Genomic DNA, 45245 nt, shown 5'->3' with positions numbered 1-45245 from the left:
CCACAGCCACAGCCACAGCCACAGCCACAGCCACAGCCACAGCCACAGCCACAGCCACAGCCACAGCCACAGCCACAGCCACAAAGGCAGTTTAGCGAACCTAATAGACAAAACAATACTTCCAAGCCAAGTAAATCATTACAAAATAACACTTCAGAAGAATCTTTGGATAAAAAATGGTTCAATCTACTAAATACAATCAAACTAAAGGGTTTTACAAAAACTTTAGCATTTAATAGTCACCTGATAAATGAAACTAATGATATATTTGAAATTCAGCTTAATGATGATGCTAAGAAAATTTTAGAACTTGATCCACAAAGTATAGCAAAACTACAGTCAGCCATTAGTCAGTATTTAGATAGCCCAGGCTTTAGACTAGATATTAAAAATCTACCAACTCATAATAATTCTAACTACAAATCTCCCGCTGAAATTAAACGTGAGAATGCAATTGAGAAAATCCATAATGATCAAAATGTTAAGCTAATTAGAGAATCATTAGCAATAGAAATAATGGATAGTGATATTATCTTAACCAACTAAAAAAATTAAATTAGTGCATCAATTTGTTGCTTTATTCTATTAAACTCATTATTAAATGAATCATTAGTTTTTAACGTACTATATACTGCATTAGCCATAATTCTTCCTGCTTGAATATCGCTTCTCCAATGAGCTCCACAAATAACTCTACTATCTCCATAATCCATACCTCGTGCTAAAATTTGAGTTCTATATTGAGATGGTAAAAGATCAGCTATAGTATATGCTACTACCATACCTCTCGTAGAGTGTGCAGATGGATACGAATGATGAGGGTCTGGATTGCCCATACAAACAGCTTCATTATAAAATGAATAAGGGCGCTCTCTAGCATAAGCATCTTTTGCAGCTTCTGTAGAGTTTTTACCATCATAGGTTACTTTTTTGATTAAATCTGGATTATTTATTAATAACAATTTAATACTTTGCTTATTTGGAATATCCAAAGGATCTATAAACGCATTAACAAAAGTATCTACGTCAGTATCAGCATCACTTACAGCTTGATCTAATCGAGATTGCGAAATTTGCTCACCATTGAAAAAAGTTTTTTCTATAAATATAGAGTTAGATATCTCTTGATCTTCTGCAAATGCTGGGTATGACACATTTGAACCTGCCACCGGAGTCATAACAGGTGGTGGAGGTAAGATAGCTAAACTATTTGGTAACTCATCCTTCGATAAAAAGCCTTCTCCTGCGAAAGCTATAGTCACGCAAACAAAAGAAAGTAATACTATTATTTTTTTCATATTTTTGTATTTCCCTATTTTTATAAATATTTAGGAATTATACAAAAACGAACCAACAAGATTAAATATATACTATTGATAAGGTTAATAAGAAAAACTTATAAAAGTCAGATATATTCCCATGCTTCTTTATCTGCAAAAATAGCATGTAAAAGTTTATTATTAAGAGTATGACCTGACTTAAAACAGTTGAAATGCCCCAATATATAACCACCGACATAAAAGTCACCAATCGCATCTAATAACTTATGTCTTACAAATTCATCTTCATATCGTAAGCCATCTTCATTAAGAACCCCATCATTAGTAATACCTACCGCATTATCTAGTGAGGCTCCTTTTGCCAGATTATTTTGATGTAAATATGCAAGCTGCTCATAAAAACCAAATGTTCTCGCTTTTGAAACCATTTTGATATATTCATCAAGGTTATATTCAAACACGATATGATCGTTTGTTGCAGCAATTACTGGATGATCCCACTCAATCTTAAACTCATACTTAAGAGTATCACTAGGTAAAACTTCTGCGAATTTACCTTCATGTTCAACTTTTACAGGCTTTAAAATTTTGATTCCTTTACGGTCAGTTTCTTGTTCAACAATACCAACCTCTTTTAACAGCTGTGTAAACTCATAAGAACTACCATCCATTACTGGCAACTCTGGAGCATTAACTTCGATTAGAACATTATCAACTTCAAATATTGCAAATGCCGACATTAAATGCTCAATAGTAGATACAGACAGACCCTGATCACCATCTTTTGTCAATAAAGTACACATTATCGCTTCTTTAATATTAGATGGTGTAACCTTGATATCTACTACAGGACTAAGGTCAGCTCGGCGGAATACTATCCCAGTATCAACACTAGCTGGTTTAACAGTCATAGAAACATCTACACCAGAGTGTAGACCAATACCTGTAACAGAGAATTCTTTTGCTATAGTTTTTTGCTTCATTCTTATCCTCTCTAACTATATACAATCAAGTTGTTATAGAAAACCTGTTTAAAATACTCAATATATTTCGACACGACATCCCATACATCAACTGTATACGTAAAACATCAATATCTAATTATATATATCAAAGAACCATATTGATATAGAATCAATCAGATTTTAAGGCTATAGCAATATATTTAAATTATTTTGATAATAAGAAAAAATTATAAGAAATTATCTTCTTCTAAGGAAACTTGGAATATCTGATTTATTAACATCTTCAGACTCTGTTTTCGGTGCACTAGCAGAGCTAGACATATCTTCGCTTCTTGAGAAAGATGAAGAAGGCTTGCTTGAATAGCCTTGTGATGAGCTAGATGTTGTCTTCTCTACACCAAAGCCTCTTTTCATAGCTACTTTTTCAATACCAGTAACTACAACAGTTACTTTCATAGAGTCAGTCATATCAGCATCAATAACCGTACCTGCAATTACGATAGCTTCATCAGAAATAAACGATCTAATCACTTCACCAACTTCTTCGAACTCACCGATAGACATATCCATACCAGCTGTAATATTTACGATTACACCTTTAGCACCATCAAGATTAATATCTTCAAGTAATGGACTAGAAATCGCAGCCTCTGCCGCTTCTCTTGCTCTATTTTCACCAGTAGCTTCACCCATACCCATCATAGCTAGACCCATATCAGTCATTACAGCTCTAACGTCAGCAAAGTCAACGTTGATAAGACCCGGCTTAGTAATAAGCTCAGAAACACCTTTTACAGCATTTCCTAACACATCATTTGCAGCATTAAAAGCATCGATTAACGATGCCCCTTTACCAAGTACACTTAGTAACTTCTCATTTGGTACAGTAATGATAGAGTCAACATGTTGAGTTAGCTCATCAATACCATACTCAGCAGCTTTCATTCTTCTTGGTCCTTCAAATGGGAAAGGCTTAGTAACCACAGCTACTGTTAGTATACCCATTTCTTTTGCTACTTCAGCAACTACAGGTGCTCCACCAGTACCTGTTCCACCACCCATACCAGCTGTGATGAAAACCATATCTGCACCCTCTAGAAGTTGCTCAATCTTTGCTCTATCTTCAGTTGCAGCTCTTTTTCCAATCTCAGGATTTGCACCAGCACCTAGACCCTTTGTAAGATTAGTACCTATTTGCAATATATTTTGTACTTTTGATTTAGATAATGCTTGACCATCAGTGTTCAATGCAAAAAACTCAACATCAGTAACATCTTCACACATGTGCTGAACAGCGTTACCACCACCACCACCAACACCAACAACTTTAATTATGGCATTTGAAACCATTGAATCATTAAAATCAAACATATATTTACTCCTTTACTTTCGATTCGTTACTACTTAACTTAAAAATTATTTGAAAACCAGCCTTTAACTGATGATATTATTTTTTTCTTAGACTTCGCTGTATTTTCGTCTATTTCCATAACATCATCATCAATCTTTTGATCGCTTGTTTCATCACTATTTTCTGCAGCATACTTCAGTAATCCTACTACTGTAGAATATGATGGATTATGCACAACCTCACTCGCACCAGAAACCTCAATAGGACCACCTACCCTTACAGGAAGTTTGAACATATCTTCAGCAAGCCTTGCTAATCCTTTTAGTTTCGCACCACCACCAGTGAAGACAATACCAGAAGAAATAACTTCTAACAAACGATTTTGATCTAACTCACGGTATAGAGATTCAAATATCTCTTCAACTCTAGCCTCTATTACCAAAGATAAGTCCTGCAATGATATTCTTTTCTTAGCATTCCCTAGTGAATTTGGTATATCTATTTTCTCATCTGGATTTTTGAGGTATTTACTAGCTGCATAGCCAAACTGTAATTTTAAGCTCTCAGCTGCTTCAATAGGTAGTCTAAAAACTTTAGATATATCAGATGAAATACTTCCACCACCAGTTTTGATACTTGATGTATAACAGATACCTCCATCTACAAATACAGAAAAGCTTGTTGAATCAGCGCCGATGTTTACAAGACAAACACCCATTTCTCTTTCATTATCAGTAAGAGTTGCACTACTAGCGGCTAAATGTTCTACAACCAAATTTTCTATTGCATAACCACAGTTTGAAACACATTTGCGCACGTTCTGTAACATTCTAGATGATGCCACTATAATGTGTACGTTAGACTCTAGTCTAACCGCAAACATGCCAATCGGTTCAGTAACCCCTGGCTGACCATCAACTATATAATCTCTTTGTAGAACATGAAGCATTTCAGTATCTGCCGACATTGGCACAGCTTTTGCTGTCTTAATGGCCATCGCCAAATCTTCCAGACTTACTTCTCCATTCTCGACAGCGGCTAAACCATAGGAGTTAAAACCACTAATACTAGGAGCACTTACTCCAAGAGTAACCTCTCTAACATCAACTCCTGCTATGCTTTTTGCCTCATCCAGAGCAGCATTTAATGTCTCGATAGCCATTTCAAGATTAATTACAGATCCCTGCTTAATACCTTTTGATTGTTTTTGGCTAACTCCTAATATTTTTATACTGTTATTTTCAGCAAGTTGTCCAATTGCAACGGTTATTTTGTGAGATCCTAAATCTACCGCACAAAAATTACTATTCCCAAAACCCATTTATAAAGCCCCAATCCAAGACAGATATTTTTTTACTTTCATACACTTATATTACATTATAAGCTTATTATCATAGAAAACCAATAAAATAAATCTTTTTCTAATTATACTTTACTGCAAAACCATCACTATATCTCATGTCAAAATATTTCGCTGATTTATGGTTCTTAACATCTTCATATGACTTAAAAAATAGTTCTAATCGTTTTTTTAGTTTTACTGAACCTAGAACCACTTCAATATCATCTGAAAGCAAAACACTAAATTGATTCCCTCTATAAGATATTTTGACTATTTGCATATTATTGTTCTTAGCTAGCTTATTTAACTCTAGCAAAGTTTCATAAATATAGTCTTTACTAGCATCATCATTACTATCTATATATGGTAAATTTTTATCATAATCAAAAACAACCGGAGTAATAATATCCATATTATCAAGCAAAATTTGATTATTATTCCAATACGCCACAGGCTTATGATCATAAATATACACAACTAGAGTTGATGGCCATACTTTCTTTACTAAAGTATAATCAACCCCCTGCATATTATAAAAATACTTCTCAACAGTATCGATATCTAGATCAAACCATTGTTTGTTGTTTAAGCTTATTATTTTGTCGATCAAATCTTGTTTTGAAATATAGACTAGACCATCATTAGAAACCACATCTACTCTTGAAATTTTCTTATCCGTTTTGCTAACAATAAAAACCGTAGCGCCTAAGATTATTACAAAAATAAAACCTAGTATAAAAAATTTCTTAAAAATCTTTAGCATTGTGCCTGTTCTAGTATTGATTTAACAAAGCTGTCAAAGTCAATACCTTCAGCCGCCGCAGACTTAGGAGATAGACTATTCTCTGTCATTCCTGGAGATGAATTAATCTCCATAATATAAAAATCTCCCTTATCATCATATATGAAATCTACTCGAGCATGACCTTTGCAGCCCAATAGATCATAAGCTTTTTTAGCCAACTGTCGAACCTCTAGCTCTTTTTGCTCACATAATCCACTCGGTGCATGATATATAGACTTGCCGCTATATTTTGACTCATAGTCATAAAACTCATTTAATGGCTCTATCCAGACAGATGAATAAACATCATTATTAACAATAGCCACCGTTATCTCCTTACCAGTGACCCACTGTTCAATCATTACTTCACCATGCTTTGATGCTTGTTCATAAGCATTTTCAAGCTCTTCAAAGCTTTTTACTTTGAAAGTAGCTATACTAGATCCACCACTACTTGGCTTAACAGCAACAGGAAAACTAATCTCATCAGCATCCACTAACTTATCTGTAAGAAATTTTGCCATCGGTGTAGGCATACGATGATGCATCCATATTTCTTTGGAAATCATTTTATCCATAGTTACAACGCATGACTTCATAGTCGAACCAGTGTGCTTTATGCGTAACATTTCAAGTAATGCAGCAACTCTACCATTTTCGCCATCTTCGCCATGTAGTGCAATAAAACATTTATCAGGATTTAACTCCAAAAGCTTAACAACCAAATCTTTTGAGCTTGCATCTAAACCAACCGCGTTATAACCTTGATTTAGTAAAGAATCCAAAACTGCTTTACCAGATTTTAAAGACACTTCCCTTTCTGGAGAATCTCCACCATATAAAACGACAATTTTTTCTTTTTGCATAAAATATCTAATTTCTTTTTAATTTAAAAAAATCTCTCAAGAGCTTACTACACTCCTCAGTCATCACGCCAGATGTTACTTTAAGATTATGATTAATATTCTTATTTTGATGTAACTTCTCACGAGAGAAAATTCCAACACGAGTATCATCACAAGCATAAATTAATTCAGAAACCCTAGCCTGAATCAAACCACCCAAACACATTATACATGGCTCCAAAGTAACATACAATTTTGTATTAACTAATCTATAGTTTTCAAGCTCTTTGGCTGTTTCACGTAAAACTAAAATCTCGGCGTGAGCTGTTGGGTCGTTGAGCATTATAGTTTTGTTAAAATCTTGGGCTACTATTTGACCATCCTTAACAAGAACAGCTCCTATAGGAACTTCTCCAGCCCTATAAGCCAACAACGCTTGCTCATAAGCTTTCTGCATAAAAAAAATATCATCTTGTGAATAATTCGACATAAGTTTTAGTAATTTTATCTTGAAGAATTTGAGTCTCTTAGATAAGATAATACATTACATAATTGTTTGCTAGTACTTTTATATATAAACCAGTGGGTACTTGTCAAACTATGTATAACCAACCACACTGGAAATGGAAATCAAAAAATGTCAGAAAATTTCAAAGAACTATTTGAGCAATCTCTGAAACAAACAGAGATGAGAATAGGTAAAATCATCGAAGCAACTGTAGTAAGCATAGACAAAGAATTTGCAATGATTGATGCTGGTCTTAAGTCAGAATCTTTTATTCCAGTTTCTTCTCTAAAAAACAGCAATGGCGAACTAGAGGTAGCTGCTGGTGATAAAATCAACGTTGTTTTAGAAGCTCTAGACAACAGCTGCGGTGAAACTAGATTATCTAGAGATAAAGCTAAGAAAATCGAGCTTTGGGATAGAATCGAAAAAGCATTCGAAAACAATGAAACTGTTCTTGGTAAGATCACTAATCACGTTCGTGGTGGTTACACTATGGATGTTGAAGGTTTAAGAGCATTCTTACCTGGTTCACTAGTTGATACAAGACCTATAAAAGATGTAGCTCATTTAGAAGACAAAGATATCGAATTAAAAGTTGTTAAAATCGATACTAAGAGAAACAATATCGTTGTTTCTAGAAAAGCAGTTATCGAAGAAAACAATTCTGGCGATAGAGATGCTATGTTAGAGAAAATCTCTGAAGGTAGTGTTCTTCAAGGTATCGTTAAAAACATCACTGATTTCGGTGCGTTTATTGATCTTGGTGGAGTTGATGGTTTATTACACATCACTGATATCTCTTGGAGCAGAATCAGTCACCCTACAGATGTACTATCTATCGGCCAAGAAATCGATGTTAAAGTAATCAAGTTCGACAAAGAGAAACAAAGAATATCTCTAGGTATCAAACAACTTGGTGAAGATCCATGGTTAAATATCGCTAACGAGCTTCCTGTAGGTGCTAAGCTTATGGGTACAGTGACTAACATTACTGACTATGGTTGTTTTGTTAAGTTAAAAGAAGGTATCGAAGGTCTTGTTCATACTTCAGAAATGGATTGGACTAATAAGAACGTTAACCCTCATAAAGCTGTATCAATCGGTCAAGAAGTTGAAGTTATCGTACTTGAGTTAGATGCTGATAATCACAGAATCTCTCTTGGTATCAAGCAATGTAGAGCAAATCCTTGGAATGAGTTTGAGAAAAACTACAAGCCTGGCGATAAAGTAACTGGTAAAATTAGATCAATCACTGAATTTGGTGTATTCATCGGTTTAGAAGGTGGTATCGATGGTCTTGTACATATTTCAGATGTTGCATGGGATAACCCAGCTAAAGCGATCAAAGAGCTTAAGAAAGGTGATGATGTAGAAGCGGTATTAGTTTCTGTAAACACTGATCTTGAGAGAATCGCTCTTAGCATGAAGCAACTTTCTGAAGATCCTTTCAAGAACTTCATAAACATTCACCCTAAAGGTTCTTTAGTAAAAGGTAATGTTACTAAACTACAAGACAACGGTGCAGTAGTTATGCTTGATGCTGATAACAACATTGACGGTTTCATCAGAATTTCTGAAATTTCTGCTGAGCATACAAAAGATGTTCGTGATGAGCTAAGTGAAGGACAAGAAGTTGAAGCTAGAATCATCAACATTGACGCTAAGAAGAGAAGCATTGCTCTTTCTATCAAAGCTGTTGATGAAGATAATACTGCTGCAGGTAAGTCTAACTACAAAGTAGAACAAATGACTCCTACAACTCTTGGCGACCTAATTAAAGAGCAATTAAATAAAAAGTAATTTAACTTCGATCTTTAAGAATCTAAATCTACAAAAAACCTATAGGCTATTTATAGCCTATAGGTTTTTTTATTTGTAAAATGTAATAAAATATGTCTAGTTTATAAACCAATAACATCAAATATGCTTACAAAAGATTTGGATAAAATCATATCTGAGATTACAAGTAATCAAGTTGTTAGTATTCCAACGGATACAGTGTACGGTTTAAGCTGCAATATATCTAAAAACGCTATCGAAAAAATTATTAATCTAAAAAAAAGAGACTCAAGCAAAGGATTTATAATAATCTCACACAACTACAAACATTTACTTGAATATATAGATACTACTAAACTTTCTAATGAACAAATCGATAAAATATGCTCTAAGCAGCCTCAACCGACAACTTGGATAGTACCAGGTAAAATAGATATTCAGTGGTTAACTGGAGGTAAAACAACTATTGCAATACGCTTAGTCACTACTGAAATAATAACCAATATCTGCTCTAAAATTAATAATGCAATTATTTCAACTAGTGCAAATATATCTGGGCAAGACTTCATCAACAATTATCATTCGATTAATGAAGTATTTAATAGTATCTATATACTAGAAACAGAAGTTAAGTCTTCACAACCATCTACAATTATTGATATAATCACTGGGGATAGATATAGATGATTATAAAGTATTAAAAGTTTGATAATCGTCTTAAAATATAATAGCATTAAGGTTGTAAAATTCTTTTGAACTGATAGATAAAAAAGGAACAAAATGGAAAAAATTAATCATAAAGATATACAAGATAAATTATGGAGCAATGATGACGAAAGTAATTTATCTAATGAGCAGTATAATCAACTGCTAATAGAGCAATATAGAATATATGTTGAATTAACAGATAGAACTAGCTATAGAAGAATTGTAATTAACCTATTTTTCTTAGTTTTCAACCTTGTTCTTGTAGGTACAGTTGCTCTAGCAATTAGTAATAATATCAATGTTGAAAATCCACCATCTGGTATTCTTGTTACTATACCTTATTTTGCAGGACTAGTATTCTGTTATGCATGGTGGAAAATTATTAGATTTTTCAGACATCACATACAAATAAAAAATAGTATTGTACCGTCTCTTGAGAAGCGTCTTCCTTCAAAAGTATGGTTAACTGAAGAACATATTGCTGAACAAAAAGGATCTTTCAAGCCTATTAGAATTCTTGAGATTTATATGCCTTTTATCTTCATGGGTATTTATTCAGCTCTATTCTTGTTTGTTGAGCTTAACTGGCTTCCGCATACATTAAACTAATTTTGATTTCTAAGAAGTTTTCTCATAATCATATCTCAAAGTAAAATATTTTTTAGACTACCTATCAGCTTAGTTTGGTTGCTAACTATTTTATAGCTAAAACATCATAGGTAATAAAATAACTTAGAACTAGTGCAATCGTGAAAGCTACTAAAATAAATTTAACGTTTTTATAGCTGCGATCATATAGAATTTAATAACCATGAGATTGATAACTAGTAAGTTATTTTTTTTGCCTCTTTAGAAATATACTCATCATTAGTTTGCCAAAGTTTATTTAACCAAACTTGAAAATATTCCTTATCTGTTTCACTAGTAAAATAATCACCCATAGGCACTTCTGATATTGGAATAAAATCGACTTTAACTTTGATTTTTTTTGTCTTTCTAATCATATAGTCCCACAAAGTTTGCTTTGGGTTATCATAAACTATAGTGGTACTTAAAACTCCTACCATTCTATCTGAGAGACTTTTTAAAATAACTGCTATGCCACCTGCTTTGGGATTAAGCAAGTTTTTGTAAGCACTTTTAAGAGCTTTCTGAGAGGTATATCTAGTACCCTCAACAAAATTAACGATAGTTGTCGGTCTAGAGGATAATTTTTTACAATACTCAACTGTTTTCTTAAGATCTTCGCCTTTTTTCTCAGGATGCTTTTTAAGATATTCTTTTTTATAGCGTTTCATCGCAGGAAACTCTAAAGCCCAGGCAATCAAACCTAATACAGGTATGAAAAAAACCTGAAACTTCATAAAGAATTTAGGAAAAGCTATTTTTTTATGAAAAATCATCATCAATACAAAAGTGTCAAGCCAACTTTTGTGATTACATATAATAAGATATGAACCATTTTTATCTAACTCTTTATTTTGTTCAACCTCAATTTTAGTAGGTGAAAAAAACTTAGCAATTAGAATAACAAAACTTACCCATAAGCTCACAGAGTATTGAACAGCCGATGTACAGAAATACCTTATACTTTTTATAGGTATCAAAAGCTTAACTAACGAAAAAATAAATACCGGTATAAAAGCAATTATAGCTGTAGACATCAAACATACCAGCGAAAATAATCCATAGTAAGCATACTTAATAAAATTTATCATTGAAGATTGTTTAAATTATGACTGTTAACTTAAATCTTACCATTAATAAAAACTTTTTTGAAAGGCTATAAAAAATATTAATCACTTTTAGCTAATATTTTTTAAATAAAGATCTTATTTTTAAGGTACCATTCTTATTGATAGTAATAGTTATAGCTCCGTTAGTATATGTATCAAATACCCTTATGTTAACGTTTTTATAAGTCTGTGGATTCAATAACTGATCTGAGATGTATATAAGATACTCACTATTATGTTTAAAAAACTTATTATCAATCACTAAAGGACTAATCACTATACTTGGATTAATAATTCTATTATACAAAGTGTAAATTTGCTGCTGATCCTTAGCATTTGAATTATCTGTAATTAAAAACTCCTCGTTATTATATTTAATTGAGATAAAACAACTTGTACCATTTGAAAGGAGTTTAACTTTTGTATTTTGACTTAAGTTGAAGCTATTCTTATAATTACACTTTTGAAATGGCTTCTTTGTCTTTAAATTTGTAATAATAGTTTTAATAGGAACTATCTGTCTAATAAAATCTGAGTTAAAGCTATCATCATCAATCACAATCATATAGCTAATCTGTTTAACTCCTACCAAACTCAAATAACTACCTAAAGTATTTGATAAAACATAATCATTCGCTAAGTTTTTAGATGAAATATATAGAATATTTTGACCATTTTCTTCAACTAGTACTATTTGATTTTTAGTATCAAAAATATGGACTCGAAAATATTGATTCTTTTGTGAAGTGTTTTCTGAAGATTGCAAAAACACTAAGCATAAAGCTAACCCAAGTACTCTAATTGAATTACTAAATGGAAAAATCACTAAAATAATCCCAAAAATAATAATTATAAGACTAAAAAATGAAAAATAACTCCAATACTCAATAAAACCAGCATAGCTTGTCAAAAGGCTTAAATAAGCAATTAATAATTTAATAACCAAGCTAGGAACTATCCAGAAACTTAGCCCAACATAAGAAAGCAGTAAACACACTAACAGTAATGGCACTATAACAAAACTAACTAATGGAATTGCGACAATATTTGCTAAAACTGAAATAATAGAAAAACCACCAAAATAATAAACTGAAATTGGCACTAAAAAGATTGCTAGATATATCTGTGCAAGTAATGTTTTTGCTAATTTTGACTTATATTGTTGCAATACTATAGAGATAATAACCAAGAGCATAACAGCTGAAAAACTCAACCATAAGCTAACGCTATATATTGATTCAAAATCAACCAATACTATAATACCTAAAGCTATACTCAGTGACTTAACTATCGAAATACGCTTACCAAAAAGCCATAAAATAGCTACTACTAAAAGCATTATCAATGCTCGTTGTGTTGGTAAGCTAAAACCTGCTAATAAACTATATATAAAAGCCACTATCACAGAGGCAATAACACCGATATACTGTGCTGGTAATTTGCGACATAAGCGTGGTGATAATGACCATAAACCTCTAAAAAGAACAAAAGCAATAAATGCCAAAAGCCCAATGTGTAATCCTGAAATTACCATAAGATGCGATGTACCAGAACTTATCAACAAATTTTGCTGAGATTGACTAAATTCTTTATCGCCAATAAGTAATGCTAGAATATAAGGTTTAAGTTCATTTCCTTGCAAATCTTTTTCTAGCTTATTAAATAAGTAATACCTTATCCTTTCGGGCAAATATAAGCTTGCTGTACCTTTGTAGATGATTTCAGTATTATCCACCATCCGCCCTATGGCAACGATATCATTATGATCTAAATATTCAGAATAGTTAAAAGCTTCTACATTATCATATTCGTGAGGCTTATGTACTTTTGCTTCTAACTCTAGCTTGTTTGCTGGTATCAAATAATGTCGATATGACTTATTAGCCTTTAATAAGATATCTCCATATTTATAACTATGAAAAATAAATTGATAATAGTTACCTTCTAACTTAGGAATACTACCGACTACACCAGTTAATAAGATATTCTGATTATATTTAAAATCTTCAATTTTATCGTATGAATAGCAAGAGCAAACACTTACAAACAAAAGTATTATAAGCAAACATTTTTTGTATAACATATGACAAATAAGCGACTCTTCCCTTATTTTTATATTAGCTTAATTCAACGATAACTAATAGCTCAAAAATACTAAGTTTAATCATAATAAAAACTCTTGCATTTTATAAAAAAAAGCAGATAATACGCTCGCATAAATCTCAACATAAGGTTATATGAAGCCCTTAAAAATACTTATTGATAATCAAGATACATGGTCACCATACTATCCATATTCAAACTTAGAAACTACACATCAATATTTACAGAATATTAGTAACAAGCCCAACTATATCATTAATTTATCTGAGCAAATGAATTATCTTGAGCAAGGCTATTATGCTTGTCTTTTAGCACACTCAAATAAAGATACCATTATACCTACTGTTGAAACACTCAATAGCATTAGTCACTTTGAAGAAACTCAGTTATCTAACTTAATTAATAGTAGAGAACACAAAGCGCTAAACGTTTTAAATACAAACCTATTAGCTATTAAGATTTTCTTTGGAATAGCTAACCTACAAGGTATAGAAAAAATTGCTAAAAGAATATTTGAAAAATATCCAACACCAATATTAGAAGTAACTCTAGAAAAGCAAAACTCATTATGGAAAATAAAAATCATTAAGATTGGACATATCTCCTCTCTAAATGATAATGAGCAGACTATATTTGCAAATGCTCTTAACAATTTTAGTAGCAAAGTTTGGCGTAAACGAAAAATCAAAAAAAATTATTCCTATGATTTAGCCATACTACATGATCCCAATGAAATATTACCTCCAAGTGATGCTAAAGCTCTTAAAAATTTCCAAAAAGCCGCTCACGATTTAGGTATTTATACTGATCTAATTACCAAAGATGATTATATGAGTCTGCTTGAGTATGATGGACTTTTCATTAGAACAACAACATCTATTAATCACTACAGTTATAGTTTTGCTAAAAAAGCTGAGGACAATAACCTAGTGGTTATAGATGATACAAAATCTATAACTTGCTGTACCAACAAGGTTTATTTACATAACCTAATGATTAAAAATAAAATACCAACTCCAGAAGGTAAACTTATTTTTAAAAATGATAACTTTGCAGCTGAAGAATTAATCAGTGAGTTAGGTCTTCCTATAGTTTTGAAAATCCCAGATGGTTCATTTTCAAAAGGCGTTAAAAAAGCTAATTCAGCAGAGGAGCTCAGGCAAATTCTAGATACCATGTTTGAACAATCTTCGATTATAATAGCTCAGAAATATTACTATACTGATTTTGACTGGCGTATTGGTATATTAAACAATAAGCCAATATATGCGTGTAAATATTTCATGGCGAAAGGACATTGGCAAATAACTAATCATAATAAGAAAACTACTCAGCATGGAAACTCTGAAGCATTTGCTATCCATCAAGTTGATAAATCTGTTCTAAGAATAGCTCTTAAAGCTGCAAAAACTATCGGCAATGGACTATATGGTATTGATATAAAAGTTGTAGACAATAAACCTATTATCATAGAAATCAATGATAACCCATCCTTAGACTCGGATATCGAAGATGCTTATATTGGCGACCAACTTTATACAACTATAATGCTAGAATTTCTAAATAGAATGAACTACAAGAAGTTACCTTATGCAAATATTTAAGCCTCAATTAACTGATGTTCAAACACTTGTAGAACTTGAGAACTCCACTTTTTTGTCTGATAAAATTTCAAAAAAGCAATTCGTCTATAATATTAATAAGCAAAAATATTTCTTTATTACCAAAACACAAAATTCGTTAGCTGGCTATATACTGTGTTTTGAATATAAAAAAACTATTAGAGTATACTCTCTTGCTGTTAGTAAAAATTATCAAGGTCAAGGTATTGGTAAAAAACTATTAGAATACATTTTAAACAACTCTAACAAAAATATTTCACTAGAAGTAAATACAAACAATCTAATAGCTATTTCTTTATATCAGAAGCTAGGGTTTGTTATAAATAAGAAAATTAATAATTATTATGAGAATGGTGATGCTGCTTATAAAATGATTCTTATAAGAAAAAACTTAAATTAATCGACTCTTTCTAAAGTAACTGCTATAGTCGGCAAATCAGGAGCAGGAAAATCTAGTCTTGTAATTAATATTAAGCGAACTCTCTGATTGCATGAAACAATGCTGAGTAGTTGCTAGAGCACTAATGATTGAGCCAGAGATACTATTTCTTGATGAGCCTTTCTCATCTCTTGATATAGTCACTGCTAAAACTCTAAGAGACGATATTATGCATCTATGGCATACTGGTCAAGCTAAAACAAAAGCTATTGTTCTTGTTACGCATAATATTGAAGAAGCTGTAAATATGGCAGATAGAGTAATAATTCTCGATAGTAATCCAGGACGTATAGCATCAGAAAAAACTATCAAACTAGAATATCCTCGTGATCTCGAATGCAATTCAACTAGAATAGTTATTAAAGATATCAGCTCGACTCTACATGCTATTAATCAATAATGAAAAAACTGAGCAATAATACTTTGTATGAATATCTGAATACAAAATAGACCAATTAATACAATAATTGGAGAAAAATCAAATCCTGAATTAGTTGGTTTGATTATATTTCTAGCTCTTGATAATAATGGCTCCGTAACTTGATATATAACCATAATAATTGGATTATAGCCTCCTTGAACAAACCAACTAGATATTGCTCTTATTATTATCAAATATACATACATATTAATAACTGCAAAGATTATATCTATCAAAGGTTTAAAGAAAATAAACATCAAACTAAGACCTATCCCATTTAATAAGCCTACAAGTAAGTCCTGCACCACAAAAACAATATACACAGCTACTATACATGACCAATCTAGATTCAAAAAACCTGGTATAAATTTTCTCAAAGGTAATATAACAACATTTGTAGCACGCATAATCATCTGACAAATTGGATTATAAAAATCTGCTTTTACCCACTGTAAGAAAAATCTAAACAGTAGTATAAAAGCATAAATTCCAAAGACTATATCTATCAAAAAAGTCGCTACATTAATTAAACCATTTAACATTTATGTTTTCCTTTTATTTTTGCTGATTTAGAAAACTCAAACCTGCAACTATTGCCGCTACCTGAGCAAGTATACATTCCTGAGGATTTGTTCTTGGACTATCTGGATAAACCTCTGTAGTAGTTGTATACTCAGCTTTCGATAAAGACATACACAATTTTTCTTTGTCTGAATCACAAGCCATAATTCCATCTCTGATAATATCATCACCTAATATATTTATGCTAGGATCAGTAGGAGCAATATGAGTTACGTTAGCTACAGCGTCAATTATATATTTCTGGAAGTCATAGTGTGGATTTCTATTGTTAGCAACTAAATAAAATCCATCTGGAATACCCCATTTATCTATAGTTATACCCTCACGAGCTGCTAATGCGGGTCTAAATTCACTATCATCAGTATCTGTAGTCTCATGTAAGTCTATATGCATCAGAAGTTCAATATTCAATGATTTAATATATTTCATTGCAAAAACCGACTCATCACAACCACTCTCTAGATAGAACGATCTATTAGGATCCATAACATTAGGATTCCAGCGGTTAATTGTTTCATATCCCCAAGGACTTAAGCAAGGCAATATCAAGATATTATAATCACTTGCAAACTCTCTAGCTCTAGTTGCAGCAAAGCTGATAGCTCCTTGTACACCACTTGTTTCATAGCCATGTACTCCACCTGTAACTAAAACATAAGGCTTACTAGCATCCCAATTTTTTGTCTTAAGTGCATACAACTTATAGCTACCTACTGAATAATCTAATTCTCCATAGACATCAATATCAAAATCATTTGATAATGCTAAAATCTTTTTTTCAGCTTCTTCTTGATACGATCTTTTTTTGCTTTGCTCTGATAACCATTGGCTTTTTTCTTCAGAACTCCACTTTTTACCAGGCGTTCCGATATGATATTGTGTAGACATATTAATTCCGTATAATAAAATTCATTTATGCAAATAGTATAACGATTAATAGCCTATCTCTGCAAAATTTTATTTATTATTTATCAGAAACTTGTAAATTCTAACTTCATTTTGGAAATTAATACATCAAATTTATTAGGCCTTAAGATTGTAATTTTTTATGGTGAATTTGTATGGCTGGGCTACCAGGATTCGAACCTGGGGATGACGGGATCAAAACCCGTTGCCTTACCGCTTGGCGATAGCCCAACATGGACACTAACGAAAGTTAGTACGCATAGTTTAATGTTTTGACTACCCATTTGTCAAGAGATTTATCAACTTTTCTTGCAAGTTGTTGTAGTTTATTAAGATCTTTAGAAAGTAGATAAAAGCATGAGCCTGTACCAGTCATTCTAAAATCCTGATCAATCTCATCTAGCTGGCTTTTAAACTCAGGATATTTTGCAAAAAAAACATTTTCAAAATCATTATGCATAACACTAGTATCAAAACTTAAATCTCTCGGTAGCATATTCTTTGTCTTGACTAAACTTTCACTCTCAAAAAACTCTTTAGTACTAATATGAATATTAGGTTTAACTAGTAATACATATTGTTGCTCAAAATCCTTAGAGTACAAAACATCTCCAATTCCTTCAGCCCATGCTGACCTACCATATACAAATATCGGCACATCTGCACCAAGCTTCGTAGCTAATGGTATTAGTTGCTCGTTTGATAGTTCTGGCAAGTAATAATCACGTAGTGCTATTAAGGTCGTTGCAGCATTTGAGCTTCCCCCTCCAAGACCAGCACCCATTGGTATATTTTTGATAATATCAATCTCAACACCTACACTCTCTATTTTATAGACTTTCTGAAACTCTTTGACAGCTTTATAGATTAGATTATCTTCTTTTGAAGCTATCTGTATATTACTTGTGATTTCAATATTACTAGAATTATTAAATCTAAAGCTAAGATGATCTTTTAGATCCAAGAAAGTAAACCAAGTTTGTAAATTGTGATATCCATCATCTCGCTTATTCAATATATGCAAAAACAAATTGATTTTTGCATAACTTTGATAATTCTTAGGTTTTATATTTGCCATGATTTTATAATGATCTTTAATATTAGATTTTCTCTAGTCATTCTAATTTTAGCCGGCAACGGATACTTAGAATCAACTAACTCATAATTTTGATAAGAAATATCCCAACCATTTTGAGATAATTTACTTAGCAACCCTTTTGAATTTAGCTCTGTATTATGTTTAATATTTGGTATAGCTATAGCTTTGATCCAGTACTTAAGTCCATCAACAGGAACATACCAGCCTAATTGCTCCAGCATTAAAGTTTTAGCATCTTTAGCCGTTATCTTCTGACCTTTGCTATTTTCAAGCGATACCTCATCAGCATCTCCTTTTATTTCAATACTTCCTATACCCAAAGGACCATATAAACTAATAATGAAGTTATCACCATCTTGAGCATAGACATAGTTAGCAGATTCTGCCTGATTATTATAAATAATCCCAATAACTCCTTTTGCCTGCCATTTGGTCAATTTCAAAAGCTCTTCTGATGTAGATTTTTGATCAAATATAGCATTATCAGCTATTGGAGTAACACTAGATTGCATACTAGTGCATGATACTAATAAAGATATAAATATCAGAACTAATACTAATCTAGTCTTGAGCTTTATATCTATTTTTGACTTTGACATAATGCTCAGCATTTTCTTTGATAATTTGTCTCTCATGATCACTAATTGGTCTAATTTTTTTGACTGGCGAACCTAAATACATATACCCTGACTCTAGAATCTTACCCGGAGGAACCAAACTTCCAGCTCCCAAAAAAACCCAAGGTTCAACAACAGCTCCATCAAGAATTATAGATCCCATACCTATTAGACAATTATTTTTGATCTCACAACCATGTAATATCACACCATGACCTACTGTTACATCATCTCCAATGGTTAGTGGATATCCTTGACCTGAATCTTTTGGATATTCTGTGGTGTGTAGTGTACTACAATCTTGAATATTAGTACCCTTTCCAATAGTTATTGTCAAAAGATCTCCTCTAACGCTAACTTGTGGCCATACAGATGCATTCTCTTTTAAAATAACATCACCAATTACAGCTGCTGACTCATCAACATAAGCAGACTCATCAACCTTCGGCACTTTGCCATTAAAACTTCTTATACATCTAGACATAATTGATCTCTAGTCTTATTAACATCATCCCTTAATGATACCAAACTATAGCTATCAAATCTTAGTCTTTTATCTTTATCAAACGGCTGAGCATAGCCATTATCATCAATAATAAAGAGTGCTATAGCATTAGGATTATCTTTAAAGAACTTCTCGAGTGGATAGTTAGGAGTAATATTCGTACTTCTAATTGAAGCTCCTTGATTTAGCCTATCTATCAAGGTATTAAAATCGACATCTTCATCAAATAGCAAGTTTGCTAGATTGGTTTCTATCGATCCAATACCTTTATAACTTTCTTTCTGAGATGCTCTTAATACAAAAACATTATTTGATCCGAACTCATATTTATACTTCATTGCAGACACAGCATTTACATACTCACTTGTAGATAGTCCTAGCATCGCCCCTATACCTACTAAATTAATACTCCAATCAGCATGAGCTGATACGGGGCTACCATAATAAGTATTTAAACCCAGCTGACGACACTTCTGGACATTTGCCCATGATGAATCAGTAATTACAACCTCAATATCATTCTTGACAAACACCTCAGCTAATTCGCGTGCGAACCTATTTCCACCGATTATCAAAAATCCTTTACCTTCAGGTTCTGTAACCTTGAGTAGTTTTGAAATATATGGAGTGAATATACTCTGAAAAACTACTGTAAAAACTATTATCATAAAGACAAAGAATACTAAAGTATTTGCTTCACTATATAGCTCAGGATGTGATTTAGTAATTCTTACAGCAACCAATGCCGCTACAGATGCTGCTACAATACCTCGTGGATAAATAATACCCATAACTATTCTTTCTGCAAAAGTTGTTTTAGATTTAATGGAGCATAATAAAACAACAATTGGACGTAATATAAACTGCAAAAATAAGAAAACTTCTATTAGGTCTAACCAATAATCCTTAAATAAACTAAAGTCTATCTCTGCTCCTAATACAATAAAAAGAACCGAGATAATAACGATGCTCAAATTCTCTTTGAATGACAAAATATCAGACATCTTTATATCTTTCATATTAGCCATCACAAGACCAGCAACCGTTACCATCAGTAGTCCCGCACCATGCATCATAGCATCAGTTATTATAAAACCTACCACTATTACGGCTAAGACAAAAAAGCTTTTTAAATACTCAGGAATATAGTGTCTTCTGAAGCTCAAGCCTATAAGATAACCAAAAACAAAACCTGAAGTTATACCTAAAATACATACAAAAATTATATATGCTATAAATATACTTGTTCCATTAGGCTGATTCGCATAGTTACCACCAATAACAAACCATGCCAGCATGAAAACAACTACTAATGCACCTATCGGATCTACAAGTATAGATTCCCATTTTAGAATACTTGCAATATGTCTTTTGGGTCTAACAGTTCTCATCAATGGTGGTACAACAGTTGGCCCACTTACACATGTAATACCACCTATAAGCATAGACAATTCTAAATTTAAACCAATGACATAATAACAAAACATTGCCGTAAGTATTACAGTAATTCCCAACCCTAAAGTAGTCAAAAGTATCACAACACTACTGACACTCTTAATTTTACTAAAGTTAAGAGATAAACTCCCTTCAAACAGAATAATGGCCACACAAATTGATACAAATGGAGACAATGCTTCACCAAAAATAATAGTACCATCTACGAGCTTAAACCCTTCTTGAAATATTACTTCTGATAAAGGTCCTAGAATAATCCCACTAAGAATCAGAAATAATATCGATGGAAGTTTCAACCTCCATGATAAAAACTGAGATACAATCGCGAAAAATAATATTAGACCTGATGCTAATAGAATATAGTTAGATGAATGTTGAAATAGTTGCAAACTATTATCCAAAGTAGTAGCCCTTAATCAATTATTAATAATAGGATTTTAAACATTATAGCCTTATTAGCTTTTTTATCAATGACATAACATAGTATAGCGAGCTTTAAGTCATATCGATTCAACATTTTTATCGTATTTTTTCAACAAAAAATATACAATCTAAGTTGTTTTAACATCAATAGAAATACTATGGAAAATATCGCATTTAATAATCTAGAGTCAAAACAATTTATAAAATACATAGCTCCCACAGCTCTTTTTATTACATTAAAAATATTATGTGATCCGTTATTTCTTAATACTATAAGCATTGATTTTGGGGGTTTTCATTTAGTAATAACACAATCTTCTTTAGTTTATGCAGGAATTTTTGTGGTATTAGATGTTTGCTCAATAATTTATGGACTAAAAAATACCTACAAACTAATAATACTAGCAATGGTAATGGATGGTATATACTCTTTTGGAGTTTACTCATCATCATTTTTTCATCTAGCAGACGTATCTATAATAGGAGATAATAACCATATAAGATCAAGTGCTATACACCAAATCGCTGAGCCGACGATACTGCTATTTTTATCAGGAATGTTAAGCACCTTTGTGACAAATCTAGCAGAAGTTTCTATCTTTAGCTGGATCTATAAGAAACTCTTAAAAAATAATATATTCTTCTCAACTATAATCAGTGTTGCGATAGTTATATTGATAAACAATATTGTAATGCTTCCTATTATGATAAAAGATAAAAGTGTGTTGTGGACTATGTATTGGTCAAACTTCACGATTAATATGATATTTATAACAGCCTATACAAGCATATATCTGATATTCTTCAAAAATATCTACACATCAGCAAAAGTCTCTACAAAAGGTTAAACTTATATAGTTTATTCGCTGTATTAAAGAATATATCTTGCTGTGATTTAGCGTCAATAAACGCATTGCAAACCATATCAAACCATTTATTATAATTATCTGTATTTGACACAGGGTAATTAGAACCATAACAAAGCTTTGATGAAGCAACACTATTTTTTACTTCTTCTAGAATTTCTTTAATCTCGTCCTCGTTATTATTTAGATCTCCTCCTGATAGCTTTAGATATAGGCTTTGATTATTATCAACATACCTAAGTAAATCTCGCCAATACAGAAGATTATCATCTCTTGTTTTTATAGGTAACCCAAAATGTTCAACACAACAAGTCACATTTGATTTAAGAATATCTGACACAACACTAACAAATTGTTGGGGATACATCTGACATTCAAATATCATATTATATTTTTTTAGGATGACTAATTTCTCAAACAAGTCTGATGGAATTTCTTTATCAAAAGGGCTATAGCTAGCACTAGAATCCTTAGACATTATTTGTCGAACACCCACTATACCTTTATAATACGACAATTGGATTATTTTTTGCTCGAATGATTGCACACTCTGTGTGAAATCAACAAATGCGATAACTTTTATATTTTTATTACTAAAATTATCAACCAGCCACTTATACTCGCATAGATGATTAATATCTTCTGTATGAGCTTCTACATGTACAAAGTTATCTATCTTAAAATCAGATGGTAGTACTTTTGTAGGTAAATTCGTATCCTTGACCCATCTATTATAGTTATTATCAATATCCCAAAAGTGAATATGTGAATCTATTATTCCTTGCATCAGGTTTACCTCGCTGTATAGCCCCCATCAACAGGAACTAAAGAACCTGTCATAAATGAACTTTTATCACTCAAAAGAAAAATCACCACATTAGCAATTTCTTCTGAAGTAGCTACCCTGTTGATAGGTATTTCCTCTGCTTCGCTTTTCTCAATATCAGCCAGATCAATTCCACTTACTAAAGAGTGCCTCTCTATAGCTTTTCTATATAAAGGAGTATCTGTAGTACTTGGGCAAACAGTATTTACTCTTATATTTTTGGGTGATAAATCTAGTGCCAATGATTTTGTAATCTGAGCAACAGCTCCTTTAGTTAAGCCATAAGCAAAATTATTGGTCTTACCAACAAAGCATTGGTCTGAACCATTAAAAACTATAGAAGCTCCTGATTTGATACTCTCAGCCAAAGATTTCAAAATGACGATACTAGACATTAGGTTGATTGATATACACTTATTTATTTCATCCAAAGACTGAGAAAATATCGACCCACTTTGGTGAATTCCAGCATTAAAAAATACTCCATCAAAATCTATATCTTTTGGCAAAACGGCATCAATACCCATACAGTTAGACAAATCAAACTTGATAAATATCTCTTTTTCAAAGACTTTTTGTGGAGTAACGATATCTATGTTATAAACAGTAAATCCTTGTAATATCAACTGATTCAAAACAGCTCTACCTATACCTGAGCTTGCTCCTGTGATTAAATAATTCTTAGTGCGCATGGAATAAATCCCTTTGAAAAATAAAAACAATGAAACATACATTAACAGTATTTTATCATAAACATACTATGATATTGATAGGCTAAAACACTCTATAGTTTATAGTTTTTACTCTAGATATATACCGATAAATCCAAGGTTAACGTATTCATATGCTCACCATTATATAACCTCTGATATGAGTATTCTGGACCAAATAAAACATTATTGTCAAAATATGCCCTTTGTGCCGATGCAATCATCTGATTTTTGATTCCTGAAGATGTAAGGCCAAATGTTGGAGATGCATTTGATGTTGGCATAGGTATATTCTCAGCATTATACGATTGCCCATACGTAATGTTAAAGTTAGTATCTCTTCCACCCAGTGTAAGTGCATATGCTACACCAAAATACCACGCACCAGTATTTACGCTAGAACCATTTTGATGAAAATCTTGTTTATTTGTTGTAGCTGACCATCCACCTTGCAACTGCCAGATTCCTCCAAGCATTGAATATGCCATAGTACCATCAAAGTTTAGCACGCCGATGTTTTTTTCACTCTCTCCAATATTATCCAAAAATTGAGAGATACTTCCATTACCAGCACCCGCAATATTAAAAACATATCCAGCATTAAAACCAACAGATAAATCTTGAGTCCAGGAATCTGTATAGAAAAATCCAGCTGAAAAATTAGCTCTTTTATCATCTGAGCCAAAAACTGTAATGTTAGTGTTTATAATATCATTCTTATAGTTTAACGAAACGTTAGTAACTTTATCGGGAGATAAAAACTCATCTATAATACCACTAGTCCACGGTCCACCACCACCATAAGACCCTACTGAAAGCTTATTCCTACCAGCAGTTACAAAAAATGGAGATGTATCTAAATTACCAAAGATGACAAAAGCATTCCCTAGACCGAAGCCTCCTGTTTCATCCGTATCAAAATCAAATTGTGCTGTTACATAATGACCTAAATTAGATAAAAAATATAGCTTCGAATTAGTTAAGTAAATATTTTGACCATTAGCGGGAAAATTCGGAGCACCTCCTGCTCTACTTATTTGACTTCCGAACCATGTTTGTGCATCTGCCTCTATATAGCCACCAAAAAATACTGAATAATCATCAAAAGTATCTCTTTGTCCTAATATTGTCGACGCAAAAAGATTACTTGAAATCATTCCTATAGGTATACTGTTATTACCAGAGTATGAGCCTAAATAAGTTATTTGACCTTGTGTCGTAATCGCAGGTGTTCCACCTACATCAATTCTACCATTTGATACAAAAACTCCTTGAGAACCTGTACTATCTCCTAAAGATTGACCATCACTAGCTATATTAGAAGCTATATCTTGAGGAGTTACCCCTCCTAGCTCAAGCTGATTAAAACTATCATTACTTATTTTCTGGCGATAAGTATTAAATTGTGACTTATTATTAGCTTCTATATTTTGAGACTGGACTTTACCAATTTCTTGTTTAAGTACAGAGATTTGCTGTTGAAGATCAGAAATCATTTGCATTTCTTGCTTTGATAGGCCTGATTGTTCAGTAGACTCGCCAGCATATACTTTTATTGTGATAAAAAGAAATAATATAAATACCGATTTAGAAAATAGTTTCACATAATCAAATCTTTGAATAAAAGTTGAGATAGATTACTCTATTTATAACAATCGCTAAATATTAATATTTAATGGCAGATATTAATTATTGATTGGAAAAAGAAGTTACATTTACATTTTTTTGATATATTCAGCAGCATTATCATCTAATGAGATGACCCCAGTATTAGCATCATAATAAACCAGCTCAGCATAACGAGCCCAGTCAATAAATGTATCAAAGACACGTTCTGCTACTTCCATTGGATAATAATCATCAAGCTCCGCCAAGAATCTACTCTTAGGCGCTGATTGACTTTCTCTCTCACTTAAAACTTTAACAACATGACGAGCCAATGGAATATACTTTAAGAATAATCTTCCAAAAATAAATTTTCTATCATCTATATTTGAATCAATAAACTTACGCCCCATTGCAGTCATTTTGATATCGCCATCAGATACTTCTGCAAATCTTAAAATTGATAGAATCTCAATAATTGGGAATAAATCATCAATATCTAGGTGAAGATCATCTGCCAATTGTGGTAAATCTACGGCTTCAACATCTTTGATCTCGGCCATCTCATCTAAAAGACCATTCATCTCTGAAATATCCACATCTGGCAAACGATAACCAATAGTTATAGCAGTCTTCTTATTCATACGCTCAGATAGTTCTTTAGTTTGGGCAGTAGTCATCATACGATAAACCTGATCTACCAGATCAGCTACGCTAGGATCTTGCGAGCTTCTCGGATGAGGAATATTTATCTTCAGCTCACCACGTATAAACCCTGGATTACTCCCAAATATAATAATTCTATCTGCCGTCAAAACAGCTTCTTCAATACTATGAGTAACATACAAAATACCTTTCATTGCCTCATTATTTTCCCAAAGGTCAAGTAAATCTTCTCTAAGGTTCTCTGCAGTAAGAATATCAAGAGCAGAAAAAGGTTCATCCATTAACAAAACATCTGGTTCCAACACAAGGGCTCTGGCAAAGCCAACACGCTGCTTCATACCTCCAGAAAGTTCTTTTGGATAAGCATTTTCAAAACCGTCAAGACCTACCATATCGATTGCTTTCAATGCTCTTTTTTTACGCTCTTTAGCTGGAATATTACGTGCTTCAAGACCTAATTCAACATTTTGTAGAACTGTAAGCCAAGGCATAAGAGCAAAGCTTTGAAAAACCATTGAAATATCTGGAACAGGGGCAGAAACTTTTTTACCTCTATACATCACTTCACCTGAACTTGGGCTTAACAGACCTGCGATAATCCTAAGTAAAGTTGACTTACCAGAGCCTGATTTACCAAGTAACGCAACGATCTCTCCTTCATGTAAAGTAAAGTCGATATTATCTAGTACTCTAAGTGTATGACCACCTTTGATATTAAATTGCTTATTAACTTTTTCTACTGTAAAAATTTTTTTTGAACTCATTTTCTAAAAATCTCCTATGCTTACATATTCATACTAAAGCGATTTTCTGCATAGTTATATAATCTGCGCCAGAACAGTTTATTAGACGCTACAACCAATACACACATTACTATCACACCTAGCAGTACATTTGCCGTATGATCGCCCTGCAGGTTTGTGTAATATGTAATATAATCTCCAAGACCTGATGCTTGAATTATTGACTGATCTCCAGTTCCCCAGTTGATGTATTCACACACAATACTGGCATTCCATGCACCACCTGCAGCAGTGATTGCTCCTGTGACATAATATGGCATAACTGCTGGAAATAAATATTTACGCCACTTCATAAAACCTTTTAGTTGCATATTCTTAGCCGCTAGCTTCAATTCATCTGGAATTGCTGAAGCACCTGCAATCACATTAAACAAAATATACCACTGCGTTCCAAGAGCCATCAATAAAATACACCAAATATTAAAATTAAGGCCTAAAGTTATCACTAATGTTCCGAAGATACCATACAAAACGTTAACTGGGAACGCTGCAGCCATCTGCGCATAAGGTTGCACTTTTTGAGCAATTCTAGGTCGCATACCAACCCAAACACCTATTGGTACCCAAATTATCGAAGTTATAAAAATAAGCACAACCACTCTAAAACCTGTTAATAAACCATATCCAAAAACTTTAAAAGTTTCTGATAAACCAATGTCTGAATTACCTCCATATACTGCTTGGTAAGCAAAGTAAAACAATCCAACAACTATCATCAAAGTAAATACTGTCCATAATATCTCTTGCAATAGTGTTTCTTGTTTTTCCTGCTTTTTATGTCTTGGTTGATTATAAACTTTATTTAAATTTTTCTTAAAAAATCTTATATTAACTAAAGCCGAGCTTATACCTCCAAACACACTAGAGAAGAGTTTAGTTATCGCTGATTTTTGCAATATTTTCAAAAACCAAGACTTACTATAAACTTCTGATTGATTTTCACCTAGCACAAACTTTTCTGACCATACAACTAGTGGTCTGAACAATAATTGATCATACAATATGATAGTAACTAACATCATCACTATTGCTGCACCGACTGCACCAAAATCTTGGGCATTATTTGCTGCATCTATAAATGATCCTATACCAGGTAAATTAATTGGTATCGACTGCGAAGCACTAAAATTAACAATGATTGTTTCTGATGCAACTATCATAAACCAGCAAGCAGACATCGACATCATAGTGTTCCAAACAAGTCCTGGCATAGAAAATGGTACTTCTACTTTCCAGAATCTTTGCCATGCTGAAAGCTGATACATATCTGCTGCTTCAACTAGTTCTTTAGGTACAGTTTTTAAAGACTGATAAAAACTTAGTATCATATTCCATGCTTGAGCCGTTATAATCCCAAATATCACCGCTGATTGAGCACCCCATAAGGAGCTTGGAAATAAAACTAAAAAACCAGTAACAGTAATAGCGAAGAACCCTAGAATAGGAATAGACTGTAAAATATCAACTGCTGGAATAATTATACTTTCCGCTCTTTTGCTTTTAGCCGCTAATGCTCCGAATATAAATGTAATTAGTAAGGAAATACCCAAACCAATAAACATTCGCATTACTGTTTCTGCTGTATAATACGGCAAAAGCCAAAGATTCAAAGAAACTTCTGAGTACTGTTGAACACTTGCTTGATTTGTATAATCTATACTCCCACCCAAGCCTGAGGTGGACCATACAAATATACTTAATATTAAAAGTATAATTGATAAAGCTAAAATATCCCACTTAGTGCGAGAAACCTTTGCTGACATATTAGAATTGTATAACCTTTTCATATGTCAAAACCCTTTGGTTTTTTTCAACAACGCCTTTAGTATATGCTATTTAGCTTTGTTTTTGTATTATAAATTTGATAATATTTTGCTAGAATCAAGGTAACTGTAATCATTGTTAAATTACCAAAATGAAAAAAGAACAAAAAGTTATAAAAGTAAATCCTGGTGAAAGAGTATCTTGTCCTACTAAATATCATGAAAATTGGAACTTACACCCAAGAGTATATATAGACCTTAAAGATAAGAAAACTAATACTTGCCCATACTGTGGCACAGTTTTTAAAGTAGAAAAATAATCAATCTTTTTCTGCCTTTGTGTCTTTTTTGTTATCTTTATCTAACTGTTTGATAAAGTACGTCTTTACATCTTTGTATTCACTTTGATAGATATCCACTTTTTCCCCTGAAGCATATTCAACATCTGTAAACTGCTCAAATGTTATTGGTGAAGATTTACCATCCTCTAAAACTTCAAACTGATATTTACCTTTTATTTTATCTACATCTTTAGTAGATGCATAAATATAGCTACCACCAGCTCCTACCAATCCTCCTGTTCCAGCTCCAATAACGGCACCAGATCCAGCTCCGATAGCAGCCCCTAGAGCAACACCCCCGCCAATAGTTCCTGCAAAGCAGGGTACTGTACCAAAACCTAGAGTAACGATTGTACAAAGACCTCCACCAATTATACCAAGCATTCCTCCTATCATTGCTCCGCCCATAGCGCCAACTCCTGCACCAACAGCAGCTCCAGACCCAGCACCAACACCTGTACCTGTAAGAACATCATCCTTAGTATCTTCTTTTTTTATTTCTTCCTTCGTCAACAGCTGCTTCTCAGAAACAATTACCCCAGGCCCTACTTCTGTAATTTTTGGGTTACTTGAACATCCTATTAACAATATTGACAAAACTATTACCGAATACTTCTTCATAATGCTCCTTATTTATTATGACCCCATAACAATTGTAATTTAATGTCTATATCTTGACTAGCTACTACTCCGCTACAAATGCAGATAACTATAATGGCACATATAGTACACTTAAAGTTATAACACTCCAAATTAATCCCAAGACAGCTCCTAGGATCCCTCCTACTAAAATTCCACTTTTGGCATTTGAGCTATTATTTATAGTTATATAAGATGAGATAGTTACTATCAGCACTAATACAAATAGGTTTTTTATAAATTTCATAACTTATCACTCCATATTTATCAACTTGGTAAAAGCCCAAGATAGCCATAAATTTTGACATATTAAAAACCAAACTTTAGTTTACTTCAAATTGATATTTCTTATTTGGCATATAAGTTTTTCTGATATATAAGGTATAGTTGAATCCAATCCCTAAAAAAGATTTTAAGAAATAGAAATTATTAAATGATAGTTTTTAATTATTATCTTGTTGTAAATTATTCAATACTAAATCCTGAATATAATAGATAGCTTGCATGTTTCGCTTAGCCTGACCCTGTTCGCCCATACTGACTTCTAAATATACTGTACCATTTCTTTGAGTTGCTTCAAATGTAACAGGTTCTTTATACTTATCACAATAAGTCCACACTGTAGATTTTTGATCTCCATAGTCATCACCTTTTACTTCAAACTGATCGGGATGTTGTTTTATAGCCTCTTTGATTGCTTCATAAACCTGCTTAACTGTGACGCCTTGCTGCATTTGAATACCATATCTACCACCATCAGCCTCGAACCTATTATCTTGTACCACCATATCACCTCCAAGGAACGGTATACAACTTGAGATAAACAGAGATACTAAAATTAATACCATCAGTTTCTTTTTCATCTATAAACTCCCATTATAAGATAAAATCCTAAGATTACTGCTATTAAAGATACAATTACACTCACTAGAATATAGCTAATTGCCAATAATGCCTCACCACGTTGCAACAAATTGAGGATATCTAAACTAAAGCTAGAAAAAGTAGTAAATCCTCCAAGAAAACCAGTAACAAAAAGAGATCTAACATACGTAGAAATATCTTCATTAAAGAGCTTGGTTTGTATCAAAAATGCTGCCATCATACCTATAATTAATGAACCAATAATATTACACATCAAAATTCCTATAGGAATTTGCTTAGAAATACTTGCTGTTGCCTGAGTCAAGGCAAATCTTGACATAGCACCAAGCCCACCACCAATACCAACTAATATCAATAAAAGTCCCATTTTTTATTTCTCCAATATTGTATATGCTCCTAGCTGTATCATTTCTTGAGCTAGTAATTTACCGAGTTTAATAGGATCATCTCCTATAAGTTTTCTTTTTAAGATGTTTCTACCATCACTACTTGCAACCATTGCTGTAAGAGTTATCTGGTTACCTTGTAACTCTGCATACGCACCAATTGCAACATGACAGCCTCCTTTTAGCTCTTTATTGAATGCTCTTTCAGCAGTCGCGACACAAAAACTATCACTACAGTTTAACTTTTGTAATTTTTCTAAAATTTCACCACTTTTATCCAAAGCTTCTATAACTACTATACCCTGACCGACTGCTGGTAAAGATATTTCTACAGGAATAAGCTGTGTTATTCTCTCATTAATTCCTAAACGAATAAGTCCAGCACTTGCTAAGATAATCGCATCATATTCACCATTATCAAGCTTTGATAACCTTGTTTGAACATTTCCTCTTAAATCTCTAATTATAAGATCGTCTCTATAATGCAAAAGTTGAGCTTTACGGCGCAAACTTGATGTACCAACGATCGCACCTCTCGGTAAATCATCTATAGAAATATATTTATTAGATACAAAAGCATCTCTAGGATTTTCTCTTGGCATAAAGCTTGCTAGGCAAAAGCCCTCTGGCAATTCATACGGAACATCCTTAAGAGAGTGTACAGCAATATCGGCCTTATCATTAAGCATCGCTATTTCTAACTCTTTCATAAACAATGCTTTACCACCAATCTTATTAAGAGGCTTATCAAGAATAATATCTCCTTGTGTTTTCATAGTACTTATCTGACAAGGAATGTTTAACTCTTGTTGAATTCGATCTTTGACGTAATTTGTCTGCCATAATGCTAGTTTGCTTTCGCGACTAGCTATAACTATTTGTTTCATATTTTAAATGTCTTTGCGATAAAGTTTGATATATCTTTTATTTCTTCCATACATACAGAGTGTTGCATACCCACATAGTGTTTATACTCATTAGCAAAACCACTAGCTTTCAGCTTATCTGATAAATCATGACCGAGAACTTCAGGCAGTACCTGATCATCGGTACCATGGCAAACTAGTATAGGTAATCCTTTATTTATAGGTGTAATTTTATCTTTAAAATCATTCCATGCTGGCAAATATGTAGATAAAGCCATAATGCCACCAAGCTTTCTTTGAGACGTAATAGCTGTATAAGTTGCGATTACACCACCCTGAGAGAAACCTGCTAAAATAATATTTTCACTAGCAATACCTTGATTAATTTGACTATCTATCAATTTATTAACTTTTGCTATGGAACCATTAATGCCTTCAACATCAACCACCCTATTTAGGCTATTTGCATCAAGTGACTTAATATCATACCAAGCACGCATCTGCATCCCCATATTTATAGTAACAGGCATAACATCAGCATGAGGAAAAACAAATTTAATTTCATCCAATGAAACATCAAAATAATTGATAACATCAACAAAATCATGTCCATCTGCACCCAGACCATGTAGCCAAATAACGCAAAATCTGGACTGCTTTGGTGACTCAATAAGCTCGTAATTCATAAAAATTCTAATTCTTCTAATATTAATTAGAATGATACATTAATTTAAAAAATTTATTAATATCTAAAAAGTTAAACAATCCTCAAAGCATTGCACGTTAAGTAATTCAAGCTGTGAAAGAATAATATCAACACCAATTGTGGATAAGTTTGTTTATATCTATATGAAATTTTTGTTAAAAATGTTGATTTACTAATTTAGTAAAGATTTATTACATACCTCAAACCATTGACATACAATAGTTTTACAACTTAAAAAGTACTTACTCTTCTATTTACAGCTATTTTTTACACCCTGTGGATAAAACTGTTGATTTATTGTTAGAACTCGGTTAATTCTCTTCAATAACCTTAAAGAAAGCCTCTTGTGTAACAAGGTTTACAGAGGTGTTTTGTAATTTTATTTGATCATTTAAATCATACTTACCACTAATAGCAAGTTTTTTAGTCATCGCTAAATCTGCGATAGAAACCATTAAACGACCTTTATCTAGTTTTTCAATAACCGTTGCTTGGAACTCTAAATTAGGATTCTGCATTAGATAGACCAATTTCCAATGTGAATTAGAAAAACGCTCAGTTTGTCTATTTGACTTAATAGGAATATCTACTTGAGCAATTATATTATCAACATCATCAACACTAATCATTTGCTTATTTTCTAAAAAATTACGTAATTGATAATGAACAAGTAAATCTAAATATCTTCTTAGAGGGCTTGTCACTTGTACATAAGAGTCTAACCCCATACCTGCGTGGACGTCAGGTTCTGTAGAGTATTTACCTCTTTGGAGCTTTTTACGTGTTGCAAACATATCGGCTATTGAATCAATACTCTCTAAATCATCTTGCTCAAGATCATGTTCTGGTTGTGTTGAAAAAGGTACACAAATATTATTTTCTTTACAAAACTGTCCAATAGCCACTCCAGCCATTAGCATAGTATCACGTACCAATGTTCTTGAGTTTAAGCGTGGTAAGTCAGTTAGTTTGACATTCTTATCACTATCCAATGATATTTTTATCTCAGGAAAATCAAGCTCTACTGCTCCCTTTGCCAAACGCTTATCAGTGAAATATTTAGCATAAACCTCTATGTCTCCAAGTTCTAGAGCAGAGATATTTTCTTCAACGAACTCATAAGAATATCTAGTAACTTTTATGTTACTAAAATATATTTCAATATCATGAATATCACCTGACTCATCAAGTCTAAATCCTACTGACAAAGCTGGAGAAACTTCTTGTAGGCCTAAACCTAACTTTTGTGTTGCTTCAGGTGGCAACATTGTAATTATATGCTCTGGCACATATAAATTAGAGCCTCGCGCTCTAGCTTCAAGATCTACTTCATCGCCAAAACTTATGCTAGAAGATGGATCAGCTATATGAACCCACATTTTATTTTGTTGAGTATCCCAACTAATCGCATCATCAGGATCATTACTACCCTCATCATCTATAGCATAAGCGGTCAGATGTGTTAGATCGACACGCTGACTATCTGACCCAGAATTATATTTAAATTCCGCAGGATTACTTTCTAACTCCGCACCATATCGATATAAATAAGGATTAAAGAATTCATCCCAATAACCAATATCCAAGAGTAACTTATACGCACTATTCTCAGACTCTTCCATATTTAAGTATTTAAAGAAACGACATTTTGTACTTTTAAGTGTTGCTAAAGCCTCTATTTCTTTAAGAAATTTTGTGTCTTCGATATTAAAAGTTTTATTATTAAGACGCTCTATAAAATCATTTAGTTCTTGTTCTTTTTTGAGCTTCTCCTGTTTATCGCTAACTATTTGATCTTTTTGCTCTTGTGAATGAATATTGATAGTAAAGTCTTCATTAAAGCTAAAATACTCTCCCTCAGAAACCAAAAGCCATACAGTATAAGCTTGATTAGCTCCTACGGATTCAAAAAGAAGCTCACTTAACTCATCAATTGATGTTTGTTGTTGCTCTTGTAATAACTCCCATGTTAACTCTAACTCAGGAATTTCTAATTTCTCAAGTTTAGCCAAATCAAAATCATTTTCTAAAACTGTAAGTATTTGGACATTTTTTGCAGGTAACTTTATATTCTTACTATCTAAAGTTTCTATTTCTATTTTTTTATCTAATATCTCTACAACCTTTGCAGGTTTTGATTTAAAAATTACTAAGGCATTTTTGATGCTCTGATTTTCAAGTAACATAAAAAAAGTTCGGATGTTATAATGATGAGATTATAACATTCAATAGTTTATATTTTTATGCTAAATGTCGATATTATACGCAGTAGATTTATCAGAATTATAGGAAATATAGTCAAGCTAGTATCCAAGCTTTTTCATAAGATATTCCCAAAAAAAAGATTTACTCTGCCAAGCTATAGCAAACCACTTATAAAAACAAACAATCAATCAAATGTCCCTAGAATTATTTGGCAAACAAACTTTACTAATAAGGTAGCGCTACCGCTATATGTAAATTATTTGTTTAATCGTTTTATGGCTCCACGCTATGAATATAGATTCATGGATAATGATGCCGTAGATAAATATATTGCCGAAAATCATCCAGAAGCTCTAAGCGCGTATAAAAAGCTAACTGTTGGAGCAGCTAAAGCAGATCTTTGGAGACTATTGGCTATCTACAAAAATGGTGGTCTATATATAGATATGGATGGCTGTCTTGTAGCCAGACCAGAGAACTTTTTAAAAGATAAAAATGAAACGTTTATAAAAGCTAAGCATAGAAAAGAAACAGATGAGTCTAAAAAATACTATGCAACTAACTATTTTTTCGCAGCGGCTCCAAATAATTCAAAGATTAAAGAGTACATTGATATTATTCTTAAGAATATCGAAGCTAATAGATCCGATTTAGGTGTTTGGTATTTAACAGGTCCTGGTGTGATGGAAGCAATCATGAATGATGAAAACACTACTTTTAGACATAGTAGAGAGACCTGTATACAAGGAGCTTTTACTAGCGATTATTTTCAATATATTGACAAACCAAATGCTCACTGGACAAAAACTGAAAATAGAGATATTTTAGAATCTTAACTTACCGAAATTTACCTTAGATAACTAGCAAGAATCAACAATACTAATTTTGAGAAATATTGAATTAACTTAGAGATTATTTATCTTCTTTCTTAACAGCTATACCAAGCTCATTTAGTTGCTCAAGAGAAACATTAGATGGTGCCTCTGTCATCAAACAGCTAGCTGTCTGAGTTTTAGGAAATGCTATCACATCACGAATGTTTGTCGTACCAGTAAGTAGCATAATTAATCTATCTACACCAAATGCAATACCACCATGAACCGGCGTACCATAAGATAACGCATCTAGCATAAATCCAAACTTCTCACGAGCTTCCTCATCAGAGATACCTAATAAGTTAAATACTTTAGCCTGCATATCTTGTCTATGAATACGAATAGAACCACCACCAACTTCATAGCCATTGATAACCATATCATAGGCTCTTGAAAGTAGATTTTCTGGATCTTTAGTAAGCTCTTCAACAGTATCAACTTTAGGAGCCGTAAATGGATGATGAACAGCATATAAACGATTATCATCTTTCTCAAACATAGGAAAATCAACAACCCATAATGGAGCCCAATCCTTAGTGAATATTTCAAAATCTTCACCAATTTTAGCTCTTAATGCTCCCATAGAATCATTAACAATCTTCGTTTTAGCTGCACCAAAGAATAATACATCACCAACTTGAGCACCTGTTTTTTCAATCACATTGAATAGCGTCTCTTCTGAGATATTTTTTACAATCGGAGACTGTAAACCTTCTTTACCCTCAGATAGTGAGTTAATCTTGATATATGCAAGGCCTCTTGCTCCATAGATCCCAACAAACTTAGTGTACTCATCGATTTTCTTACGGCTAAGCTTATCATTACCACCTGGCACACGCATAGCTACCACACGAGCTTCTGGGTCATTTGCTGGTCCTGAAAATACTTTAAACTCTTCATTTTTCATATCTTCTTTGATATTTACAAACTCAAGAGGGATTCTTAAATCTGGCTTATCTGAACCATACTTATCCATAGCTTCTGCATAAGTCATTACTTGGAATGGAGTATTGAATTTCACGCCGATAGTTTCATCAAAAAGACCAGCAATCATTTTTTCCATAGTAGACATAATGAATGCTTCATCTATAAATGAAGCCTCGATATCTATCTGTGTAAACTCTGGCTGTCTATCAGCTCTCAAATCTTCATCACGAAAACATTTAACAACCTGATAATATCTATCAAAGCCCGAAACCATCAAAAGCTGTTTGAATAGCTGAGGAGATTGAGGAAGAGCATAGAACTTACCATTAAAATTACGACTGGGTACAAGGTAGTCTCTAGCACCTTCTGGAGTTGCTTTTGTCAAAAATGGCGTTTCAATATCTAAAAAGCCATTATTATCTAAGAAATTACGCACATATCTAATAGCTTTAGAACGTGTAATTAATTTGTTCTGCATTTCTGGACGACGTAAATCAATATAGCGATACTTAAGCTTGACATCTTCACCAGTTGATTGGAAATCATCTAACTGAAACGGGATAGTTTTAGACTTATTTACTATCTCTAGATCTTCACCAATGATTTCTACTTTACCGCTAGCAAGATTTTTGTTCTCTTGACCTTCTGGACGTAGATTTACAGTACCTGTAGCTTTGATTACATACTCACCTCTTAGGCTATCTGCTACTTTAAAAGCCTTACTCTCTGGATTAAAAACTAACTGGACTAGACCAGTTCTATCTCTAATATCTAAGAAAATAACACCGCCGTGATCGCGACGTCTATGCACCCAACCACAAATTGTTACTTTTTGATTTTGTAACTTCTCATTAACATCTGAACTATAATGTGTTCTCATTTAAATCAACCCTTCAAAAGTTTTTAAAAAATAAATAGACAAAATTTAATCACGATATTATAGCAAGAAATAATAAAGAAGACTAAGTTGATGCAAATAAAAAGTTAGATAATTATGAAAATTTAATACGCTTGCGATAGCAAATTAAATTTGATCAAGGCATTTACAAACTAAAGTTTATAGTAATATACTTTGTATTAACTATCTTTTTAAACTCAAACAACTAAAAAATGGTAAATGTAGAAAATATCAAACTTGATTACTTAAGCCCAGATGACTATCAAGAACTTAAAGAGGCTATGATAGAAGTTTACAATATTAGAAACCCTTACTGGGAAGATCATCAAATCGATACTCTAATAAAGAAGTTCCCCGAAGGACAAGTCGTCATAAAAGTTAATGATCAGTTAGCTGGATGTGCTTTATCAATTATCGTTGACTACAAAAAATTTGGTCATAAACACACTTATAAAGAAATCACTGGAAATGATACATTTAGTACCCATGATGATGAAGGCGATGTACTATACGGTATAGATCTATTTGTTAAGCCTGAGTTTAGAAGTATGCGCCTAGGTCGTAGACTTTATGACTACAGAAAAGACTTATGCGAAAGACTAAATTTAAAAAGCATTATTATCGGTGGCAGAATACCTGGATATCATGAATATGCTGATAAAATGACTCCTCAAGAGTATATCAACAAACTTAAAAGACAAGAACTACACGATCCTGTTTTACGCTTTCAGATGAGTAATGATTTTCAACCAATTAGAGTTGTCAAATCATATTTAGAAGGTGATACCGAATCTAACGATTTTGCAGTATTACTAAAATGGACAAATATCTATTATGAAGAAGAAGCAAAAGAAGCAGCTCCTATAAAAAGAGATGTACGTCTCGGACTAATTCAATGGCAAATGCGTCCATATAAAGGCTTAGATGAGCTAATGCAACATGCTGAATACTTCGTAAATGCTGTATCCAACTATAGATCTGATTTTGCATTATTCCCGGAGTTTTTCAATGCTCCATTAATGGCTGAGAATAACCATTTATCAGAACCTGAAGCAATTAGAGAACTTGCAAAACATACTCAAACAATTACTGATAAATTCTCAGAATTCGCTATAACTTATAACATCAACATCATTACAGGAAGTATGCCTGAAATGAAAGATGGAAAATTATATAATGTTGGCTATCTATGCCGTAGAGATGGTACTGTAGAGAAATATGAAAAACTTCATGTAACTCCTGATGAGGCTATGGTTTGGGGACTTCAAGGTGGTGACAAGCTTGAAGTATTTGACACTGATTGTGGTAAAATTGGTATATTGGTTTGCTATGATTCAGAGTTTCCTGAATTGAGTAGAATACTTGCAGAGGATGGTATGGATATTCTTTTTGTACCATTTTTGACAGATACTCAAAATGGCTTCTCAAGAGTTAGAAACTGTGCCCAAGCGAGAGCTATAGAAAACGAGTGTTATGTTGCTATAGCAGGTAGTGTAGGTAACTTACCGAATGTACACAACATGGATATCCAGTATGCTCAATCTATGGTATTCACACCTTGTGACTTTGCCTTCCCTCCTACTGGTATAAAAGCTGAAGCCACCCCAAATACTGAAATGATACTAATAGTAGATGTTGATATTAATCTACTTCGTGAACTAAATCAGTTTGGTAGTGTCAAAAACCTAAGAGATAGACGTAAAGATTTGTATACTCTTAAACGAAGAAGCTAATAAGGTATTCACTGAAATTAAGCTTTATCCCCATATTCTTGCATATGCTTAGCAATACGCTCATTTGTGCCATACATAAAGTGGTTTTCCATTCTTTCTTTATATTTACTTCCAGGAACAGTTAAACCAACTGCATCTGCAACTTCTCTAATCAACATAGGACTTGCTCCACAACAAACCCCTAAATAATTAACCCCAAAATCATAAGCTTCTTTAGCAAATTCTCTAATCTCATAGCGATTACAATACAATGGATCTAATGCCGTCGGAAAAGTTCTTCCATGAGGTGCTGGACAGCCACAGCCATTATTATCTGGTAAATTAAAAAATGTAGGATGTTCATTAGTAGTCCTATATGGGATAGGAAGTCCTGCAACATGGCACTTAACTGCTTCACGGATTTTCTTTAGATCAGGAAGCATAGTTTGAGGGCCTCTAAAACAGTTTAGACCAACAACATCAGCTCCTAACTGTTCCAACTCTTTACACGTATCTACGATACTCCAACCATCACGCATAGTATTTTGAGCCATTGGTGCTATAGTTAATACCGTTGGGAGATTTGCTTTTTTCATAATCTCTAGAGCCCTAAAAGCTTCCTCTGCATAATAGAATGTTTCACCAATCAAAATATCCGCACCTTCTTCGGCAGCCCAAGTAATCATCTCATCAAACATCCTAGTTACTTCCTTTTGGGACTCTTTATCACCTTGCTTCCAAATATTTGAGTTAGAGATATTACCCGCTAATAGATTCGGCTGAACTCCTTCAGGTGTTGTATCGGCAACTTTTTTAGCTATTCTAAGTGCTTCTCTATTTAGCTTCTCAAGCAAATGCTCTTTACCTATAACTCTTAGCTTTTCTCGATGTCCATTATAGGTAAAAGCCTCTACAATATCTGATCCAGCATGTTGAAAATCCCTATGTAAGTTTTCTAAGACTTCAGGGTGCTCCAAAGACACTATAGGGACAAACTCACCTGATGACATATAGCCACGACGCTCAATCTCAAATAGGAAACCTTCTGCACAGATTACAGGACCTTTGTTTAGTCTCTCAAGTAGATTTTCTTTTTTCATTAATTGGAAATCTCCATGTTTTAGTTAATAAACAAACTTTTTGATTATTAGCAAAAAGTCTCCTACTAAAACGATGGGGGTACAAAACTTAAAAGAAATGTTCGTTTTAGCAGGATTTATAAAGCGCTCGCAAGTTGAAATAAATCAGCGCTATAAATATTAAGCTACACGATTCTAAATACAAGAACAACCTTTTACAGTAAAAAATACTCTTATATTGGAAAAACAAGAATAGATAATAAATGCCTAGATAAAATTTTGTAAACTATACTTAGCTTCCAAAAACTCATAAATACCATCATCAGAACCCTCTCTCCCAAGACCTGATTGCTTGACTCCGCCAAATGGTGCTTTTTCATTTGAGATAGCTCCTGAATTTATACCTACCATTCCATAAGCTAAAGCATTTCTCACTCTTCTAATCTGATTCATATCACTACTGAAGAAATAGCTTGCTAAACCATACTTAGTATTATTGGCCCTTTGGATAACTTCATCTTCAGATCCAAAACTAAAAATAGCTATAACTGGTCCAAAGGTCTCTTCGCAACTGATAACCATACTATCCAGCATATTATCTAAGATAGTAGGCTCATAAAAGTTACCTCCCAAATTTTGATTTACTTTACCACCACAAACTAGCTTCGCTCCGTTATCTAAAGCATTATCAACATGAGACTGTACTTTCTCGACAGCTGCGGCATTAATCAAAGGCCCTACTTTAACACCTTCATCTAAGCCATTACCTTGCTTAAAATCAAGAACAGCTGACTTCAATCTAGCAATAAAATCTTCTTTTATAGACTGATGAACAAAAACACGATTTGGAGCCACACATACTTGACCAGCATTTCTTATTTTCGATGCTAGCAAACCTTCGATAGCCTTTTCGATATTAGCGCTTTTAAAGACTATAAATGGTGCATTACCTCCCAGCTCTAGAGAAACTTTCTTAACAGTATCAGCGGCTTGCTGCATTAGGAGTTTGCCAACTCTTGTCGATCCTGTGAAAGTGATTTTTCTGACTAAATTACTCTTCTGAAATTCATGACCTATGACCTTTGAATCCCCACATACTACCTGTAAAAGATTCTCATCAGCTCCAGCCTCAATAAAAAGTTCGCGCGCAGCAAAAGCTGTCAAAGGCGTTAACTCAGAAGGTTTGACAATGACACTACATCCAGCAGCTATTGCAGGGGCTGCCTTACGAGTAATCATCGCAAGAGGAAAATTCCAAGGTGTAATTGCAGCAACCACACCAACAGGATAGTAATCCACCCTTCCCTCAGAATTACTAATATTTGGATCAAAAATACGTGAATCTATTCTTTTTGCCTTTTCTGCATACCACTTGATAAAGCTAGCTCCATATCGAACTTCTATTTTTGCTTCAGCGAGAGGCTTACCACTCTCTAGTGTGATAATCTCTGCTAAATCATCAGTATTTTCTATTATCAAATCAAACCATTTTTCTAACAACTTCGATTTTTCACCTGAAGGAATATTTTTAAAAAAATTTTGCGCGTGTTTAGATACTAGAATACTATCCTCGACATACTCTGAAGATTTCTCTTCTAAACGACAAATTGACTTATTTGTAGCTGGATTAACTACATCAAAACTTTTTGCACCAGAAAAAGAGTATTTATCTATCACTTTTTTTAGAAGCTGGTTCGACATATTTGCCTCCTAGTTTTATATTGCTTGAATAGCTGTTATCGCAATTGTATAAGTTATATCATCTACAGTCGCCCCTCTAGATAAATCATTAACAGGCTTATTTATACCTTGCAACACAGGTCCTATACTTAATACATTTGCACTTCGTTGGACTGCTTTATAGACAGTATTACCTGTATTCAAATCAGGGAATATTAATACTGTTGCTTTACCTGCAACTGGACTATTTGGAGCTTTTTTCTTCGCAACACTCTCGATCATAGCAGCATCATATTGAAGTGGTCCATCTACCAATAAATCAGGAGCACTTTGTTTAAGTAGCTCTGTAGCTTTACGCACCTTTTCAACTTGAACCCCAGAACCTGATGAACCTGTACTATAACTGATCATCGCAACACGAGGCTCAATGCCAAACTTCTTAGCTGATTCAGCACTTTGTATCGCGATGTCAACTAACTGCTCTGCTGTAGGATCTTGATTAACAGCGCAATCTCCGAATACTATTACCTCATCAGGCATACACATAAAAAACACTGATGATACTAGTGATGAGTTTGGCTTAGTTTTGACTAATTGTAATGCTGGTCTAAGAACATCTGCAGTAGTATGCTCAGCACCAGATACCAGTCCATCAACTTCACCTAAATACAGCATAAGTGTTGCTACAACTATGGGATCTTTTAGAGCATCTCGAGCCATACTCTCAGATAAGCCTTTATGCTTTCTAAGCTCCATCAATGTTTTTAGGTATTTAGCCTCAGCTTCATCAACGACAGTTACAACTTCGATACTTTCAGGTAAGCTAAAACCATTCATTTCAGCCACTTTAAAGATTTTATCTCTATCGCCAATAAGTACACACTCAGCCAAACCTTGCTCATGACAATTTTTAGCCGCCTGTAAAGTTCTTGGCTCATAACTCTCTGGTAAAATAATTCTCTTTTTAGCTTTTCGCGCCATCTTCAAAAGATGATATTTAAATGCAGGAGGCGACATAACTTGATGCTCAGTAATATCTGACGTAATAGATCTAACTATTGTGTCCCTGTCTAATGATGAAGATATCACCTCTTTAACTTTTTGAATACGCTCTTTATCATCAATTGGTATTCCCATTAGATCAATACTTGCCAGTTTTAAAATTGTATTTACACTTTTATTTTTTGTTGTCAGAATTGCCAATCCCGCTTTCTTAGCAGTTTCTACACATAGTTCTCTAACTTTACTATCAAGATATTCTTCCGCCGTTAAAATAATACCTGCTATCTTCATACCATTTTTTGCAGCCAAGCAAACAGTTACTAATATATCAGATCGATCAGCAGCAGTTATAATCAAAGAATTTGGAGTCAAATCACTTATAAAATTATCAACTCCTCTTGAACACATCATTACTCTATCAACACGAGCTTCTAAACCAACTTCTGATATATGATTTAGCTTAAGAATATTTTTGATATCTAATATCCTTGGTGAGGTTCTTTCTTTATCCCACTCAATCACACCCAAAAGAGCTAATCCTTTTTGTTTAAATACTGATAATTCTTTAAGCTCATCTATACCTACATGTTGCTGCTTATCATAAGTAATATCCTCTTCAGTCAAGCTAAAACTAACTCTTCCATCATCGTCATAAGGTGCGTTTAATTTTGTAATTACAGCACCCATAATATTAATCTGCCTTGGTAAACTACGCATAGCATAATCAAGTTCATCGTTGATATCATTTATAGGTTTATTACCATGGTATGAGACTATTATTACTTCCGAGCCAAGAGCTTTTATAATCTCTATATTCAACTCATCAACAATCGCATTTAATGGATATAACCTATGGTAGTTATTACCCTGTCTAAACAATCCAGATATTACAGCAAAATCTGAATCTTGGCATTTTTCATAAAACTTGCTCAGAACTATCTCAACATAGTCTTTTACACGATTATTAAGCAAATATGATTCTATTTGCTCGATACTCATATCCATATCGTAAATAGGATGAAATGAGTCAACTTTTAACCCTTTCTGCTGTAGCGCATATACCACACTACTTGCCAAAATTCTAAGACCAGTATATTTTGATGTCGGAAGGATAAGTATTGATTTTTTCATGGCAAACTCTTATATCAAATTTTGTGTTTCTTGAGCTATCATTAACTCTTCATTAGTTGCAATAACCATTATATTATGACTATTCCCTGCATTTATAAATGTTTCTGATTTCATATTTTTAGCATCATCTATCTCAAAACCTATATTCGCTAACTTAGAAACTAAACTTTTGCGAATATTAGTGGCATTCTCACCAATGCCTCCTGTGAAAACCAAGCCATCAAACTCTTTAAAATAAATCATATAACTACCAACAAACTTGGCAATCCTATGGCAAAATATTTCAATAGCTAGCTTAGCTAGTTTATCGCCATTATCAGCAAACTCAGAAACCTCTCGCATATCACTATGACCACAGATTCCTAATAGACCACTTTTTTTGTTTAGCATATTTGTGATATCTGCGATACTCCAGCCAAGATTATCTGAAATATATGCAAAAACACTAGGGTCTATACAGCCAGAACGAGTTCCCATGACAAGTCCATCTAATGGAGTAAGCCCCATACTTGTATCGATGCTTTGACCATTAACAACAGCTGTGATACTACAACCATTGCCTAAGTGAGCAACTATCACATTGGCAACATCTTTATTTAATATTTTCGCAGCCTGTTGAGAAACATATTTATGTGAAGTTCCATGGGCACCATATTTACGTATATTATGCTCACATGTTAACTCTCTAGGTATCGCATATTCTGCAACATACTCAGGCATAGTTTGATGAAATGCTGTATCAAATACTGCTACTTGAGGTAAGTTAGGGAATATTTGCTGACAAAATAGTATCCCCTCAATATGTGCTGGATTATGTAAAGGTGCTAGAGGTATACAATCTTTTATCTTCTGTAATGAATCTTTGTCTATAATTACAGATTTTGAAAAATACTGACCTCCATGAACCACCCTATGACCAATCGCAGAAATTTTTTCTAAATAATTATTTTCTACTAAAAAATCTTTTAAAAGCTCAAATATATCTTTGTACTCACCATTTTCTATATGCTTATGAACTTTCTGTTGAGTTTTAAAAGTTATCTTACAGTTGCTTGCTCCAATATTTTCTGCAAGACCTGTAGCAAGTGATTTTGAGGTTTGGGGATTCATTAGTGCAAATTTGACTGATGAACTTCCACAGTTTAAGACTAATATGTATGACATAAATCAAATGAAAAAATAAAATAAGAAGTAGCTATATTAT

The 45245-nt window shown here is 33.2% G+C and carries 42 protein-coding genes, 1 tRNA gene and 1 pseudogene; 11 read left to right on the top strand and 33 right to left on the bottom strand.

Translation table 11 applies throughout. The features are described from left to right. The coding region (locus ACKTR7_RS07470) for a DNA polymerase III subunit gamma/tau C-terminal domain-containing protein (protein WP_407877718.1) at window positions 1-546 on the top strand (546 nt) is incomplete at its 5' end. Window positions 547-551: 5 nt separating this feature from the next. Here ACKTR7_RS07470 and ACKTR7_RS07465 read toward each other — a convergent pair. The 7 genes from ACKTR7_RS07465 to tadA form a co-directional block, all read right to left on the bottom strand. Beyond that, a complete protein-coding gene (locus tag ACKTR7_RS07465) occupies window positions 552-1298 on the bottom strand; it encodes an acid phosphatase (protein ID WP_407877717.1) in 747 nt (248 codons plus the stop codon). Window positions 1299-1405: 107 nt separating this feature from the next. Next, window positions 1406-2263: a UDP-3-O-acyl-N-acetylglucosamine deacetylase gene (gene lpxC, locus ACKTR7_RS07460; protein WP_407877716.1), complete on the bottom strand. Its 858-nt coding sequence runs from the start codon at window positions 2261-2263 to the stop codon at window positions 1406-1408. A gap of 219 nt (window positions 2264-2482) precedes the next feature. Then, entirely contained in the window at window positions 2483-3616 is a 1134-nt protein-coding gene (ftsZ, locus tag ACKTR7_RS07455) for a cell division protein FtsZ (protein WP_407877715.1), read from the bottom strand. A 38-nt stretch (window positions 3617-3654) separates the two neighbouring features. Further along, window positions 3655-4917, bottom strand: coding sequence for a cell division protein FtsA (ftsA, locus tag ACKTR7_RS07450; protein WP_407877714.1), 1263 nt, complete (start codon window positions 4915-4917; stop codon window positions 3655-3657). A gap of 100 nt (window positions 4918-5017) precedes the next feature. Next, a complete protein-coding gene (locus ACKTR7_RS07445; RefSeq protein WP_407877713.1) occupies window positions 5018-5701 on the bottom strand; it encodes a cell division protein FtsQ/DivIB in 684 nt (227 codons plus the stop codon). Beyond that, window positions 5695-6588: a D-alanine--D-alanine ligase gene (locus tag ACKTR7_RS07440; RefSeq protein ID WP_369844452.1), complete on the bottom strand. Its 894-nt coding sequence runs from the start codon at window positions 6586-6588 to the stop codon at window positions 5695-5697. Before ACKTR7_RS07440 ends, ACKTR7_RS07445 begins: the two co-directional genes overlap by 7 nt. A 7-nt stretch (window positions 6589-6595) precedes the next feature. Then, entirely contained in the window at window positions 6596-7057 is a 462-nt protein-coding gene (gene tadA, locus ACKTR7_RS07435; protein WP_407877712.1) for a tRNA adenosine(34) deaminase TadA, read from the bottom strand. Window positions 7058-7204: 147 nt separating this feature from the next. Here tadA and rpsA point away from each other — a divergent pair, with 147 nt between their 5' ends. From rpsA to ACKTR7_RS07420, 3 genes are all read left to right on the top strand, one after another. Continuing rightward, window positions 7205-8875, top strand: coding sequence for a 30S ribosomal protein S1 (gene rpsA / locus ACKTR7_RS07430; RefSeq protein WP_407877711.1), 1671 nt, complete (start codon window positions 7205-7207; stop codon window positions 8873-8875). Window positions 8876-8998: 123 nt separating this feature from the next. Continuing rightward, window positions 8999-9541 (top strand): L-threonylcarbamoyladenylate synthase, encoded by a 543-nt coding sequence (locus tag ACKTR7_RS07425; RefSeq protein ID WP_407877710.1) that lies wholly within the window; start codon window positions 8999-9001, stop codon window positions 9539-9541. A 93-nt stretch (window positions 9542-9634) separates the two neighbouring features. Then, window positions 9635-10171 carry an intracellular proliferation membrane protein RipA gene (locus tag ACKTR7_RS07420; RefSeq protein ID WP_012280106.1) on the top strand — a complete coding sequence of 179 codons (537 nt, stop codon included), beginning with the start codon at window positions 9635-9637 and terminating at the stop codon, window positions 10169-10171. A 215-nt stretch (window positions 10172-10386) separates the two neighbouring features. On the opposite strand, the gene ACKTR7_RS07415 is transcribed toward ACKTR7_RS07420, so the two are convergent. Both ACKTR7_RS07415 and ACKTR7_RS07410 read right to left on the bottom strand, forming a co-directional pair. Continuing rightward, window positions 10387-11280 (bottom strand): acyltransferase, encoded by an 894-nt coding sequence (locus ACKTR7_RS07415; protein WP_407877709.1) that lies wholly within the window; start codon window positions 11278-11280, stop codon window positions 10387-10389. Between the two features lie 91 nt (window positions 11281-11371). After that, window positions 11372-13381 (bottom strand): ComEC/Rec2 family competence protein, encoded by a 2010-nt coding sequence (locus ACKTR7_RS07410; protein ID WP_407877708.1) that lies wholly within the window; start codon window positions 13379-13381, stop codon window positions 11372-11374. Between the two features lie 154 nt (window positions 13382-13535). Here ACKTR7_RS07410 and ACKTR7_RS07405 point away from each other — a divergent pair, with 154 nt between their 5' ends. From ACKTR7_RS07405 to ACKTR7_RS07395, 3 genes and pseudogenes are all read left to right on the top strand, one after another. Then, entirely contained in the window at window positions 13536-15005 is a 1470-nt protein-coding gene (locus ACKTR7_RS07405) for a RimK family protein (protein ID WP_407877707.1), read from the top strand. Then, window positions 14992-15423 (top strand): GNAT family N-acetyltransferase, encoded by a 432-nt coding sequence (locus ACKTR7_RS07400; RefSeq protein WP_407877706.1) that lies wholly within the window; start codon window positions 14992-14994, stop codon window positions 15421-15423. Before ACKTR7_RS07405 ends, ACKTR7_RS07400 begins: the two co-directional genes overlap by 14 nt. 112 nt (window positions 15424-15535) lie before the next feature. Beyond that, window positions 15536-15862 (top strand): annotated as a pseudogene (locus tag ACKTR7_RS07395) (ABC transporter ATP-binding protein); the annotation flags it as partial. On the opposite strand, the gene ACKTR7_RS07390 reads toward ACKTR7_RS07395, so the two are convergent. From ACKTR7_RS07390 to ACKTR7_RS07360, 7 genes are all read right to left on the bottom strand, one after another. Continuing rightward, window positions 15856-16425, bottom strand: coding sequence for a YggT family protein (locus tag ACKTR7_RS07390; RefSeq protein ID WP_407877705.1), 570 nt, complete (start codon window positions 16423-16425; stop codon window positions 15856-15858). The pseudogene ACKTR7_RS07395 and the gene ACKTR7_RS07390 sit on opposite strands and share 7 nt — an antisense overlap. Before the next feature lie 13 nt (window positions 16426-16438). Beyond that, window positions 16439-17353 carry a M14 family metallopeptidase gene (locus tag ACKTR7_RS07385; protein ID WP_407877704.1) on the bottom strand — a complete coding sequence of 305 codons (915 nt, stop codon included), beginning with the start codon at window positions 17351-17353 and terminating at the stop codon, window positions 16439-16441. A 174-nt stretch (window positions 17354-17527) separates the two neighbouring features. Then, a tRNA-Gln gene (locus ACKTR7_RS07380) sits at window positions 17528-17602 on the bottom strand. 19 nt (window positions 17603-17621) lie between these two features. Then, window positions 17622-18449: a 4-(cytidine 5'-diphospho)-2-C-methyl-D-erythritol kinase gene (gene ispE, locus ACKTR7_RS07375; RefSeq protein WP_407877703.1), complete on the bottom strand. Its 828-nt coding sequence runs from the start codon at window positions 18447-18449 to the stop codon at window positions 17622-17624. After that, on the bottom strand, window positions 18437-19081 hold the full coding sequence (gene lolB, locus ACKTR7_RS07370; protein WP_407877722.1) for a lipoprotein insertase outer membrane protein LolB: 645 nt from the start codon (window positions 19079-19081) through the stop codon (window positions 18437-18439). The genes ispE and lolB overlap by 13 nt, the downstream gene beginning before the upstream one ends. After that, a complete protein-coding gene (locus tag ACKTR7_RS07365) occupies window positions 19032-19571 on the bottom strand; it encodes a gamma carbonic anhydrase family protein (RefSeq protein WP_159184629.1) in 540 nt (179 codons plus the stop codon). Before ACKTR7_RS07365 ends, lolB begins: the two co-directional genes overlap by 50 nt. Beyond that, entirely contained in the window at window positions 19556-21436 is a 1881-nt protein-coding gene (locus tag ACKTR7_RS07360) for a cation:proton antiporter (RefSeq protein WP_407877702.1), read from the bottom strand. Before ACKTR7_RS07360 ends, ACKTR7_RS07365 begins: the two co-directional genes overlap by 16 nt. A gap of 192 nt (window positions 21437-21628) precedes the next feature. Here ACKTR7_RS07360 and ACKTR7_RS07355 point away from each other — a divergent pair, with 192 nt between their 5' ends. After that, entirely contained in the window at window positions 21629-22318 is a 690-nt protein-coding gene (locus tag ACKTR7_RS07355) for a VUT family protein (RefSeq protein WP_407877701.1), read from the top strand. On the opposite strand, the gene ACKTR7_RS07350 is transcribed toward ACKTR7_RS07355, so the two are convergent. From ACKTR7_RS07350 to ACKTR7_RS07330, 5 genes are all read right to left on the bottom strand, one after another. Next, window positions 22305-23123 carry an amidohydrolase family protein gene (locus tag ACKTR7_RS07350; RefSeq protein WP_407877700.1) on the bottom strand — a complete coding sequence of 273 codons (819 nt, stop codon included), beginning with the start codon at window positions 23121-23123 and terminating at the stop codon, window positions 22305-22307. The two genes, ACKTR7_RS07355 and ACKTR7_RS07350, sit on opposite strands and share 14 nt — an antisense overlap. Before the next feature lie 5 nt (window positions 23124-23128). Beyond that, on the bottom strand, window positions 23129-23854 hold the full coding sequence (locus ACKTR7_RS07345) for an SDR family NAD(P)-dependent oxidoreductase (protein WP_407877699.1): 726 nt from the start codon (window positions 23852-23854) through the stop codon (window positions 23129-23131). A gap of 113 nt (window positions 23855-23967) precedes the next feature. Further along, complete coding sequence (locus ACKTR7_RS07340; protein ID WP_407877698.1) at window positions 23968-25476, bottom strand: DUF3573 domain-containing protein; 1509 nt, start codon at window positions 25474-25476, stop codon at window positions 23968-23970. A gap of 111 nt (window positions 25477-25587) precedes the next feature. Then, window positions 25588-26907, bottom strand: coding sequence for an ABC transporter ATP-binding protein (locus tag ACKTR7_RS07335; protein WP_407877697.1), 1320 nt, complete (start codon window positions 26905-26907; stop codon window positions 25588-25590). 20 nt (window positions 26908-26927) lie between these two features. Beyond that, window positions 26928-28733 carry an ABC transporter permease gene (locus ACKTR7_RS07330; protein ID WP_407877696.1) on the bottom strand — a complete coding sequence of 602 codons (1806 nt, stop codon included), beginning with the start codon at window positions 28731-28733 and terminating at the stop codon, window positions 26928-26930. Window positions 28734-28861: 128 nt separating this feature from the next. Between ACKTR7_RS07330 and ACKTR7_RS07325 the strand changes: the two genes are divergently transcribed. Further along, window positions 28862-29029, top strand: coding sequence for a zinc-finger domain-containing protein (locus tag ACKTR7_RS07325; RefSeq protein ID WP_012280125.1), 168 nt, complete (start codon window positions 28862-28864; stop codon window positions 29027-29029). Here ACKTR7_RS07325 and ACKTR7_RS07320 read toward each other — a convergent pair whose 3' ends face one another. The 7 genes from ACKTR7_RS07320 to ACKTR7_RS07290 all read right to left on the bottom strand — a co-directional run bounded on the left by ACKTR7_RS07320 (window position 29030) and on the right by ACKTR7_RS07290 (window position 34718). Next, window positions 29030-29671 carry a hypothetical protein gene (locus ACKTR7_RS07320; RefSeq protein WP_407877695.1) on the bottom strand — a complete coding sequence of 214 codons (642 nt, stop codon included), beginning with the start codon at window positions 29669-29671 and terminating at the stop codon, window positions 29030-29032. Between the two features lie 88 nt (window positions 29672-29759). Next, on the bottom strand, window positions 29760-29936 hold the full coding sequence (locus tag ACKTR7_RS07315; RefSeq protein ID WP_407877694.1) for a hypothetical protein: 177 nt from the start codon (window positions 29934-29936) through the stop codon (window positions 29760-29762). Window positions 29937-30132: 196 nt separating this feature from the next. Continuing rightward, window positions 30133-30552, bottom strand: coding sequence for a hypothetical protein (locus tag ACKTR7_RS07310; protein WP_407877693.1), 420 nt, complete (start codon window positions 30550-30552; stop codon window positions 30133-30135). Then, the gene (crcB, locus tag ACKTR7_RS07305) at window positions 30549-30941 is read right to left on the bottom strand and encodes a fluoride efflux transporter CrcB (RefSeq protein ID WP_407877692.1); all 393 of its coding nucleotides are present in this window, start codon (window positions 30939-30941) and stop codon (window positions 30549-30551) included. The genes ACKTR7_RS07310 and crcB overlap by 4 nt, the downstream gene beginning before the upstream one ends. Before the next feature lie 3 nt (window positions 30942-30944). Continuing rightward, complete coding sequence (gene hemC, locus ACKTR7_RS07300; RefSeq protein ID WP_407877691.1) at window positions 30945-31847, bottom strand: hydroxymethylbilane synthase; 903 nt, start codon at window positions 31845-31847, stop codon at window positions 30945-30947. Further along, window positions 31844-32512, bottom strand: coding sequence for a dienelactone hydrolase family protein (locus ACKTR7_RS07295; RefSeq protein WP_407877690.1), 669 nt, complete (start codon window positions 32510-32512; stop codon window positions 31844-31846). Before ACKTR7_RS07295 ends, hemC begins: the two co-directional genes overlap by 4 nt. Before the next feature lie 331 nt (window positions 32513-32843). Then, window positions 32844-34718 carry a ribonuclease catalytic domain-containing protein gene (locus ACKTR7_RS07290; RefSeq protein WP_407877689.1) on the bottom strand — a complete coding sequence of 625 codons (1875 nt, stop codon included), beginning with the start codon at window positions 34716-34718 and terminating at the stop codon, window positions 32844-32846. Window positions 34719-34775: 57 nt separating this feature from the next. On the opposite strand from ACKTR7_RS07290, the gene ACKTR7_RS07285 reads away from it, so the two are divergent. Continuing rightward, window positions 34776-35573 carry a glycosyltransferase family 32 protein gene (locus tag ACKTR7_RS07285; RefSeq protein ID WP_407877688.1) on the top strand — a complete coding sequence of 266 codons (798 nt, stop codon included), beginning with the start codon at window positions 34776-34778 and terminating at the stop codon, window positions 35571-35573. 76 nt (window positions 35574-35649) lie between these two features. Here ACKTR7_RS07285 and aspS read toward each other — a convergent pair whose 3' ends face one another. Then, window positions 35650-37419, bottom strand: a complete 1770-nt coding sequence (aspS, locus tag ACKTR7_RS07280) for an aspartate--tRNA ligase (RefSeq protein WP_407877687.1) — start codon at window positions 37417-37419, stop codon at window positions 35650-35652. Between the two features lie 230 nt (window positions 37420-37649). Here aspS and ACKTR7_RS07275 point away from each other — a divergent pair, with 230 nt between their 5' ends. Beyond that, a complete protein-coding gene (locus ACKTR7_RS07275; RefSeq protein WP_407877686.1) occupies window positions 37650-39170 on the top strand; it encodes a carbon-nitrogen hydrolase family protein in 1521 nt (506 codons plus the stop codon). 17 nt (window positions 39171-39187) lie between these two features. Here the strand turns inward: ACKTR7_RS07275 and ACKTR7_RS07270 are convergent, their stop codons facing one another. The 4 genes from ACKTR7_RS07270 to ACKTR7_RS07255 all read right to left on the bottom strand — a co-directional run bounded on the left by ACKTR7_RS07270 (window position 39188) and on the right by ACKTR7_RS07255 (window position 45205). Next, entirely contained in the window at window positions 39188-40249 is a 1062-nt protein-coding gene (locus tag ACKTR7_RS07270; RefSeq protein WP_407877685.1) for a homocysteine S-methyltransferase family protein, read from the bottom strand. 246 nt (window positions 40250-40495) lie between these two features. Beyond that, window positions 40496-41929 carry an NAD-dependent succinate-semialdehyde dehydrogenase gene (locus ACKTR7_RS07265; protein ID WP_407877684.1) on the bottom strand — a complete coding sequence of 478 codons (1434 nt, stop codon included), beginning with the start codon at window positions 41927-41929 and terminating at the stop codon, window positions 40496-40498. Window positions 41930-41944: 15 nt separating this feature from the next. Then, window positions 41945-44041 carry a phosphate acetyltransferase gene (pta, locus tag ACKTR7_RS07260; RefSeq protein WP_407877683.1) on the bottom strand — a complete coding sequence of 699 codons (2097 nt, stop codon included), beginning with the start codon at window positions 44039-44041 and terminating at the stop codon, window positions 41945-41947. Window positions 44042-44050: 9 nt separating this feature from the next. Next, window positions 44051-45205 (bottom strand): acetate/propionate family kinase, encoded by a 1155-nt coding sequence (locus ACKTR7_RS07255; RefSeq protein ID WP_407877682.1) that lies wholly within the window; start codon window positions 45203-45205, stop codon window positions 44051-44053. Between the last annotated feature and the right edge of the window lie 40 nt (window positions 45206-45245).

Origin of the sequence: Francisella sciaenopsi, from assembly GCF_045862875.1 — a bacterium.
Lineage (GTDB): Bacteria > Pseudomonadota > Gammaproteobacteria > Francisellales > Francisellaceae > Francisella > Francisella sciaenopsi.
This window is presented reverse-complemented; position numbering and strand designations above follow the sequence as displayed.

What these genes read in the sequence shown, in the direction of transcription:
- ACKTR7_RS07465 (WP_407877717.1), bottom strand. Translation starts at nt 1,298, where the DNA reads ATGAAAAAAATAATAGTATTACTTTCTTTTGTTTGCGTGACTATAGCT.
- lpxC (WP_407877716.1), bottom strand. Translation starts at nt 2,263, where the DNA reads ATGAAGCAAAAAACTATAGCAAAAGAATTCTCTGTTACAGGTATTGGT.
- ftsZ (WP_407877715.1), bottom strand. Translation starts at nt 3,616, where the DNA reads ATGTTTGATTTTAATGATTCAATGGTTTCAAATGCCATAATTAAAGTT.
- ftsA (WP_407877714.1), bottom strand. Translation starts at nt 4,917, where the DNA reads ATGGGTTTTGGGAATAGTAATTTTTGTGCGGTAGATTTAGGATCTCAC.
- ACKTR7_RS07445 (WP_407877713.1), bottom strand. Translation starts at nt 5,701, where the DNA reads ATGCTAAAGATTTTTAAGAAATTTTTTATACTAGGTTTTATTTTTGTA.
- ACKTR7_RS07440 (WP_369844452.1), bottom strand. Translation starts at nt 6,588, where the DNA reads ATGCAAAAAGAAAAAATTGTCGTTTTATATGGTGGAGATTCTCCAGAA.
- tadA (WP_407877712.1), bottom strand. Translation starts at nt 7,057, where the DNA reads ATGTCGAATTATTCACAAGATGATATTTTTTTTATGCAGAAAGCTTAT.
- rpsA (WP_407877711.1), top strand. Translation starts at nt 7,205, where the DNA reads ATGTCAGAAAATTTCAAAGAACTATTTGAGCAATCTCTGAAACAAACA.
- ACKTR7_RS07425 (WP_407877710.1), top strand. Translation starts at nt 8,999, where the DNA reads ATGCTTACAAAAGATTTGGATAAAATCATATCTGAGATTACAAGTAAT.
- ACKTR7_RS07420 (WP_012280106.1), top strand. Translation starts at nt 9,635, where the DNA reads ATGGAAAAAATTAATCATAAAGATATACAAGATAAATTATGGAGCAAT.
- ACKTR7_RS07415 (WP_407877709.1), bottom strand. Translation starts at nt 11,280, where the DNA reads ATGATAAATTTTATTAAGTATGCTTACTATGGATTATTTTCGCTGGTA.
- ACKTR7_RS07410 (WP_407877708.1), bottom strand. Translation starts at nt 13,381, where the DNA reads ATGTTATACAAAAAATGTTTGCTTATAATACTTTTGTTTGTAAGTGTT.
- ACKTR7_RS07405 (WP_407877707.1), top strand. Translation starts at nt 13,536, where the DNA reads ATGAAGCCCTTAAAAATACTTATTGATAATCAAGATACATGGTCACCA.
- ACKTR7_RS07400 (WP_407877706.1), top strand. Translation starts at nt 14,992, where the DNA reads ATGCAAATATTTAAGCCTCAATTAACTGATGTTCAAACACTTGTAGAA.
- ACKTR7_RS07390 (WP_407877705.1), bottom strand. Translation starts at nt 16,425, where the DNA reads ATGTTAAATGGTTTAATTAATGTAGCGACTTTTTTGATAGATATAGTC.
- ACKTR7_RS07385 (WP_407877704.1), bottom strand. Translation starts at nt 17,353, where the DNA reads ATGTCTACACAATATCATATCGGAACGCCTGGTAAAAAGTGGAGTTCT.
- ispE (WP_407877703.1), bottom strand. Translation starts at nt 18,449, where the DNA reads ATGGCAAATATAAAACCTAAGAATTATCAAAGTTATGCAAAAATCAAT.
- lolB (WP_407877722.1), bottom strand. Translation starts at nt 19,081, where the DNA reads ATGCTGAGCATTATGTCAAAGTCAAAAATAGATATAAAGCTCAAGACT.
- ACKTR7_RS07365 (WP_159184629.1), bottom strand. Translation starts at nt 19,571, where the DNA reads ATGTCTAGATGTATAAGAAGTTTTAATGGCAAAGTGCCGAAGGTTGAT.
- ACKTR7_RS07355 (WP_407877701.1), top strand. Translation starts at nt 21,629, where the DNA reads ATGGAAAATATCGCATTTAATAATCTAGAGTCAAAACAATTTATAAAA.
- ACKTR7_RS07350 (WP_407877700.1), bottom strand. Translation starts at nt 23,123, where the DNA reads ATGCAAGGAATAATAGATTCACATATTCACTTTTGGGATATTGATAAT.
- ACKTR7_RS07345 (WP_407877699.1), bottom strand. Translation starts at nt 23,854, where the DNA reads ATGCGCACTAAGAATTATTTAATCACAGGAGCAAGCTCAGGTATAGGT.
- ACKTR7_RS07335 (WP_407877697.1), bottom strand. Translation starts at nt 26,907, where the DNA reads ATGAGTTCAAAAAAAATTTTTACAGTAGAAAAAGTTAATAAGCAATTT.
- ACKTR7_RS07330 (WP_407877696.1), bottom strand. Translation starts at nt 28,733, where the DNA reads ATGAAAAGGTTATACAATTCTAATATGTCAGCAAAGGTTTCTCGCACT.
- ACKTR7_RS07325 (WP_012280125.1), top strand. Translation starts at nt 28,862, where the DNA reads ATGAAAAAAGAACAAAAAGTTATAAAAGTAAATCCTGGTGAAAGAGTA.
- ACKTR7_RS07320 (WP_407877695.1), bottom strand. Translation starts at nt 29,671, where the DNA reads ATGAAGAAGTATTCGGTAATAGTTTTGTCAATATTGTTAATAGGATGT.
- ACKTR7_RS07315 (WP_407877694.1), bottom strand. Translation starts at nt 29,936, where the DNA reads ATGAAATTTATAAAAAACCTATTTGTATTAGTGCTGATAGTAACTATC.
- ACKTR7_RS07310 (WP_407877693.1), bottom strand. Translation starts at nt 30,552, where the DNA reads ATGAAAAAGAAACTGATGGTATTAATTTTAGTATCTCTGTTTATCTCA.
- crcB (WP_407877692.1), bottom strand. Translation starts at nt 30,941, where the DNA reads ATGGGACTTTTATTGATATTAGTTGGTATTGGTGGTGGGCTTGGTGCT.
- hemC (WP_407877691.1), bottom strand. Translation starts at nt 31,847, where the DNA reads ATGAAACAAATAGTTATAGCTAGTCGCGAAAGCAAACTAGCATTATGG.
- ACKTR7_RS07295 (WP_407877690.1), bottom strand. Translation starts at nt 32,512, where the DNA reads ATGAATTACGAGCTTATTGAGTCACCAAAGCAGTCCAGATTTTGCGTT.
- ACKTR7_RS07290 (WP_407877689.1), bottom strand. Translation starts at nt 34,718, where the DNA reads ATGTTACTTGAAAATCAGAGCATCAAAAATGCCTTAGTAATTTTTAAA.
- ACKTR7_RS07285 (WP_407877688.1), top strand. Translation starts at nt 34,776, where the DNA reads ATGCTAAATGTCGATATTATACGCAGTAGATTTATCAGAATTATAGGA.
- aspS (WP_407877687.1), bottom strand. Translation starts at nt 37,419, where the DNA reads ATGAGAACACATTATAGTTCAGATGTTAATGAGAAGTTACAAAATCAA.
- ACKTR7_RS07275 (WP_407877686.1), top strand. Translation starts at nt 37,650, where the DNA reads ATGGTAAATGTAGAAAATATCAAACTTGATTACTTAAGCCCAGATGAC.
- ACKTR7_RS07270 (WP_407877685.1), bottom strand. Translation starts at nt 40,249, where the DNA reads ATGAAAAAAGAAAATCTACTTGAGAGACTAAACAAAGGTCCTGTAATC.
- ACKTR7_RS07265 (WP_407877684.1), bottom strand. Translation starts at nt 41,929, where the DNA reads ATGTCGAACCAGCTTCTAAAAAAAGTGATAGATAAATACTCTTTTTCT.
- pta (WP_407877683.1), bottom strand. Translation starts at nt 44,041, where the DNA reads ATGAAAAAATCAATACTTATCCTTCCGACATCAAAATATACTGGTCTT.
- ACKTR7_RS07255 (WP_407877682.1), bottom strand. Translation starts at nt 45,205, where the DNA reads ATGTCATACATATTAGTCTTAAACTGTGGAAGTTCATCAGTCAAATTT.